Source organism: Rania fehmarnensis (assembly GCF_056494185.1).
This window is the reverse complement of the sequence record NZ_CM151398.1, coordinates 5,150,217-5,207,887: the sequence shown is the minus strand read 5'-3', so window position 1 is coordinate 5,207,887 and position 57,671 is coordinate 5,150,217. Positions and strand designations below refer to the sequence as shown.

Here is a 57,671-nt window from a genome sequence, read left to right as displayed (position 1 = left end):
CCATCTGGCCATCATGGATGGCTTTGAAACAACCGGCGGCTTGAAAGCTGATAAATCGCGACCATGTAGCCGGCGTTTGATTCCAGCCAGCTGCCGTCACGAATTCCATCGCACGCGGGATATCGGCGGTAGTCAGGTTAAGTAGTTGCAAGCGTAAATCTCAGAGCTTGATATGCCCAACGCGTGAATTAGCAGTAAGCCGTCTTGCGCTTCTTGCCAACTCGACCCGCTTGAATAACCTTGGTGATGTACTCAGGTGCATAAGGAACCTTGCAGCAATTATCGCCCAAGTCGATTTCGACTTTGCCAAGCTTGTCTCCAACGTCCATCGCAACATCGGTCAAGGCTTCGATATACGAGCCGACGCAAATCAAAAAATTGTTCATCGTGTAGGCGACACGTGCCGGCGCGTGCTTGATTGCTTTCGGGATGCCCTTGATCAACTTCTTGACCGCGGCGGTATCGATTTGGTCATTGGGTGTGACGCTAACGAATGAGCCGAGCGTAGCCCAGCCGGTGGCCACGATCTTGGGATCGCTTGATTGGATCCACTCGTTGCCCAATTCCCATCCGTGTGGCGATTCAGCGGCCGCCCACGCGACTGAGTACTCGCTGATCATATGCCAGTTGGCAGTCTCGGCCCAGCGTCGCAGATCGGCTGGCGTAAACTTGGCCGGCTCGCAAATGAAGCTGGCCAGATATTGGGCGTCGGCGTTACCGGTTTCGAACAGTTGCAAGGCCAGTTTGTGATCGTGTTTGATGCGTTTCTGAATCGTCTTTAAGTGGGCCACTTTCACACCAAAGAACGGCTCGACCGCTCCGTGGCGCTGATGGGTCTTGCGGGTCGATTCGTCACTGAGCTGCTTGAGCTCAGCCAAGATCTCGGTTTTGGTTGGCATAAGACTCTCCGACGGATCAATGGAAAGTGCGGAACAGCTAATGTATGATACTCGACAACTGACCGGGCCACGCAATGCCAGAACCGAACCTTCGAGGAAAGACCAGCTAGTATGAGTACGGCCGAAGAGAAGAAAACTAGTGGCGTAGTCCCCTACATCTCACCCAGCGACGAATCGGTGGCGGAATTCTCATGGAAGGCGATTATCCTCGGATCAATCTTTGGTGTGCTCTTTGGCGCGTCGACGGTTTACCTGGCCCTCAAGGCCGGCTTGACCGTATCGGCCTCGATTCCCATTGCGGTGTTGGCGATCTCGATTGGTAAACGATTCCTTAAGACGACGATTCTCGAAAACAACATCATTCAAACGTGCGGCTCCGCGGGCGAAAGCGTGGCGGCCGGCGTCGTGTTTACCTTGCCCGCGTTTATCTTCTTGAGCGATCCGGAGAGCACCAATTACTTTCAAGTCATGACGATCATGATGATTGCCACTTTTGGCGGTATCTTGGGCACGCTCATGATGATTCCCTTGCGTCGGCCGCTCATCGTCAACGAACACGACACGCTGCCGTATCCTGAAGGCACGGCGTGTGCGCAAGTTTTGATTGCTGGTGAAAAAGGTGGTTCCTTGGCCTCGACCGCCTTCTTCGGGCTAGGCTTCGCGGTTCTGTATGCAATTTTGCAGAAGGTCTTTCACGTCATCGCTGAAACACCGCGGTATGTGACTGCCCTGTCGAACAAGTACTTACCTGCTGCAGCTGTCGCAGGTGAAATAACGCCCGAGTACATGGGAGTCGGCTATATCATCGGTCCCAAGATCGCTGGCATTCTAGTAGCCGGTGGCGTGATTGCTTCGTTTGCTTTGACGCCGCTGCTGGCGACTTTGGTACCTCAAGAGACCATTGCGGCCCAGTGGGTCAAGCTGGGTTTCAAGCTGGATGAAAAGGTTTGGAACGCGGAAACCAAGCAGTTCCTCGATCCAGCCAACGCCATTTATCGAACTTACATTCGTCAGATCGGCGCCGGCGCCGTCGCGGCGGCGGGCTTCATTACGTTGCTGAAGACGATGCCCACCATTTTGGCCTCGTTCTTAGAAGCATTTCGTTCGCTGGGTCGGCGCAACGAAGGTGGTCGGGCTCGCACCGAACGCGATCTCTCGATCTTGGTCGTCGTGCTCGGCAGTTTGGGACTGGTAGGATTGATGGCGATCCTGCCTGGAATTCCCGGCGATACCGTAGCCAACAAACTAATGATTGGTGGACTGGTCATCGTATTCGGGTTCTTCTTCGTCACCGTCGCAAGTCGGATTGTGGGTATCATCGGTTCATCGAATAGCCCGATCTCCGGCATGACGATCGCCACGATCATGGGCACATCGCTGGTGTTCATCGGTGTGGGTTGGACCGGTACGTTTTACGAACCGATGGCATTGGTGGTGGGCAGCTTGGTTTGTATTGCGGCGGCCAATGCAGGCGCGACCAGCCAGGACTTGAAGACCGGCTATCTGGTTGGGGCAACGCCCATGTATCAGCAATTGGCTTTATTTATTGGCGTGATCGTTTCGTCTTTAGTTATCGGCTTCACCGTCAAATTCTTGGACACACCCACAACCGAGTTGATCGAACGCGGCGAAATGCACGCCATTGGATCGCTCTACAACGCGCCACAAGCAACCTTGATGGCTACTTTGATTAAAGGTTTGTTGTCGTTCAATCTGGACTGGCAGTTTGTGCTGGCTGGCTGTTTTATCTCGATCACCATGGAATTGTGTGGAGTGAAAGCTCTCTCGTTTGCCGTCGGACTTTACTTGCCGTTGGCAACAACTCTACCGATCTGGATTGGCGGCGTGATTCGCGGTATCGCTGATGCGTTCAAGAATCGTGGCAAGTCCGCAACTGCCGCGGCTGGTGCACATGATGACGAGTTGGGCAAAGGCAACCTGTTTGCCACCGGCCTGGTAGCCGGCGGTGCTCTTTCAGGTGTGATCGTCGCACTGCTTTCGGTCAGTGAAAACGTCGGCAAAGCGCTCAAGAACGTTAGCGCCGAAGGATCGCTAGAACACGCCATGGGGGGTGTCACTGGATACCACTTGCTGGGCGTCGCGTGCTTTGCGTTCATGGGCGCCGTACTATTCACTTTTGCTCGTAAGAAGTAGTCGCCCGGGTCAAGACCTGTTTGATTGCCACATCACTCGTTTAACCCGTAGCCGCAGGCGAGGCGAACCCTCGAACCCAAGCCTGCGTTTACCTGAGCATCTGCGTGCTCAATGAAGTATCTATCCAGTGCACGTGTACTCCTTCGTTTGCCTCGCCTTCGGCTACGGGTTAAACGATATACAGCTACGGGTTAAGCGATGGACCTACGACTAACGTAAAGTAATTAGTTGATGTATAAACTATTTACCTCGGAGCTTGCTCGAGGTCGATGGTGGCAAGAAGTGCATATTTCCCGCTCTCGGTGGCTGCGTCAAATGACGGTTTCTCGATGACGGTCAAGTCTGCAGTCAGAACTAACGTTTTGTGAAGCGGTTTGCCGGCCAGGGCTTCTTCGATTTCTTGCTTGGAAAGGCTGATAGTAGGTGTGGCCGCAAATCCAAGATCTTGCAAGGTTTCACTAACAGTCGCCGGAACGTCGATCTTTAGCCGTAGCTCTGCACCATCGTTACCGGGAATCTGGTTGAAGCGGAGCTGGGAGACATCGCCAGGCGTAGTTTGGACGATGACGCCGTTGGGAGTGGAGGTGATCGACCCGTCGCCGGCTAGCCACTCTCCGGCGCCGAGCTGCTCAGCTTCGATTTTAAAAGCGGTCATGTCCGGGTGGCCGGTGTCGTCCGGGAGTGTCATGCCATCGCCGGCGGCGCGGTACAGCCTGTGGAGGGACTCGACGCGTTGCAGTTCAACTCGCAGTTCCTCCGGACGAATCCTGGCTTGTTGAACTTCAGATGTGCTTGCGCTTCCTTTCTCAAACAGGAGCTTCTTTTGACTGAGTGTTTGGAGGGCCAGATCTAGTTGCGTCTTAACGCTTGAAGCTGCGTTTTCTAAATACTTGATGATCTCCTCTAGCTGCATATAGGCAAATTTGTAGTTCTGCTGCTGATCGGCCAACTCAGCTTCAAGGATTCGCGCATTCTGCAATGTTACGGCATTGGTACTCTTAAGCATACGAACAATCCGACCTTGTGTATTTCGAATCTCATCAATGCGCTGCCGCAATAGCTGGCGCATTTGTTCGGGAGTAGTTCTTAACAGTTCAGATTCAGTGGTCGAGAAAGTGGCTTGAGGCGTTAACGAGCCGACCTCGAACCGGCGGGCGTCCAAACTGGCCGGTTGACTGGGACTGGTGTTCTCAATTTGCGCAGGTGAAGCCGGTGGGACTGTCAAAGTTGGTGACTCTTGCTTCTTCCAATCCAGATTGGGATCGAGCAACTCGTCAACGCGACGCTGGACGATCTGCGCCTGCAAGCCAGCGCGGGTCGTGAGTGTTTGTTGGATCTTCTCCAAACGTTGGGCTTGATCGGCTATCTCCGCTTGTTGCAGTTGCTGTTGAGCTTGAAAGGCACGTTCTACTAAATCGCTTAACTTCTTCTTATCGATGTTGTTCTGCGGTGATCCATTAGCACGCAGTTCTGCGGCTAAAGCTTGACTCTGCCGCTCTAGCGATTGGAATTCAGTTCGCAGTTGTTCGATCGATTTCTGATTCGCAGGAGCCCAAAAAGATATTCGATCGTTTTGGCCCGAGGTCTGGACATTCCCGGCGCCTTTCGATAGTTCAGCGTCGCTGGACCTGCGCAGTTCCTCGAGTTCGCTAATCAAGGCCGCTATGATATCGAGGTCGCTGTCAGGCCCACGAACAATCAGGCTGTTCGACTTCGGTTCCGCTGTAACCACACACTTGCCGTCATACAGTTTCAGCAAGATCTCTTGGACGGTTATTGCGTCGACGTAGCGCAGGCTGAAGACCTTTAAGGTCTCGTCGGCAGCTGCGTTCTCTGCCGGAGTGGTTGCTGTCGGCGGTGACGCGACTTGCGCATGCACGCTGGAACCCATGATCCCCAGTACCAAACATGCGAGGCCGGCCAAAGACGCCGACGAAACATTGGACGGTCGTATCATATTATTTAACCTTTCGGACAACAAAGCTGTAACACTGATCATTCCGCGGAAGGCCACCATTGCTGGGCCTGCGACTCCAGCTTGGATATTTCGTCGCTGGAGGTTTCTAGTTTCCGCTGGCCCCATTCCCACTTAGTCGCTGCATTGGCAGACGGGGGAACAGGAGCTGGTTGATTTATGAACTGCCATAGCCATACGGAGACTGCGACCACGCTCAACCCGCAGATCATGGCACTAGCCCTGAGGAGCCACATTCGTAATGGCCGCGCGGAAGCTCCCGCTGATGGTTGGGCACAGTGGCGCAGTTCCTCTGGCAAGCTGACGATCGTAGGCTGTTGAACGTGCGCGAGGCATTGTTCCAACAGCCCACGTGCTTCTTCGGCAGTGCTCAACCGCTGCTGGGGTGACTTGGCATGCAACCTGGCAACCAGGTGCTGCAACCATTCGGGCACCTCGGGATTGACCTCGCGCATGGCTCGGGGCTGATGATCGCTAATGCGACGCAGCACTCCCAACGTGGTTTCAGCGCGAAACGGTGCCCGGCCAGTGCACATGGCATAGATGACGCTGCCCAGACTGAACAGATCGCTGCGCGCATCGATCGGTTCACCGCTAGCTTGTTCAGGCGACATGTACTGCGGTGTGCCTAAGTGGAAACCGGTATGAGTCAGACTGGCATCATCGCTGGCTCGAGCCAAACCGAAGTCGGTCAAGAGCGTGCGTTCCACACCCTGTTCCAGCAAGATGTTGGCGGGTTTGATATCGCGATGCACCAGGCCTTGCGCATGCGCGGCGGCTAAGCCCGCAGCCGTCTGCATAGCGATGCGCAAAATCTCCCGCAGCTCCAGAGGGCCCATGCGGTCAATGCGTTGTTGCAATGATTCACCGGCCACATATTGCATAACCAGAAACGGCGATAGCTCGTTGGATTCAACGTTGTAGATGGCCACGATATGTTCGTGAACCACCGCCGCTGCCGCGCGGGCTTCGCGAGCAAAACGTTGTCGCGCGGCTCCATTGCCCGCCAAATGCGGTGCGAGCACCTTAATGGCTACTGGGCGATTCAGTTCCGTATCAAACGCTTTGAAGACAATGCCCATGCCCCCTGAACCAATCAAGCGTTCAATTTCGTAGCGACCTAGTCGACCCAGCATCTCGGGATGCGAAGGTGGCTGCAAGAGTTGCCTGGCCATAGCCTCGGTCCAGTTGGTCACCGGGCTGGCCCGCTGCAGAAGCTGCCATGAACTATCGATGGTTGAAGCGAGTAGTCTATTATCGAATTCGTCTGGGGTCAGCGCACTGTGCGATTGACGCCACAGTTCTTCGGTAGCAGCTAGCTGCTCGAGTTGCTGGCGACAGGTAGGACATTGTTCGATATGCAGCAGCGCGAGCTGAAACTCATCGCTGGCCTCGTCGGCGTTGAGCAGCGAGTTTAATCGCTCTCGATCGCAATTTAATTGTTTGCCTTTCATTGCCCTACCTCATATTGGCGAACCAGTTCGCGCAAGCGGGCCATAACTCGGCTGCGCGCTACATAAATCTTGCTTGGGCTCAGGCTAAGCTCTTGGGCCACCTGGTCGATGGGCAGGCCATCGATATGAGTCAACCAAAACGCTTGCCAGGTAGACTCGGCTACGGTCTCGCGAACTTGCGCCGCGGCCCACTGAAAGACTTGACGTTGGTATTCAATTTCAAAGATCCCGCTACACTCTGAGTTGCCATCGGGCACAGCAGCTAATTGCTGAGCCGCCTCGTCGCCGCCCGTGCCCCAGCGCTGATGCACGCGACGGGTGAGCATATTGATCGCGGCATTCCGCGCGATCCGAAGGAGCCAAGTGCGGAAGCCGCCTCGATCTTCGCGGCCAAGCCACTTGGCGACCGACGAAGCAACCGAGGCCATCACCTCTTGAGTGAGATCCTCAGCATCGGCCTCTTGCAGCCCTTGTCTGAGAGCCGCTCGAAAGACCAGCGGTTGATAGATGGCCAGAAAATCATCCCAGGCCGCCACGTCACCTGCATCGGCTAGTCGTAAGATCAAACTTGCGCGGGTGTCGGTTGGTCCAGGGTTCACGATAACCTCGATAAACAGCGAGCAGTGTCACTGATTAGACACGCTCGCATCGAGGTTCTTGCGCGCTGGCGGAAAAAAAGTAGAGATCGAATGGTAGCGGAAGCCGTCAAGGCTTTCGTCGGCGCGAGGTTTTTCCCGCGTCGAATTACGAAATGCTTGACGCATTCCGCTACGTCGATTTACGAAATGCTTGACGCATTCCGCTACGGGTTGGGTTAATCCATGCCTTTAGCGGCCGAGATTAAGCGGATGAATTCCTTGTTGGAGGGGAATCGCGCGAGCTGTTTGGTCAGCTGCTCCATTGCTTCCACAGGATGCATGGTGTTCAGCGTGCGACGCAACATGGTAACGGCGTTGAGCGTCTCGGCATCGAGCAGCAATTCTTCGCGGCGGGTGCCGGATTGCGTGATGTCGATGGCGGGCCAGACGCGGCGGTCGGCCAGGCGGCGATCGAGAACCAGTTCCATGTTACCGGTGCCTTTGAACTCCTGGAAAATCAGGTCGTCCATGCGGCTGCCAGTATCGATCAAGGCGGTACCGACGATGGTCAGCGATCCACCTTCAGCAAAAGCGCGAGCCGATGCGAACAGCTTTTTGGGAATATCCATGGCCTTGATGTTGACACCACCGGTCATGGTTGGTCCGCTGTTGCCAACCCACTTATTAAAAGCACGAGCCAAACGCGTGATCGAGTCCATCAGCAAGAACACGTCTTTGCCGCTCTCGGCCAAACGTTTGCAACGATCGATCACCAGTTGGCTCAAGCGAACGTGCGAATCGACGTCCTGATCGAGGCTGCTGGCGATGACTTCGCCGTTGGTCACGTTGCGACGCATGTCGGTGACTTCTTCGGGTCGTTCGTCGATCAGCAACACGATCAGATGAACTTCGGGATGGTTCATCGCGATCCCTTTGCTGATGTGTTGCAGCATGATCGTCTTACCGCTGCGAGGCGGAGCGACAATCAGGGAGCGTTGGCCTTTGCCTAGCGGAGCCAAGAGGTCGATGATGCGGTTGGTCAGCGGTTGAGGACCAACTTCTAGATGCAACCACTGTTCCGGGTTGATGGGTGTCAAGCCATCGGTATCGAAGTTCTTGACGTTGATGTAATCATCGGGCAACATGCCGTCGACATCCAAGATCTCGCGGACGCGAGGACCTTGTTGACGTCGGGCTTGTTGCATCATGGCCTTGACCTTAACGCCTTGACGCAAGCCGAATTTTTCGATCATCGTGCCGGGCACGAAGGGATCGGTGCGTTCGCGAGAATAATTATTGGTGGCGCTCCGCAGGAAGCCGTAGCCGTTGGGATGCATTTCGAGAATCCCGATGAACTCTTCGAGTGGTATATCGGAGACTTCGCCGTTCTCACCTTCGAGAACTTCTGGACCTTCGCCATTGGGGCCAGCCGGAGCTGGGCCTTGTCCGTTGGGTCGGCGGCGACGGAATGGACGACGTGGACGACTAGCTCCACCTGATGCGTACGGTGCGGAGGACGAAGAAGTACGCGGTCGGAACCTCTTTTTCTTGGGCATAGAATGCTAATCCAGCTAAGGCCTTAGAGTACCACATGCGCAGTTGGTCAGCCTCCTGGCGACTGACGATCGAACCTGTGCAGTGAAGTGTGGCAAAGTTTTAGATGTCGATAGAGTGAAGAACTTCCGGACCCAGGAGATGGAAGCTCTCGGGAACGAACCGAAACAAATCTCTGAACCCTCTCAGGTTCAGCAACGATTGGTGCTTCGCGACTGGGACAGTTGGATGCACCAACTACCGAGACCAACGCGAAACGTGCAACATTTGAGCCGCCGGATTTACTCCGACCTTCAACGGCTCTTTGGGACCAAGACCACTGGTCTTGGAACAATCGAAGATTCTTCAGCACCGCAGCATGCATGCCTCGGGAAAACGCAACTCCCTGGGGCTTCACAAACAAAGTTGTGTGCAAACTCAAGCACAGCGCAACGTCCATCAAGATTCAACTTGAAATGGTCGCCGTCTGTGGCGGCAATGGTAACGCTCGAAGGGTGAAGCACTGAACAATCAGCGACCAACCTTCCTGTGTTGTCCGACCGTGACCGGAAAAGCTTGCAACTCTTGGGCAAGATAGCCGCTGGTTGCGGAGTGGGGTCTCTCCTACCACTCGCATAAGCATCCGTCAGTTGAACGCCGGGCAGAGGTCCTACTGAAGACTCCTGATGTTAGGATTTGGTGGAATAATAACCGCCAACCCTACGCTGTCAAGCTAAGTTTGCCGCTAGCTTTCGAATAATCCGAAAACTTCCACTATTTTCTCGACAAGTTTTCAAGAGCCGGTCCGATTGTGACGATCCTTCCAAGGATACCGTCAGATGGACGGCCAACCGACAACGGACCAGTATTTCACGGACGAATACCATGCTGCGAGCTCTCCTGACCCTGTCCTTGGGCATTGTGCTGACATGCCAGCCAGCCCAGGCTGAAGAGCTGATCAATTGGCACGACGATCTGGCGGCCGCTCGACAGATTTCCCAGCAATACAAAGTTCCCTTGCTGATCCATTTCTATGGCGATCAGTGTATGCCTTGCAAGACGCTCGAGCAGAACGTCTTCACGCGGGCCGAAGTGGCCAGCACGATGCAGCGCTACTTCGTTCCAGTTCGCATCAATGCCACTCGCGATCGCCGCACTGCCGCCGAATATGGCGTCCACAGCTGGCCTCAAGATGTCTTCGTTTCGCCTGATGGCAAGACGCTGATGCAGGGCGTCTGCAATCAGAATCCCGGCAATTACTTGCAGAATCTGCAGAACATCGCTTTGATGAATCGCGATCGCAACGCCATGTTGGCTGGCAATCAACCCAATCCTACCACCACGCCTTCTCCTTATGGCCGCACGGCGTCCAGCAGCTTGCAACAAGCCGCTCCGGGCCGCGACTCGGCGCCTTCGCCCTACAACAACGCTAGCTCCGGAGCTACGCCTTACGGCGCTCCTACGTCGCTGGCTTCAACACCGACCAGCGGCCCGGCACCTATGCCCAGCCCAACCTGGCAAGGACAGTCCGCTCACGGCCAGGCTCAAACCGGCCAGGTCGCGGCTGGTCCCATCCCCAATGCGACCGGCATGACTCTGCCTCCACCTCAATCAGCTACCGTCAACGAAAACAAGATGCCGAACGTTCCCAGTAACCAATACTGGCAAAGCGGCCCTGGCGCCTTCAGCACGGTTCAAGCCCAACAAGGCTCTTCGAGCAACCTGCCGCTGGCCCCTAGCTTGCCCCAACCCAATGTCGACGGACAGCAACCTGCCTTGGCCAATAACCCCAACGGTTATACCAACGGTCGTCAAGTCAACGGCCGCGACGCCATCGTCGCCAATCCACATTTCGCCAATCCTCAAAGCTCCACACCAGCGCCCGGCCCGGCTCTCGAGCAAACCGCACAGTCGAGTGCTCAACTGAACTCACCTCAGGTCGCCTTGCCACAAGCCGCCGCAGCACCAACCACCCCTACCCAGTGGGCACCCGCTGGTTCTGCTCCGCAGGCGAACGGTGCATTTCCTGGCATGCTTGTAAACAGCAGCCATTCGGTCGTACGCGGCGGTCAGCTTGACGCCGCCGCTAGCAACTTGCCCAGCGACCCACAATCGCTCAACTCGCAACCCGCTTCCTCCGGCACCGCTTCGGTTCCGGCTTTAAGCGGCTATTGCCCAGTGGCCCTGTGCAGCGAACCTTCCGAGTGGATCAAAGGCTCAGAAAAGTTTGCCATCCGCCATCGAGGACGTGTCTACTTCTTGAGTGACGAAGCTGCTGCCCAGAAGTTCTTGGCCTCGCCAGATAATTACACGCCCATACTATCCGGTCATGATCCGCTGGTTTATCTGAAAGAAGGTCGACTAGTCGAAGGCTCCATCTACGACGGCGTTCTGAAAGATCGTCAGTACCTGTTGCTGTTCACCAGTGACGCCAACAAGCAAGCTTTCTACGACAACTACGATCGCTACATCAGCGAACTGGAAGCTGTCGTTCGCCAACAAGTCAAACGCTAATAGCAAAGAAGTAGCGGAAGCCGTCAAGGCTTTCGAGTTGTGCGATACGAAATGCTTGACGCATTCCGCTACCAGAACTCTCGAAATGCTTGACGCATTCCGCTACTGGCGTGTTATTCTCGAAAGACGAATAGGCGACTGGCCCCGGCGATCAATAGTCCGTCTTGGAATAGCACCAGGTTACCGCCTTCGCTGCCGCGGGTGTCCAGCCGAATGCGCGAGCGAATGGCTGGAGTGATCGAGTTCTGGGCGGCGGATTGATCAGCATCGAACACGAATATTTCACTGGTCGTAGGCCAATAGACTTGATTGCCGGCCAAGGCACCGCGGCCGTAACCACGCGGGGCCGGGAGGGCGTTGGCCACTTCTCCCACGCTGCCCGCCGGAAACGCAGCTTGAACTTTGCCGCTACTGGTCGCAAGCCAGTAGAGGCGATCACCTGAAACGACCAGGCATTCTCCGGCGACCCCTAGCAATTGCGTAACGTCATCGACCTGTTCGTTGTCGGTCGACCACAACAGTTCGCCAGTGGTAATGTCGAGCGCAAAAATTTCGGGGCAGTCCTGCGGCGCGCAGATCAATTGCGTGCCTACGACCATACACGGCGTCAAATCGCGATAACGAAAGCGATCGGGTTTGGGGTACGCTTCATCCATCTGTGGCGTACTGCGTCGATAACGTGCGAGCCAAACAATTTGACCAGTAGCCTGATTGACGCAAGCGATAGTACCCAGGTTGGTATTGATAAACGCGCGACCACCCGCCACAGTGACCAGTTGGTGCGCCAGCAAACTGAATTGTTCACTACCACTGACCATACCTGAAGCCAAGGCAGGCGAACGCCACTGAACCTGGCCAGAGCGACTATCGATAGAGATCAGGCTACGTCGCAAATTAACGTTGTCGCGCGTGGCAACGCACACCAACACTTGATCACCCGAGACAAGGGGTGCTCCTTCGAACTCGCAGTTGGGGAATTCATCAGCGGGTAAGTGAATGGGAAATCCAGGTCGCATGCTCCCTTGTCGCTCCAGGTCGAGCGCGATCAGGTAACTCAACGATCGGGCTTCGTTGCTGGGTGCTTTTCCAAACCAGCCAGTTACTGGCGGTCCCATTCGCGCATACAGCGTGTTGCGATGGATCGTCAACGTACCACGCGGCGCGCCCATGAACGGGTAGCCAAACGGTAGATAACTCGCCGCCGTCAAGCCGCTATCGAACAGTGGCAAGGCGGGCTCAGTCTTAGGCCAACTCTTGCCATCGGCCAGGTCATAAGCCATGACTCGTGTCAGTTCGTTGACGTAGACTCGGCCTTCGTGAATGAGCGGATGGTAAGGCAAGAGGCTGAGCGCATTTTCGCCCACCGGTGGCTTACTGGCCGGATTGCGATCGGCGGCACCCGTCATGCGTTCCACTTGCCGCGTCCATTTGGGCCAACTGCCCGGATCGATCGCTGCCGTGTTTTGATTAGCATGGCCGCTGCGCAAAACATCGCCTGCAAAAGTGATGGAATTGATCGTCTGTTTGCCTTGATCACTTCGTCGCTGTCGGTGCACTTCTTTGACAGAAACCAGCGTTTCCTTCAGCTCGGTTTGCATGGCGGCCGGCAAACGCTGGCTCATTGCGCTGGCCCATTGCAGCGTATCGGTCACCTCTTGATCGGTGCTGTCGATGGCACTGATCGTCGCAGTTCGCTCCAGCAGTTCCTGACGTAATCGGTCGGAACTGCCATCGAGCGTAGCTGTGATGGCTTGCCAGCTGTGATCCAACAACTCTTGGATGTTGTTTCGCTTGTGCAAATGCCGCCAGACGCTTGGCCAAGGCAGACTAACCGACTGAATCGGTTCGTCGATGCGCTGTGCATGCCAGGCCATTTCAGGTACATCCAAAGTTTGCCTGGCAGCCGTTGTCCAGCCGCGATCCAGATACAGATCGCACAACATCAGTCGGGCCGGCACGCACGAGTCGGCCAACGGATAGCGATCGAGGATGCGCTCAATCTCGTGCGCGTTAATGCCTGCGGAGGTAAGCGCTCGCTGGGCCAGTTCGTTTTCGCTACCAAGCGCCTTCGCTAGCGCTGGTCCAGCTGCGCGAGACCACAAGTTCAAGCGTTCATGCGCCCAGCGCGTGATCGGTACGTGCTTTTGAATCGTCAACGTTGAGGCGCGGGCAACTGGCCCCAGTTCAATCAAACGCCCTTGAGAATTGTCGACCAAACGTCGCAGATTGGCCAGGGCTTCGGTAAATTGACTTGCGCTAGCCAGTTGGTCGATCTGCTCCATAAGCAAACGCTCTTGAGCCGTAGCGCCATGCGTGACGCTCGAGAGCGTTCGATCCTGCGCGGTCGCTACCGCGCACATTAGCAAGGAAATCAGTAGCCATGCGCATCCAGTCGGCTTCATGTCGTGCAATCCATCCCCTAAGCCGTAGGCGTTAGCCTCGGTTTCTTTGGAGTGCTGTGGCGCAGCCACAGCTTTGATGTAATAACCAATCGTTCAGGACAATGGCTGTGGCGGCTGCGGCGTTTAAGTAGGAACCGGGGCTAACGCCCTCGGTTTAGTTCAAATAACCGGGGCTAACGCCCTCGGCTTAGCTCAGGATACCATTGACAAGATTGCCGTGCACGTCGGTCAGACGATAATCGCGGCCTTGGACGCGGTAAGTCAGGCGTAGGTGATCCAAGCCCAGCAGATGCAAGATCGTGGCGTTGAGATCGTGAATGTGCACGGGATCGACGACGGCGTTAAAGCCGAGATCGTCAGTTGCCCCATGCACGTGGCCCGCTTTGATCCCGCCGCCAGCCATCCACAGGCTGAAGCTGCGATTGTGATGGTCGCGACCATCGTTACCGCCTTGGACCATCGGTGTGCGTCCAAATTCACCGCCCCATATGACCAGCGTTTCATTCAGCAGGCCGCGGGCTTTCAAGTCCTTCACCAGCGCTGCGCTGGCGCGATCGGTATCAGCTGCGTTAGCTTTGACACCGGCGGTTAAGTTACCGTGCTGATCCCACGCCTCATGAAACAGCTGTACAAAGCGCACGCCGCGTTCGATCAATCGCCGAGCCAACAAGCAGTTGCGAGCGAAACTCGATTCCTTCGGATCCTTGATGCCGTACATCTCCAGGATCGTCGATGGTTCGCTAGCCAGGTTCATCAGTTCCGGCGCGCTCATCTGCAAGCGATACGCCATTTCATAACTTTCAATCCGTGCAGATGTTTGCGGATCCTGGTTGGCTTTAAAGCTTAGTGAATTGAGTTGACTGAGCGCATCGAGCGAATCGCGTTGGGCTTGATTGTCGACACCCTTGGGGTTGGACAGGTACAGCATGGGATCACCCGCATTGCGGAACGGTATTCCGCCATAAACCGTTGGCAAGAACCCACAACCGTAGTTGCTGGCTCCACCGCTGGTGCCTTTGGCACTGGTCAGTACGACAAAGCCGGGCAGATCTTCGCTCTCGCTGCCCAGTCCAAATAACGTCCATGCTCCGATGCCCGGCCGACCGAATTGTTGCGAGCCGGTGTTCATCATGATCTGAGCAGGTGCGTGATTGACTGCATCGGTTTGCAGCGAGCGAATCAAACAGATCTCATCGGCAATGGAGCCAATGTGAGGCAGGACCTCGCTCATTTCCATGCCGCATTTGCCATACGGCTGAAATTTAAACTTCGGTCCCAACAGAGCAGAATTGGGTTTAATGAACGCAGCCCGATAGCCGGCCAGCAATTCCGCAGGCGGCAACTGGCCATCGCGTTTGGTTAACTCTGGTTTGTGATCGAACAGATCCAAGTGACTGGGCGCGCCAGCTTGAAACATGTAGATCACTTGCTTGGCTTTGGCTGGAAAGTGCGGCTGCTTGGGCGCCATCGGTCGAGTAGGCGCATCGGGCATCGACCATGCTTGCCGGGCCAACAGACTGGTGGCCGCCATAGCGCCCACGTTGAGGCCACAATCACGCAAGAAGTAGCGACGCTTGATGTCTTGAGGATGCATAATGTTTATTCTCTGATTGTTCGTACTGTGTGATTGTGAACTCATTAGTTCTTGGTAATGGTCTCATCCAGATTCAGCATCACGCGAGCCGTTAAGACCCACGCGGCTGCATCTTGCGGAGTCGTTCCCGCGGGCAACTCAGGCAGCTTGGCCGGGTCGCCCGTTACAATCTCGCGTGGATTCAACCAGCCTTCAGCCAGTCGTACGCGCTGTCGAGCGAGCAGTTTGTCTACTTCCGTGTGTTCTTCCGCAGTGGCTGGACGACCAGTACACAAGCGATAAACGTAGTCGGTCCGCTGTGCATCACTCTGACCGCCTTCGCGCAGCACGCGCAATCCCAACCCTTGAGCGCATTCAAAGAACAAGGTCTCATTCAATCCCGTTAGCGCCGCCAACGGTGTATTGGATCGAACGCGACGCGCGCACGAGAAGTCGCCGTTGGGAGCATCAAAGTTCGACATCACTGGATCGGGCATGGACCGCTTGCGGAAGCCATATAAGGTGCGTCGATAGCGTTCTGGTCCAGTAGCTGGCGTCCAGTAACTGGGATAAACATAGTTGTAATCCAGCACATTCTGTGGCACCGGAGGAATGACGCTTGGCCCGCCTAATTTATTGGTAAGCAATCCCGCAACGCTCATGGCCATATCGCGAACAACTTCCGCGTCCGCGCGAAAACGCGGCCCGCGGGCGAGGTAGCGATTGCGTGGATCTACCTCTTGCGCCTGCGGAGTTACGACGGAACTTTGCTGATACGTTTGGCTGTTCACGATCAGTTTGATCAACTGCTTGTGGCTCCAGCCTTTGTCCATAAAGTCAACCGCTAACCAATCCAGTAGCTCACGATGCTCTGGCGTAGGCGCGCGTGTGCCGATGTCCTCGACGGTTTCCACCAGGCCATCACCAAAGATCACTTGCCATACGCGGTTGACCGCCACGCGCGCCGCAAGTGGCGAGCGTCGATCGACTAACCACATCGCCAACCCCAATCGATTCTTGGGATAACTCTCATCCAACGGATGAAAACTAGACAGCACATGAGGCTGAACAACGTCCTGAGGCTGATCCCAATTACCGCGTTCTAGCATGTGTGTGGGCCGCGCCTCGCGCTCGGTGCGCTGAGCCAAATGCAGTACCGACGTATAGCCGCTTGGGATTTTGGCCCAAGTGGCCGCCAGCGCAGTGGCATGCTCTTTCAACTGTTCGCAGCTAGCGATCCAGGCTGAATACAGGCGACGCCCTGCAGCGGCATTGTTGCTATCAGCCAGGTCAGCATCCAATAACACGGGCGGTGCTTGTGGATCAGCGGCTTTCGTAAGACTGAAACGCACACAACCGGGCATGTTGCCCATGCGCATGACGACTTTCAGCTCCGTACCAGCCACCGCTTCCAGCGGCTTTTCAAACTTTACCACCGCCACGCTGCTAGTGTTGCGCAGTCCACCACCGCGATCGGCTTGCCACGACGTGTCATCGGTACCATCAATCAGAAATGCTACCGGGCCAGTTTTCTTCTTGCCGTCTTTATCAGCCTGTTCCGTTTCGGAGTAATCCGCTGTGGCTCCGACTAGTTTCTGCTTTTGCCAATCGGCCTGACCAGCGGCTTTGGTCAAGAACTCCAATTCTTGAATATTCCAGGTGCCGGTCTTGCTGCGGCCTGGACCACGAAAGGGCAAGTCGCCACTGGTCAAGAGTTCCAATCGCAAGCCCGTCACACCCTGCAGGTCTGCAGTGCCGATCATGTACACATCGGCGCTAGTATGACCCAACATCGATATGGCGTCATCGACGACATGCACTGGATGATTCAAACCGCTGATGCTGCCCATGTCGGCGAAATGGATCGCTTGCCAATCACCTTGTCGCTGCTGGATGTCTTGACGCCAGGTTGCATAGGCATCTGCGGGCATCTTGGCCTTGGCCTGTTCAATTTGGCGATCGATTTCGGCGTGAGCTTCATCGATCTGCTTCTGTTGATCGGCGTTATAGACCCACGACTGAGCTTCGTAGGTATTGTTCAGATAAGCGAACATACCGTAGTACTCAGTTTGCGTGATCGGATCAAACTTATGCGTATGACACTGCGCGCACTGGGTGGACAGTCCCATAATGCCTTTGCCAATGCAGTCCATGCGATCGAACAATTCCACCATGCGAAATTGTTCCGGTACAATCGCGCCTTCTTCGTTTAACATGCTGTTGCGCAAGAACCCGGTTGCGATCAGTTGCGACTGAGTTGCATCGGGTAAGAGGTCGCCCGCAATCTGTTCGATGATGAAGCGGTCATAGGGCATGTCTTTGTTGAAGGCATCCACCACCCAATCACGCCATATCCACTGATCGCGTTGCAGATCTTTTTCATAGCCATTGGTATCTGAATAGCGCGCAACATCGAGCCAATGCCGAGCCCACTTTTCGCCATAGCTTGGGCTATTGAGCAGCTTATCCACGGTGGCTGCATGGCCGATGCGCGAATACTCATCCAGCTCTTCCAAGGTTGGTGGCAAGCCGATCAAGTCCAGGTAGACTCGGCGACAGAGTACATGCGCAGGCGCAGCCGGCGCGGGTTCGAGGTTTAGCGGCTTGAGACCGTGTCTGACCCAAGCGTCGATCGGTTGATCGGTGCCGGCGTGGGGCAAAGGATGTTTCTGCGGCGCTTGGAAAGCCCAATGTTCTGAGTACTCGGCACCTTGGTCGATCCATTTGGCCAGCAGTTGCTTTTCCGTGTCCGTTAGTGGTTTGCCTTCCTTGGGGGGTGGCATGATTTGATCGGCATCGGAGGTCGTGACGCGGGCGATCAATAGACTCTCTTGTGACTTGCCGGGCAAAATGGCAACTCCCGAATCGCCACCTTTGAGGGCGGCAACTGCGTCATCAAGACGCAGACCACCCTGGCGGGTTTTGTCGTCGGTGCCATGGCAGTGCCAACACTTCTCAGCCAGGATCGGTTGGATATCACGCTGAAAGTCCAGGGACTGCGCGCTGACTCGGTGCCCAGAAAGAAGAAAGAGCCCAGTTACGATAGCTGTCAAACGGAGCTGGTTCACAATCATTTTTGCTCGCACACCATCGAGGAGTCGGAGGGAGTAAAGGCGGGACCTACATTATAGTCGCTTCGCCGTAGGAGTAGAGCAGCTGTCCCCAGCTGCTCAGCACCCTCTAACCAAATTCCCTACCAATGTAGAGCAGCTGTCCCCAGCTGCTCTGCACCTGGCAAGTCGCCCAGCTGTAACACTGTCGCTAGGTAGGAAGAGACTCTGGTTAGAGGGTTCCGAGCGGCTGGGGACAGCCGCTCTACGACTATCCCCCGAGACTTGTGTCCGTTGTTCTGAGCGGTGTTGGCTCAGCAGGAGCATTCGCCCTCCCGGGACCAGTGGTCGGTCGGGCAATGGGTTAGAGGGTTCCTTTTCTCCAAACGCGGAGACGCAGAGGATCGCAGAGAAGACCGATGGAAAGAGGTCTTGTCCTCCGCGTTTTCTCGGCGGACTCTGCGGTCTCTGCGTTTCAAAGATGTTTCCGCTGGTCGCTTAGTTCGGTGCCAATGGACCAGTGGTCGGTCGGGCAATGGGTTAGAGGGTTCTGAGCGGCTGGGGACAGCCGCTCTACTACTGGCCCGCAAAGTTTGCCGAGTTTAGCTGGGCGGAATAGCAGCATGGCGAGAAAGCACCAATCGTACGTGCTGGCATTTGGTACCCGGTGGGATTGTGCCGATAGGGATAAGGCGTGGCCTGGGCACGGTCCACGTTTTACGCTCAGGGGCATTTCGGGGGTTTTGGCATGCACGGCGAGAGAAGCTACCGCGGCTGGATGGTGACCTTTACGGTGGCTGGCATCGTAACCTACTTCGTCTTGGCAGTCGAAAAAGACTACCGTGACTCGACCAAGGCTACCAAGACCAGTAAGAACTCAACCGGGGCAATCGGTGGGATTTGGGTTGGCAACGATCCAACACTGGCACTGTTGCCTCAGAATAAACCGGCACCCATGGGACCAGCCGGTGCAGCGGATCAACGCACCAGTCATCTGGCCGATAACCAGACCGCCCTCATGCTCAGCGCACCACCAGAACCGGTGGCGTCAGTTGTCTTGCATGCGCCCACCGCGATTCCCGATATGGTCGCGTTGACGCTAACGGATGCAAAAGCCAATGACAAACTGATCAACGCCATGGATCGCGCGTTCGATGCACCGATTCGGGAAGTGTCTGTAGCCAAAGAAACGCTGGAACCGGTCGAGAGCACGATTGACTCAAGTCGCTTGGACACTTTGACTCCGACCAGTGTCGCGACCGGTATCATGGCTGAACCCACCACTCTGCTACGCGACCTGGCGAAACTGCGAACTGGTTCATCATCGATGCAGTCGATCGGCTATGTAACTGTCTCGCCCATGAAAGCTGTTCAGGAGTGGAGCCACGAAGTCGAATCTCGGGTGCGGCAGATCGTCTATACCGATGGCCTGCAACACACCGACACTCCCACTAACTTGGAAGCGTTGTTAACGCTAACCGCACAAGCTCACAGCATCGCTGGTCGCCTGGAAGGGCATGACCACGCAATTCAGCTGGGGCTGACTGCGTATGCAACTGAGCGCCGGGCGCGCATATGGCAAGCCATTTCCAACTGCTTACAGAGTGGCAACGTGCAATCGAGTGGCTATACTGTCGATCCGCAGGCACGCGAACAACTGCAACAGCTTGCCACGCAAATCAAAAACGACATCGAGACCCAGGCAGACGGCTCAGGTTGGGTTAAGTTTTTGCAGCTCAGCGAGATGATCCAGTGGTGCCAGAATCCCAGCGGCGATTGGCAGCAGGGAAATGAAATCGCCACAACCATCTTGACGAGGCTGAATTGGGAACGCTTAACCGCGGCCCAGCGCAAGTTCTTGGATGGCCCTGCTTTTGATCAACTCAGCAGCCAACTCTCACCATGGGCCACCCAACCTGTCGACTTCCGACAGTTGATGACCGACCTGGAACAATTGGAAGAAGATCCGATCAACCGTTGCCGAACATCGTTGGCACATACGGTTCAAACTTTGCGTGTCTCATCGCAACCCACCCAGCGGGCTTTGGCATCAGCCATCAACGATCACTATCGCAATGCCAATATCCGTTTGGCAGTGTCCAGCAAGTTACTACAGCGGATGATGCCCAGCGATACCTTCGAAGCTCGCCCTGTTCGCCAACGCATCTTAGGTGCCGATACCAGCGGCAATAGCCAGGTACGCACGAATCTGAAAGTACGTTTGATTCCCGATGTCAATGCGTGGCACATGGAACTAGGTGTTGAAGGCGATATGGAAAGCGATACGCGCAGCAGCAAAGGGCCCGCCGCTTTTTACCAAACTTCGGTGGCCAAGATTACTAGCGCCCGTACTCTGCGCATGGATCCGATGGGGATCAAAGTCTCTGCGGATCCGACCAATGTCGATACCCGTCAATATCTCAATAGTATGAGCACCGATCTGGACCGTTTACCGGTCGTGGGTGACTTTTTCCGCGCGATGGTTCGCGAACAGTTCGAACAACAACGCGGACTAGCCCAACGTATTACCCGACGCATCATCGCCGAAGAGACCGATCAGGAGCTGGACAAACAGCTGAAACAGAAACTCACCAACGCTGAATCCCAGTTGAAACATACTTTCATCGGGCCACTGGAACGACTTGGATTGAGCCCGATCGTCGTGGCCATGAACACTAGCGAAGATCGTTTGACGATTCGTTACCGCCTGGCCAGCGACGGCCAGATGGCTGCCCATACGGCTCGTCCTCGCGCTCCAGGCGACGCGCTGGTCAGCATGCAGATCCACCAGTCGGCCATCAACAACGCACTTACGCAACTGCACCTATCAGAAAAGACCTGGTCGCTGCCGGAGCTGTGTGACAAACTGGCCGAAGCCTTTGATCAATCGCCTTGGGAACTGCCCGAAGATGCACCACGCGACGTAACGGTGCGCTTTGCCCCGACACGACCTATCACCGTCGAACTCAAAGAGGGCAAACTGGAACTGACGCTGCGCATTGCGGAATTGAATCACCCCGAGCGTAACATGTCGTTCGATCGCTTCATTATTCGAGTAAGTTATGTGCCAGTGGCCGAAGGTATGAAAGCCTCCCTGGTACGTGACGGCGTGGTTAGCGTCGATGGTCCGCGCTTGAGCTTCTCGCAGAAGGTTCCGTTGCGTGGTATCTTTGGTACGGTGTTCGCGCCGCAATCGAATCTTAACTTGATTCACAGCCAATGGGTCAATGATCCTCGAGCTCAGGACCTGGCGGTATCGCAAGTGGAAGTTCGGGACGGATGGCTATCGGTTGCCGTTTCGCAGCAGCAATCGCCACACGCTGCCAAGACTGCTGCCGACGCGCAAGCCCTGGAAACTGCCAAGGCGCAAGAGGCATTGAATCGATAAGACTAAAAAAGTGATAACCACAAGATGACTCGATTGGAACTGCAGCAGCGTCACTTTCCCAATGGCATTCCCAAATTGTGGTGTCCGCCGCTGAGCTACTTCTGCGGCCCTCGAGTCTTCGACGCTGCACGTATCGAGCAACACTTGCAGCGTTTATCGCCACAGGTTGGCGGACTACTAGTCCCGGGTTCAACCGGCGAAGGTTGGGAGATGTCCGATGCCGACATCGACCAGCTCTTGAAGATCGTCTTGCCCATTGCCGCTGAACTGAAGCTGCATGTTTCGATTGGCGTACTTAAAACGACGACTCGCGATGTTTTAGCGGCCATCGAGAATTTGAGTGGACACTTACAACATTCTGCTTGCGTTGGCCTGACCGTGTGCGCTGCCAAGGGAGCTCAACTCTCTCAGAGCCAGTTAGCCGCTGGACTATCAGAGATCTTGTCATTAGGCCTGCCAACATCACTCTATCAGTTGCCTCAGGTGACTGAGAACGAGTTGCAGCCAGCAACGGTCCAACAACTGATCGCTGAGTTTGACAATATCATTCTGTTCAAAGACACCAGCGGCGAAGATCGCGTGGCCAGTTCAAGTATCCAGACTGATAGCGTATTCATGGTGCGCGGTGCCGAACGCGGCGGTTATGCAAATTGGCTGAAATCCAGCGGCGGAAACTACGACGGTTTCTTGCTGAGCACCGCCAACTGCTTTGCCGCAGAACTGGCTGCGATCGTCGCTGCGTGCGAGCGTGGCGACAGCGAGCGCGCTAACCAGCTCTCGAAAGATGTCGCCGCCATCGTTGGTACCGCCTTCGAACTAGCGGCCACTTTTCCAACCGGCAATCCGTTCACCAACGCCAATAAAGCCATCGATCATCTGAAAACCTATCGCGGTGAATATGATCAAGCTGAACCACCCCTGCTCTACAGCGGTGTGCGTCTGCCCCAAGAGTTGATGGCAAAACTCGCCTCGCAATTTCCAAGCTTGATCAAGTAGCCACCGTCGCCATACGGTGGACCGGGCTGGTTACAAAATCCATCGTGTGGCAGGGGTGACTGTCCGAGTTCCAATTTAGAAACGCAGAGACGCAGAGGATCGCAGAGAAGACCAAAATCGGATGATTCACTTGAACAGTCTTCTCTGCGGCCTCGGCGAACTCTGCGTTTTAAAACTGATTGCCAGGCATCCAAAGTCTGGCGACTTCGGCTACACCACAAAGCCAGCGCTGACATGTTGGTTCACGATCGCAAGTTCTCTGTCTCGTTAGTGAAATCGCTGGCGCTGTCTAATCAGGCGATAACTTCATGTACGACGCGACCATAAACATCGGTCAAGCGATAGTCGCGTCCACCGTGACGATAGGTCAAGCGTTCATGATCGAAACCCATCAGGTGCAGAACGGTGGCATGCAAGTCGTGTACATGCACTTTGTTCTCTAGTGCGCGGAAGCCGAAATTATCGGTGGCCCCGTACGTCATGCCACCGCGAACTCCACCTCCAGCCATCCACATGCAGAAGCCCCAGGGATTGTGATCGCGACCATCGGCATTTTCGGTCGTCGGTGTGCGTCCAAACTCACCACCCCAGACAACCAAGGTTTCTTCGAGCATGCCGCGGGCTTTCAGATCCGTTAGCAAAGCCCCGATCGGTTGGTCGATATCTCTACACAAATCGCGCGTAGCCGCAGTGTGATTGGAGTGCGTATCCCAGGGCTGGCCATTACCGTAGTAAACTTGAGTGAAACGCACGCCGCGCTCGGCCAGGCGTCGTGCCAACAAGCAGCCGTTGGCAAAGTCGCCTCTACCATACAGGTCGCGCGTCGTCTCCGATTCACGATGGATATCAAAAGCATCGGACGCTTCCAACTGCATGCGATACGCAATCTCCATCGAACGAATGCGAGCTTCTAAACTGGGATCGCCATGATGGCCAGCCAGGTGAGCCGCGTTCAGCTTGCGCAGCAACTCGAGTTGCCGCAGCTGGGCTTGGCTGCTGAGAGTCGCATTGTTCAAGAACGGGATCATCTGCTTGGGATCAAGCTTAGAGTGATTGATGTAGGTGCCTTGATGTTCGCCCGGCAAAAATCCGTTACTCCATAATTCGGAAAATCGCACGGGCCGACCTGGGCACAGCACCACAAACGATGGCAAGTTAGCGTTTTCGGTTCCCAGGCCATACGATAGCCAAGCGCCTAAAGTCGGCCGACTGGGCGTCAGAGCGCCGCTGGTCATCATGAACAAAGCCGGGCCATGATTGGGATTGTCGGTATACATCGAGCGCAGGACGCAAATGTCATCGATACACTTGGCCGTATGCGGCAACAGTTCGCTGACTTCTACACCACTCTGGCCATGTTTCGCAAACTTGAAGGGCACACTCATCAGCGAACCGGTGGGCCGTTCGGTGCGGAGGTCTGTGCCTGGTGGCTTCTGACCAGCAAAACGATTCAAGTCTGGCTTGGGATCAAACAGATCGCATTGGAAGGGACCGCCATTCATGAACAGAAAGATGACGCGCTTAGCTTTTGGCGCAAAATGCGGTTGATGCAGGTGCGAGATTGATCCGAGGCCTGGTAGGCTGGAGCCGTCAGCCGCGCGCAAAACTTCGGCCAATCCCAGCAATCCGAAGCCACCGCCGATCGATTGCAACAGCTGGCGTCGATTCACAGACTGAGTTGGTAGATTGATCTGGTTCATATGCATGATTGCTCAGTCAACAAAATAGAACTCATTGCTGGCCAATAAAGCTTGGGCGTATTCGTTCCAAGCCTCGGGCGGCTGACCTTGGACATAATCTACGCCAGCTTGCAATTCCACCGCGGTGGGCGCGCGACCGAATAGCCATCTATAAGCTAGCTCGATTTTTGCCAAGTCCTCCGCTGGTGCCTCACGCGACAGACGCGAAACCAGGGCCACGGCTTGTTGCTGCATGAAGGGACTGTTCAGCGTGTACAACTGTTGAAGAGGCGTTGTGGTAGGCGTGCGCTGGGGACTGTGAGTGAGCGGATCGGGAAAGTCATTCAAGCGCAGAACATCCGAGAGCTCGCGACGACGCACCAATCCATACAAGGTGCGTCGATTATGGTCCGCTTGACTCAGCTCTGTAGGCGGGCCGCCGATTTGCCAATCGATCGAGCCAGTGGCCGCCAGCATCGCATCACGCCATTGCTCGACATCCAAACGCTGCAGGGGAAAGCCGACATACCATTGCGCAGTGCCAGGATCCAGGCCGGCGCGTGTCGATCGACTTTGCTGCTGATAAGCAGCCGAAGAAATGATTTCACGATGGAGCCACTTGATCGACCAGCCGCTGGCAATAAACCGACGCGCCAGGTCATCGAGTAGTTCTGGGTGCGTGGGACGGTCTCCCTGCATTCCAAAATCGCTGGGTGTACTGACCAGTCCGATACCAAAGTGATGTTTCCATATGCGATTGACGAAGACGCGGGCGATCAGCGGTGATGATTGTTCGAACATTTGTTCAGCCAAATCCAAGCGCCCGCTGCCGCGCGCGAAGTTGCTCGGTGTTGTACTGCTGAGCACCGACACAAAACGTCGCGGCACGATGTCACCCGGCTTATTGGGATTGCCGCGAATTTCAACCGCGACGTCTTTGGGCTGGTTTTCAAAGACGATTCGACTGCCATGTGTCCCGACCGCTTCTTTAACTTCCAGCGTGGCATCGATGGCGCCTGGCGCTAGCGGCAAATCGAACCCCGGTAGCGCTCGCGCCTCGCTAATTTGCGAACTCAGCTTGTCTACTTGCGCCCGTTTATCAGATTGTGACTTGGTATGCGCGTCGAGCGTTTGCTTCTGCTGATCACTCAATTGAGCCTGAGCGCCACCGGATGCTGATTCGGCAGGTGGCGTTAGCTTGGCGATCTCTGCTTCGATCGTCTTGAGTTCCGTATCCAGCTTGTTCAATTCAGCTTGCCATTTCTCCACATCTTTCTTGGCCGCGTAGACCTGCAGTGAATCAACGCCGGTGGTCAAGGCGCGATCGGCCACGCGGGTACTGGCGAAGACACCAGCCAGCGCATAATAGTCTTGCACGGTGATCGGATCGAACTTGTGATCATGGCAACGAGCGCACGCCATGTTCAAGCCGAAGAACGTGCTCGAAAAGGTATGAATGCGTTCTTCGTATTCGTCGGAGACAATCATCTTGATGATCTCGACGGGCAGTTGTAGTTCTTTCCAATAACTGGGACTGAGTCCGATGTATCCCAAGGCCGCTACGTCGGCTGGCTCGGCATCACTCACCTGATCCGCCGCTAATTGCAAGCGCGTGAAGCGATCGAACGGCATATCATCGTTGTAGGCGCGCACGACCCAATCGCGATACAGGTACGAATTGCCTTGCGTTTCTGCCCACGACTCGGAGACATCGCAGTAACGCACCAACTCTAACCAGAATCGTCCCCAGCGCTCGCCGTAACGTGGCGAAGCCAACCAGCGATCGATCTGTTTGTCCAGCGCGTCGGGCGTCGGGTCAGCCAGATAGTCAGCAAGTTCAGCGGGCGTTGGAGCCAGACCGAGCAAATCAAACTTAATTCGTCGAAACAGTTTGTCAGGCTCTGCTGGCGCCAAAGGAGCCAGTTGACGTTCGCTCAAAGCTGCCTGCACATATGCATCGGTGCGCGTACGGCTCCACAGTGTCACGTCGATACCGGGTTCGGAGATGGTGAGGGGTTGAAATGCCCAGTGTTGGCGACCGGCCTCGATATCGATTACTCTCTTGGGCTTAACGCTTGAGTGTTCATCAGCCGATTCACTTGTCGGCATGGGCAATCCAAGTTGCACCCACCGCTCGAGTATCTCGATCTCCGTGGGCAACAATTTGCCGGTCGGTGGCATTTCGAAGCCAGCCTCGCTGTAACGCACTGCTCGAATCAGCAGGCTCTCGTCCAGCTGGCCAGCGATCGCCGCAGGTCCATTATCGCCTCCGTCAAATATTGCCTGACGACTATCCAACCGCAGGCCGCCATTGACCTTTTCGCTCTCAGCCGAATGACATTCAAAGCAGCGCGCGATCAGCAGGGGGCGAACCTTCTGTTCAAAGAACTCCTGCCCCTGTGTGTCCGGCTGTTGAGCCGTAGGCGACTGGGCATGGATGGGCACCGTCAGCGCACAGAGAGCCCAGCAGATGGTGGTGAGCAAAGTTTTCATAGGCGGGATAGTTAACCAGGTGAGGTGTGATGCCTCATTATTATACACGTTGAGAGGCAGTGATGCTCCGGGTGACTGTAGCCGAAGTCGCCAGACTTTGGACGCGTCACGGATCGACTTCCAATCTCTGGCGAGTCACCTCTCCAAGGCTTCGCCTTGGGGAGGTCGAATCGAGCCATAGCGAGATTCGGGAGGGGTCTGGGTGGCACTGGCTATGCGCAGCATTGCCAGTGCCACCCTAGGGCCTGAGGTAACTTGTTTCCGAAGTCGCCAGACTTTGGACGCGTCACCGATCGATTTCCAATCTCTGGCGAGATCGGCTACAGGGCTTCACCGGCCGAGGTGACGTGATTTTCTCTTCGAAACTTGTAACAGCCATTCAAGTTCGTGGCACTCCTACTTAGGTTTACTCCCCTCCCGTTCTGAAATCTCATCAGTTGGACTGAAATCTATGAGTGCTGCTAGCCAGCTTCGCTTGCGGCGTCGTGTGGGTTTGCGTCGACGTCGGCTGATCGTCGAGCTTCTTGAAAAGCGAATGCTCTTGGACGGCGATCCAATCAATGCGCCGCTAAGTGCTTCACAGCGCCAGGCACTGATCGCAGGTCTAGGCGACGTGGCTTCCTGGACTGCCGCCATGGCCGGTGAGCAGCAGTTGAATTTGCCGTTGGCGATCATAGGTCAATCGATCAACCAGGTTGCTAACCCAGAACAGATGCTCAGTGCGGGTGTCGTTTCGCGATTGAATTCTGGTTCTGCCGGTGCGACCAACACCAATCAATTTGTTGATGCCATTAAGAATCTGGGTGGCACTACCGGTGAGCTCACCATTGGCGTAGACGTAGGCAACGTCAAGGGCGGATTGGTCTCCAGCGCGACTCAGAACGAACTGCAGTTCACGGTAGCGCTCAACGTTACGCGTCAGGCACTGGTGAATACCGAAGTTGACTTGGGGCCGAGCGTCAGTGAACTGGGGTTGTCGCTCGACGCTCCTTTGGCTCTGCCGTTGACCAGCAGCCTGCAGTTTGCGTTGACATTCGGCTTAGACTTGACCGCCGGGCTTTCGAGTGATGAAGCCTTTTTCATTCGACCCTCGATACTGACGCTAGGTAGCTCGATCGATCTGAACAATATTGCAACTACGGCCCGCATTGGTCTGCTTGAGACGCAAATTCCAAGCGGCACTATCGATTTGGATGCGAGTGTCAACGTCAGCTTTACCAATCCCGACGCAGATGGGCTGGGGAACATCACGCTCTCGGAACTCAGCGGCAATGTCCCCGCGGTGGTGGCTTTCCAAACTCCGACTCAAGCCTCGCTGGTTGGCTCGCTGCAGTTCACTGCCCAACTCGGCAGTCAAACGCTGGACGCTTCCACCTTGGGGTCTTCACCTGTGTTGTCGCTGGCATCTGCCAATGTATTCGCTGGCGCTGCACTTATTGTCGGCGCAGGCAACGCCGGCTTTGTTGAACTTGATCAGTTCAAGGACTTGCCTGCCGGTGGACTACTGACTGCTATCGATCGCGCAGGCGGGGCTTTGCAGGAGTTATCACCGGCATTGGATATCAATGCTGGAAGCGGCGGTTTTGGTTACACCGCCTCCCAAGCCAGCCATGTGGTTGATCTGCGAAAAACCTTTGGCACCATCACACGTTCGCTCTTTGATCCGCTAGTAACTGCTGGCAATCCACTCGCGCTGGGCAATCCGCTGATGCTCAGCGGTGATGCCATCTTCACGGTCCGCATCAACGATACCGAACTGGTCAATGTGGTCGTGGTCAGCCAGAGCCAGGCGGTCAACGAACAGATTACGACTTTGGTTAATCGACATCTACCGTTATCCATCAAGCAGCGTATCACCAGCGTGATCGTCACCGATGAAAATAACAATTCATTCTTGGCCTTCAAAGCCCTTGATGCCAATATTAACAAGCTTGAAATTCTATTTGGCAACTTGGGCAACTCGATCCACACCAATCTGGGCTTTGATGCCGGTCAGCAAAGCTTGCCCAGTTACAAGTTCGACAGCCTGCAAGATTTCTTTGCCAAGCTCTCAACACAAACAGGCTTGGTGACGATCGATCCACATTATGATACGACCACCCATCGTTTGTCATTCCGCACGAAAGTAGCCGGCGCGGCGCAGAGTGCCAGTGTACCGTTGGATTTTACAGCCGGTCTTGGTCCGCTGACCTACTTGAATCCATCGCAAGCCAACTTCTCGGTCACGCCGAGCTTCGATGGTCGCCTGGGTGTGCAGTTGGATGGACTGCAAACGATTCTTACCGGCAGTGGTGATGCACCTGCTGATGGTGTGCTTTCAGCCAAAGCGACGTTCAAACTCGCGCTCGATGGCGCGAGTCCCGTTACAGTTACCGTCTTCCGGGACACCAGCAATACGTCGGTAAGTGATTTGGTCAGCGACCTGAATGCGGCTATTGCGTTAACGAATCTAAAGTACAAAGTCGTTGCTGGACAAAGCGGCAACAAATTGACGCTTACCTCTGCCACAGGTAGTGGTCTCGAGGTGACCGCAGTTGCCCTCGATCCAGCTACCACGGAACTGAAACTGCCGGGAGTTGGCAAAGTTGTGCAGTGGAGCAACAGTGTCTCGATTGCGACCGGCGCCGAACTACGATTGCAATCTCTGCTTTCAACGGGCAGTTTAACCGGCGCAGCCAGTTTGGGCATGTTACCTGTAACACTTGCCACTGGTTCAATGAGCATTGCGGCCGATGCTAAAGGGATCCTCAATCAAACGTTGCCATTAAGCGCTGTTGGTCACGCCAACAGTAGTGTGCTCACGCAGCCCGCGCCTATTACATCTCTGAGCGGCAATTTTACGACCAACGTGGCTTCGGGCCTCAGCGTGGCCAATGGCACGGCGGGGTTTACACTTGGCTTAAGCACGCCAGGTCAATGGAATACACGCCTGGTTGCCTTGGCCGATGCACCTACCAATGGACAGTTGACCAGCCCTGCTACGCTGGAGATATTCTGGGGTACCGGTTCACCGGTTCAGTTGGTCGTGCCGGTAGACAATACCAATCAGTCGATTGACGACTTGGTGGCCGACATCAACCAGGCCATCTCGGCCACGCGGCTGGTGGGCGACGTGGTGGCGATGCGTCAGAACAACAAGCTTGCATTGAGCTCGGTCGGCTTCTATGGGCTCAGCGTCAATTCTGCGATCGGCGATGCGGCCGATACACAGTTGCATTTGCGCGGCACGAGTGCAGCACCGGCAATTGGGGCCACGCTGAACAGCATCTTTCAACAGCGTTTGGCACCGATCGCGAACTTTCATCTGCAAGACTTTATCGACAGCATCGGCAACATTGTCGATCTATTCGAAGACGGCCAACTGTTGCATCTGACAACCGATCTACCACTGGTCAATCAGAGCCTGGATGACATTTTGGATATCAGCCAAAAACTGAAGAGCTCGATCGTGAACCTGGCAGACAAGGCGGGATTGTCATTGAAACTGGCGATGCAAGGTGTCGTCAACAATCTAAAGTCAGCCATCATCGCCTTGCCGGCTACGGTGACTAATGCGCAGCGAGCCAATTTGAACGCGATCTATGACGAGCTGCGAATTGCGGCGCAAAACGCGGAGCGCACCGATGTGGCGGCGCCCGTCGATTTAGCGAGTGTCGTTATCGCGGCCATTTCGCCACTGACGTCAGCCGTCAATCAGTTACCGGGCGGAGTGGATCCCACTGCCTTCAACCAGGTGTTAACGCAACTGAGCGGTGCCACGCCATCGCTGCTGCAGCTGGGTGACGCCTTCGCGGCGGCGTTAGGCGTGGGCTCGACGACCAGCACCTTCGCTAATGCTAACACTAACGGCTTTGAACAAGCGCTCAAGGTTCAAACGACCTGGTCAGGCCCCGTTTCGACTGCCTTGCCGTTAACATCGATCAAGATTCCAGGCAACTTTGGCCCACTCGGGTTCGCACCCGGTAGTACCGTAACGATCAATGCCAATCGCGACATCAAGTTCGACTTTGGCTTCAACTTCACTACTGATTCCGCCTTCTTGCTTGACTCCAGTCGCTTCAGTGCCACGGCTAGCTTGGTGCCCAGCGTTCCATCTTATGTTGGCAAGATTGGTGGGGTCGCAGTCAACCTGGGTACACCTGGAGACTCCGCCGCCATGACGCTGCGGACCAGCGGCAATGCCACGCCGGCGCAATTGAATGTTACGCTCAATCCCACCGCCAATCCCAATGACATTGGGAACATCCCGTTTGCTGATGTTGGCAACAGCCTGAACTACAGCGGTGTGAACGCCAAATTTCATGCGCAGTTACCAGTCTATGTCATTGGCAACGACAAAGGCGATGTGACTGTCGACTGGACCGTGCCTGGTGCAAGTCCGATAGCCGCGCCAGTGGTTACGCCTCCCAACGATCTTTCGATCACCCTGGAATCATCGCCGTATGACTTCTCGATTCTGACCGAAGGCATCGACTACTTCATCACGAACCTCAAGTCGCTAGTGCGCGATGAGATCATCGAGAAGTTTCCCTTGGTGGCTGACTCGCTGAACATCGATGTCGGCTTTATCAACGTTCTCGAGAATCAACTCGCAACGGCCGTGCAGTCGGCGATCATTGCCAACCAAGGCCTCGATTCGGCCACTCTGCGAACCTCGCTATTCAATAACATCGAGAGCCTGTTGAGCGCCTACCTGGTGACCGGCACTTTGGGCGTAACGGGCCAGGGCTCGCCTGAGATAACCTTTCGCATGCAAGGCACCGATACCTATCAAGGGGCACTCGATGCGGGCCTGCGCGGTATCAACTTTGAAATCGAGGGCGGTGGGCAAGTCGATATCAACTTCCAGTACGATCTGAAACTGGGATTTGGATTGAGTAAGACTGAAGGCTTCTACTTCATCATTCAACAGGACCCGGTCGTTCCGAACGATCCTCAGTTCAAATTCAATATTTCGACCGAACTGGATGAAGGGAGTGTGATGAGTGGCAAGCTGCTTAACATTCCGGTCATTGCCACGCCAGTCCTGGACGCCAACAACAATAGTCTTACCAAGACCCCGCTAACGCAAGTTGTCGCCACCTTGACCGATCCAGACAACCACCTGTCAATCGATCAAGTTGATTCCGCGCTCTTCCCCGACGAATTCGACATCGTGTTTGGCGCAGCTGGGACGACGGCGAATCTGAATCTGAAGTTGATCGCCGACGACGGTTCAGGTGACTCTGGTATGCCCGATTTTGCCACCGATCTCGTCATGGTCCATTCGTTCCCAGGTTTGGTGGCGCTGGATGATGCGGGCAGCATTCCGCAGGTCACCTTCAACGATATTGGGATCAGTCTGACCTCGACCTTGCAAAAGATCGTCAAACCCATCGTTGACAAAGTCAATGACTATCTGGCTCCGGTGCGACCCATCATCGAAACGTTGGACGAAGAAGTGCCCGTTGTTTCCGATCTCATGGATGGCGCAGGACGCGATCGAGTCACCTGGCTCGATGCGCTACGACTCTTTAGTGACGATCCAGACATCAATGATACGGTCGACACGATGAAGAAAGCAGTCGACCTCATCAAGAGTTTGTTTGAATTGAGCGATCAGATCGACGCCATGTCCTCTACGGCGCGCATCGTGTTTGGTGACTACCAGTTCTTGCCGACCATTGATTTGCGGAACGAGTATCCCAATGGACTTGATCCTTTCACGGTGGGTACCTTTACACCGACACCAGAGTTCACCTCGACCACCGACAGTACGATCTCGCCGGGAGTGCGCGATGCGGACCCAACAATTGGCAGCTTTCTGGGTGACGAACTGCGCGAAGACGGTTTTCGCTTTCCGATATTCGAAGACCCCAAGAATATTCTGTCACTTTTATTTGGCAAAGACATCACCTTTGTAACTTGGGATATTCCACAGTTCAAAGCGGATGCCCGGTCACCGGAACTGTATATCGGCACGATCCCGATAGGTCCCATCCCAGTCAATCTGAATATCGGCTTGTCCTTCGAGATCGAAGCCAACATCGGCATCGGCTTTGACTCACGCGGTTTGCGATCGGATCATCAATTCCTGGATGGATTCTTCTTCGTGGATCGCGGTCGCAATAGTCCCCCGGTTGTCTCGATTGGTGTAGGCGTGTTTGCCAACGCGACTGCTGGCGTGCCTCTAGTGGGTAATGCCGGTATCGAAGGGCAGTTGACTGCCAATTTGGATGCCTATTGGAACAACAACGACGGTGACGACAAATATCATCTGGATGAGCTGGTCGATAATTTCCTGGTGGGACCGCAATGCGTGTTTGATCTCGGAGGACGATTAACGGCCCAGCTGTTCTTCAAGTTGACCGCTTTCGGCTTGAGTTCGACAATTCCGATCACACCTGAAGTGACGCTGTTCGACTGGGATATCTTCTCATGCTCACCGTCAGGTCCGCCTGAGTTAGCGCATGTGGCTACTGCCGGCAATCCAGAATTCGACTACGAAGGTCAACTGATCGCAGCGGGAACATTGATCGTTCATACTGGTGCCTTTGCCCCGATGCGCGATCCCGGCAAGAGTCTCGATAACGACGAGCGGGTGATGGTTTCGCAAGTTGCTCCCGGCATCTTCACGGTGTCAGGCTTTGGGCAAACCAAGCAGTATGGTTCAGCGCTCGCACCTGTTACTGCTATCTACGTCGATGGAGGGCAGGGCAACAATTACATCGACATCGATACCAGCGTCACAGTACCGGCCGAGTTGATCGGGGGCGCGGGCGACGATTACATTCACGGTGGCAGCGGTCCCAATCTTATCGTAGGTCGTGGCGGCTTGGACATTCTGATCGGCGGCAAGCTGAACGATGTGATTGATTCAGGCTCGCTGACTGGACTCTCCGACGCCAAGGTCTATGGTGGTCCCGGCGATGATATTTTCTTGGCCATTGGCGGTATTAATTACATCGATGGCGAAGGAGGCAATGATACGTTGCAGGGTGGTCCCGGGGCCGACATGTTGTTTGGTGGTCGCGATGACGACACCATCTACGGTGGCGGCGGGGCCGATCAGATCTTTGGCGAAGATGGTAACGATACGATTATCGCCCAAGGTAACTCAGGAGTTTACATCGAAGGCGGCAAAGGCGACAACCTGATCACCGGCAGCGATGGCCCTGATCGCATCTATGCATCCAAGCCCAACGCGCTGCCTGGCATTTCGGGAATCAATATCGTTAAAGCCAAGGGTGGCAACGACATTGTCTTTGGAGCCGCCGACAACACGACTCAGATCGATGGCGATGCAGGTGATGACAAACTGTATGGGGGCTCGGCCCTCGATTTGATTCACGCCGGTAGCGGCACCGACCTCATCTACGCTTATGGCGGCGATGATGTCATCTTTGCCGACTCAGGCATTAACACAATTTATGCCGGCACCGGCGACGATCTGATTTACGGCAGCAGCGGCGCGGATGAGCGTCCCCACAATTGGCCCAGCCCCACACCGCCTGGTTTTCAAGCGACCTATGCGGGTTCAGGTACCGATTACATCTATGGCGAAGTCGGCAACGACACGATCTACGGCGGCGTGGCCGGTGGATTGATCGATGGCGGCGCGCATGCGGACTTCCTCTATGGTGGTACGGGTAGTCAATTGCTACACGGTGGCAATGGCGATGACGTCATTCGTACCGGCGATGGCGGTCAAGCTCACTTTGGCGACGCAGGTAATGATTTGCTGGAGCAGTTCGTCGGCGCTTCGCAGACCCTGACTGACTCGACCCTTACTGGTCGCGGCAATCAGGTGTTTGAGACCATCGAGCGCGTCACCTTAAAGGATACTTCGCTTGCGGGCGGTAACTACTTCGATGTCGGTGGCTACCGCGGAGCAGCCACGCTCATCGGTTCGATCTCTTTCACCGATTCAGTGCGTACCGTCATCGACGCAGACATTGTGCTGGCCAACGGCAATTTGACTACATCGCTGGGCGGCAGCTTCTTACTCGATAACATCTCGCACGCCGAACTTAGCGGCGTCAAGCTCGATAACAATTTCGATGTCTCGCTGTGGAGCGGCACTGCGTTACTGACAGGCGGTTTGGGTATCGATCGTGTGACCAGCGTCAATGACGCCAACTTTACCCTGACCGATACGCTGTTAACGCGTTCCAACGGCGGCAGTTTCACGCTCTCGGGCATCAAGGCCGCCACGCTCGGCGGCGGTCCCAGCAACAATACGTTTTTCGCCGCAGGTTTCTCAGGCAATGTATGGATCTACGGTGCAGCGGGCAACGACGATCTCACCGGGGGCAGTGGCGATGATTATCTCGATGGTGGCATCGGGAACAATACTTTGGCCGGTAACTCAGGCAATGATGTTTTAGTAGCGCTCACTGGCAGCTCCGCGACCATCTCTGGCGGTGCAGGCGATGACGTTATTTACGGCAGCGATTTCAGCGATTCGATCTTCGGAAACGCGGGTCATGATCGCATCTATGGTCGCGGCGGCGCAGATAACATCGTGGGCGGTGATGGCGATGATATCATCGACGCCGGCAGTGGCGATGATAGTGTCAGTGGCGATGCGGGTAGCGATGTAATCTTGGGGGCAGCCGGGAACGATATGCTGTATGCCTTCAATGCTGCAGGTCTTGGCGATGATGGAGTGGTCAACTATTTGTATGGCGACTTCGGTACCGCCGGTAATGAACCTGGATTAGGCGATGATATTCTGCACGCAGGTGTGGGTAGCGATATCAGTTTTGGTGAAGGCGGACTCAATACGTTCACAGGTGGTGGCACTGGCCGGATTCGTCGCGATGGTCCAGGCAGCGGACTACTGCCAACGGAGCCGCCAGCTGAACCCGTTGTGCCCGCACCTGCTAGTTGGCCGCCGACCGTGCCGGGCCAGGTTAGCACCTTGTCCAGCAGTGGCATTACTACCAATGGTCGTTGGACAGAACTGACCGGTTCAGCATCTGGTAGTGGTATCAGCCGTTCACCAGCCGCAGCCCACTCTCCGGCTGTGGCTGTTAGTCCAGCTGGACCATGGGTCGCATGGGTCGATCATCGCAACGGACTGTCACAAATCTATGTGGCTCTGAATACCATTGCTGGATGGCAAGAGTATGCAGGTAGTGCTCACGCTGGTGGTATCAGCCTACTACCCAGCCAACCGGGCACACGGGCCTTGGCACCCAGCATCACCCTTGATGCCGCAGGTCTGCCGATTGTCGCATGGACTGGGGCCAGTGGTGTCAATCACAATATATTCGTAGCCCGCTACGATGCGCTAGCCGACAATGGCAACGGCGCCTGGCTGCCGATGGGCAATTCGCTCGACCTGGGCGGTATTACCGCTAGTGGTCACGCCGAGGACGCATCGATTGTAATGACCAACGACGGGCCAGTCGTCGCCTGGTTGGAAAACGTCGGCGGCATCAAGAACATTTACGCCAAACGTTTCGAGAATGGTAACTGGGTTCCGCTAGGTTCGGGCGGCGCTAGTGGCAGTGGCATTTCCAATTCTAGCGCCTCGATTCAGGAGTTCGCCGTCGCGGCCGATGGTAACAACATCAGCATGGCCTGGACGCAGCCACTGGCAGGTCGTTCGCAAATTTATGCGCGAACTCTGACTGGCAACTCCTGGGTAGCATTAGGTGATTCGATTAGCGGTGATGGTCTGAGTGCTACGCCAGGTTCAGCAACGCAGCCTACGTTGGCGTACTTCGAAAACGGTCAACTGTTGGCAGCCTGGGGCGACGACTCGAGCAGTCACCATGAGATCTACGCAGCCAGGTTCGATGGATCGGGCTGGGTCGACGCCGGCATGGATTCTCGCAGCGGTGGTGGAGTCTCCAACACCCGCGGTGATGCCAACTTGCCGAAACTTGCAGCCCGCGACAATCAAGTCAGCCTGGTATGGCAAGATGATCGTCGAGCTGCCGGTAAAGGCAACTCGGTCGCGCTGTATACCAAGCGTTGGCTAGTCGATCAGTTTTCCGAGGAACTACCAGGTGATGCGCGCGATCGCGGTCTTAGTTCCTTGGTCGGACAACCCGGCACGCACTCCGTGGCGCTGGATGCCGCCGGTCATCCGTTTGTCACATGGAGCGATTCTATCAGCGGGCAGTCGCAGATTTACTTGCAGGTCAACAAGTTTGATCTGGCCACTGTCCACTATGTCAACGACCACGATCCAAACGATAACGCCGAGGCGGCAAATTCGTTTTCCAGTCTTCCAGGTGCCGATAGCAACAACGGTTTAACGCCGCTTACGCCTAAGCGAACGTTACAGAGCGTGTTAAATGATCCAGCCAATCCTATAAATCCAGGCGATGTCATTCTATTGGATGCAGGCGAATACGATGGCACTCAATTAATCGGCAATGCCAAAAGCGGAGTGCTGATCATCGGCGCGACGGCTGAACCAGCCACGATCACCTCGGCTCTGCAGCTGAGTGGTGTGAGCAATGTAACCATTCAAGGCTTGCGAACCACAGCTGGTATTCGCGTAAGCAGCTCCACCAACATAACCTTGCAGGGCAATGAACTGTTTGAGGCCGGCGTTGGCGTGGTAGCCGGTACCAACGTTCGCCTTTTAAACAACGAGTTTTTCGATGCCCAGATCGCGGTGCAGATCAGCGGCAATAGTCAGAATGCAATGGTCGTCAGCAATGTCATCCATGATGGCGACGTGGGGTTCTGGTTGACACGCGGTTCAACCGTCGGCGCCGCCAGCGGTTTGCTGATTCATGACAATCAAACTTGGGGCACCAATATCGGGCTGAAGCTGGATACGACCGCCAGCGGTCAAGTCTACGACAACTTGCTGGAGGACGCTCAGTATGCGTTGTGGTTGTCGGCAACGTTGGATGGCTCGATCTATCGTAACCAAATCAGCAACTCCATCACGGGCGTGCAGTACTCCGTCGCCAATCTGCTCAGCGACAATCACGTTCACAACAACTTCTTTGGGATCGTGACAAACGTGGCTTCGACCAGCAGTGGTCTGGGCTTTTATGGCTCGACGCTGCCCAATCGTATCACAGACAATATTGTCGGCGTGGTGCTGGAGAACGAAGCCGTTATGCAAGGCCAGCATGTGCTGGGTAACAATACTGGAGTCAGCGGCGCTGGTTGGCTGGTAGCCAACGATTTTCAGCATGCCAACTTGATCAGTCGCAATAGCGTAGGGATCGACATAAGTGGCACCGTTCAATTCAATCAGATCGAGAACAACCAGATCGCCATTTTGCCGCGTAGCGGACAATTGATCGCTCATAATGTACTGGTCGATAACGCAGTCGGGCTACAAGTGGTGAGCCAGAGTGATGTGCGTATCTTTGCCAATACATTCGTTTCTGCCAGCGGCACCAATATTAAACTCATCGGGGGCGCCAGCCAGGTAGAAGTTCGCAACAACATCTTGTGGTCCGATACCGGATATGGTCTGTATGTCGATGATGACAGCACGACTGGTTTCATAAGCGACTACAACACTTTTCATGCTGGCCCGGGCGGCAAGCTGATTCACTGGGCGAAAGACTTCTCGGATATTCTGGACTGGCAAGAAGATGTCCATCGCTACGATTTGAACTCGCAAGGCACGACGGTGTTGGATCCACGCGCTGGCAAACCGGCTTTTGTCAGTCGAGCTCTCGGTGACTTCCGCGTGTTCGATCAGTCGGCCCGCTTGCGTCGCACGAGTCCCACGGTCGACGCTGGTGACCTGCGTGCCGACCAGGCCCGCGATCCACAGTGGGTCAACCTGTTAACCAATGCGAGTTTTGAAAACGGCTTGACCGATTGGGTAGTGACTCCGAGCACCAGCAATCTGGGCAGTAGTGCGCCAGCGCCTTACGACGGCGCCAGTTATTTTCGAGCTGGCACCAGTGTTACGACCTCGCTGGAGCAAACCGTCGATTTGATCACTGCCGGATATGTGATCTCCGACATTGATGCACTCAAATATACCGCTTCCTATGGAGCTCGCGTGAGATCCGCGGCTGAAGCACCCTTGGACCAAGGAACGCTGACCGTTACGTACCTGGATTCCGCTGGAAGTGCGCTGGGCGTTCCGCAGGTCTTCGAAGCAACTGGTACGACCGATCGTTGGGAGTTGCTGGGGGGCAAATCTTACTTGCCTGCCCAGACGCGTAAGATACAGTTTCATTTTCAGGCGGTCCGCGCGTCGGGTGCCACCAACGATGTCTTTCTGGATAGCGCCTTTGTCAGCCTGCATCCTCGCACCTCGGGCGTCGATGCTGGTGCGCTCGGTAATACCGACGGTGACATTGACACAGCCGCGCATCTGCGTTTGATTTCACCTGATCTGTACAAGGACTGGGAGAAGGGCAAACCGATCGACATTCGCTGGGACTCGTATGGCAACGTGGTCGGTTCGCCAGTGGCGATCGAGCTGTGGCAAGATACGTTGGCCGGTCCGCAGTTGGTCACGCAAATTGCGACCAGCACGCCCGATGATGGTGCCTTTACGTGGATCGCCGCCAACAGTGGCATCGACTTTGGCACGTATGGCCTGCGCATCCAAGTCAGCCTGGCTGCCAACGAGACGGCCATCGATCGTAGCTCTGAGACCTTTACCGTTCCCGAAAACACGAATACTTACTACGTCAACGATCGTCAGGGTTCAGCCGATTTGGTAACGAGCGAGCTGAGCAATAATCGAGCCACCGGCAAACTAGCCAGCGCGCCCAAACCGTACCCCAATAATATCCTGCGCATCTATACGCTCGGTCCAGCCGATACGCTGACAATCGACACCGGCAACTATGCGCTGCTGAGTCCACTAGTAGTGTCCAACGTTTTGGGCGTGGGAGATGACGAAGGCTTTCTCCTGCAAGGGCCGCCGTCACGCGAAGCCACGCTGAGTCATGCCAATCCCTTTACGCTCGCCCCTGTGTTGGAACTTCTAGACGCAGATCAGATGACCATCAAAAACCTGCAACTGTTGGGCGGCACGATTGGTTTCTACGTTCACGGTGGCAGCACGGGACTCAATGTGGATGATCTGGCAACCAGCCAGGCATCGCAGCGCGGGATGTGGATCACCGACGGCTCCAGCGCGGTCGCGCTGAACAAGTTAACGGTCAATGGCAGCGCCGGACCTGGTTTCAGTATGACCGGTCCGCTCGGCTCGATCACAAACAGTGCGTTTATTCACAACGATGGAGTCGGCCTGGAGTTAATCGATACCGGACCAACCACCATTACCTCCAGTACGATATTCGATAACATCGGCACCAACGCTTACGGCGTGCGGATCGTTAACAACCTGGCCCAGCCAGTGGTGTTTGGCTCCGTGGACGTCACGCCCAACAGTGGCAACGTCGTTCACGACAATACCGGCGGCATCTATGCTCTCGGCGCGGTCATCATTGCGGGTAATACGGTTTACAACCACATTGGTCCGGGGGCCCGGGGTATCAACCTGGAAGGTCTAACGGCCCAGGCAATGCGCAATGTGATTCACCATAACTCGACTGGCATTTTCTCGGTGGGCGGATCGATCATCGAAAATCGCATTTACGCCAATCTCGGCGCCGGCATCGATGTCGATTTCAATCCGGTGATTGCGGGCAATGTGATTTACAGTAACCAAGTTGGTTTGCGCAGCGACTACTCGTTCGGTGGGCAGATCAAGAACAACATCATTTATGACCATGACGTAGCCGGTATCTGGCTCAGCCTGGCAGGTTATGGCGGTATTGCTCCGCAGCTGATCAATAACACGGTGTATCAAGAAGACAGCGACGCCATTCGCCTGGACACAACCACATCTGGGGCGACACTGCGCAATAACACGATCTGGACCGAGGGTGGCATTGGCATCAACGTAGCTGCCGACTCGCAAGCTGGTTTCGTCAGCGACTATAACAATCTGCTGGCCACGGGATTGGGGGCAGTCGCCCGCTGGCAGAACGTCAATCGTACGTCACTGTCGGCATGGCGGACGACGGCTTTCACCGATGCCAATAGTCTCAGTGTTAATCCAAACTTTGTGAATATGTTGGGTTCCGACGGAGTGCCGGGATACTCCACTCCTAACAACGATGGTCGCGATGATGATTTTCATCTGCAGAGCCAATTCGGCAGCTTTCATAGCGTGGCCTTGGCGCCAGTGGCCACCAGTGCCGGCAGTGGCGCCCCAATCATGCTCACGCCAGCAGGCAATCCGGTTGCCGATGCAGTTACTTCTCCACTCATCGATCGCGGTGCGGCTGGTGACAGCCTGGCCGGCGAGCCTGCGCCCAACGGTGGTTACATCAACATCGGCGCCTATGGCGGTACCAGCCAGGCGTCGCTCAGCCCTGCTGACTATATGAAAGTCCTCAGCCCTAATGGCGGCGAAGTCTGGCCGCAAACGCAGACCTTTTCCATCGGCTGGCGTACGCAGGTTAGTGGTGGCGGAAGCGCGACCATGACAATTGACTTGCTGAGCGGCAATACGCCAGTCCTGCAAATTGCCAATAACGCTGCCGATACTGGCCAGTACTCGTGGACCGTGCCAGCCAACTTGCCCGCCGGTGACAACTATCGCATTCGCATTACCCGCAACGACGTGAATTCGATCCTCGACAGCAGCGACTCCGCGTTTTCGATTCCGTTGCCCATTAGCGTCTATTATGTCAACGATAACACGGTGGAAGCGGGAGATATAACTAGCGCCGTGGGCAACAACGCTAACACCGGGCTAAGTCCCGCGGATCCGAAGGCATCGATCAGCGCGGTATTGGCTGCGTTTGCAATGAAGCCGGGTGATAAGATTCTCGTCGACGCGGGCACTTATACGCTCTCGACCGCGCTCGTGCTGGACGCTGCAGCCAGTGGCATCACCATCGAAGGCTATCACGATGCCAACTTCCCATCGCGAGCCACCATCATTGATCGAGCTGCTCCCAGCTTCAACGCGATCGAATTGGTGAACGCCGATAACATCACGCTCGACCATTTAACGATTCGCAACGCCAACAATGGCATCATCGCCAATAGCTCGTCTGATAGCGATCATGTCACTATTAGCCACAGCACCTTCGAATTGAATACTGCCAATCACCTGTTCTTCGATGCGAGTAACGATTTTCTGACTCTGCACGCCAACACGTTCAAGCTGGGCGCGACTTCTTTCGCGGCCCAAATTAGTGGTGCCGACGCGACCATTAGCAGTAATAACTTCAATAGTGCCAACAGCAATGGAACCCTGGGGACCCTTACTGTACGAGGTCCGCGCAGCCAGGTCGTAGGCAACTCATTTGACACGTTGCGCAGTGGTGTGAGAGCCGACAATTTATCGTCGCAACTAGCGGATCGCATCGAAGTCAAGCAGAACAGTTTCAACGCGATGCGCGAGTTTGCGATCTTGGGTTTGAGCAACTCGCAGATTACGGAGAACTTGATCAACAACGCTGAACTGGCGATGCAGGTCTATACCGAAGCTAGTAACAATACGATTCGCAACGGCAACCATGGCATTCAAGCCTTCAATTCCGCCGAGATCCGCGGCAATCGCATCTATCACAATCGCGGCATCGGTTTGTCGCTATTTGCCACGACCAGCACCCGAGACAATCATATCTACGCCAACAACATTGGCATTCAAACCGATCTGTCCTTTGGCGGCTGGGTTGAGAATAACTTCCTGGTCAGCAATGTCGTGGCGGGCATTCAGGTTAACGGTTCTGGGTATAACGGCGAGTCGCCAGTAATCTCAGCCAACACCATCATCCAGCCGATCGGCGATGGAGTCCGTTTGATCGATTCTCGCACTCAGAATGTCTCGGTGCGCAACAACATCATACGAGTCGAATCTGGATATGCCATCAATGTAGATCCGGCAGCAGGCAATAACTTCAGCAGCGACTACAACATTATTGACGTCCAAGGCAGTGGCAAGATCGGTCGCTGGGAGGCAACCGACTTCGTCACGCAGGCAGATTGGTTCTATGAAGTCGGAATGGACCAACACAGCACCTTTGGCGATCCGCAGTTCGTCGATCTGGATGGCCCGGACGATGTTTTGGCATTCAGTCGTGGTATCGGACTCACCACTTCTTATTATGGTAACCCTACACTGGCGGGCGCACCGCTGCTGACCCGCACTGAAACCACAATCGGTTTTAATCTCGGTGGCGGTTCTCCGGTTGTCGGAGTGGTGCCCGTCGATAACTTTAGCGTACGTTACACCGGCTACATCTTTGTGCCTGAAGCTGGTAGCTATACGTTTTATGAAACCGCTGACGATGGCATGCGGCTGTATCTCGACAATTCGCCTACACCGGTCATCGACCAGTGGAATTTCGCCAACAACGCTGAACAGATTTTCAGCACGAGTTTCGCGGCCCCAGGGTGGATACCGATCAAGGTCGAATATCGCGATACGACCGGCGCAGCCAATTTGAATTTCAGTTGGTCGGGGCCTGGTTTTGCCAAACAAGCCATCTACTCCGAGTATCTGAATCCAACGTTGATTCCGAACTTCGGTGACTATGGATTGGACGACAACTTCGCGGTGGCGACAACGTCAGCGGCGATCGATGGTGGTCATCCCAACGATGTCTTTGTGGGTGAGCCGATGCCCAATGGTGGCCGCATCAATATTGGTGCTGGCGGTAACTCCGCGCAAGCGGAGACCAGCCCGTTGCAAGATGTCCAGGTCTTGTCGCCCAATGGCTTGGAGAAGTTTGAGCAAGGTCAGGACGTCACGCTGAGCGTTCGCACCCATGGCTTGCTCCCACAGCAGCCGACCCTCCTGATCAATGCCGGCTCAACAGCCGTGGGTGCATGGACGGCGGGCAACCTATTGATGACCACGGGCACAGTTAGCTTTAGCAACAACGAGCTGGCTAGCGCTGCCATCGATCGAAGCGGTGTGGTGGATCCAATTCCTGAACAGCTCTATCGCAGTTACTTGGGTAGCGGGAACAACATGGGTACCACAGTGCGTTTGGAGTTGCCAGTGGCTGACGGCAACTACTCGATGCGCTTGCATTTCATCGAAGGCTTTTCAAGCACCATCGGCCAGCGACGATTTGATGTCAAGTTGAATGGAGCCGCGGTGCTGGCCAACTACGATATCTTGGCCGCAGCCGGTGGCGTGAAGTTTAAAGCCGTCGCGGAAACCATCAACAACGTCAGTGCCAGCGGCGGAACTGGGATTACGCTTGAGTTGTTGAACGTTTCGGGTAGTCTGCAAGCCCAGATCGCGGCCATCGAGATCTTTACTGCTACACCATTGGGCATAGCTGCGCCGACGATCGCGCTCGACTACAGCAGCACCGGTGGCTTCGTGTGGTTTCCAATTGCAGGTGCAGCCAATGTGCCCGTAGATCGCTGGGGTAACGCAGTCTTCAATTGGTCGATACCCAGCAATCTGCCTGAAGGGCAGAGTTACCGAATTCGTGCCCGCACGACGGCCGCTACCGGCCAGCTCAGCGACGTCTCCGATAGCAATTTTATCGTCGCCAATAGTGGTCACCACTATTATGTCAACGACAACTCGCTGCTAGGAAATGTATTCACCACAGCGCCCGGGAACAACTCGGCCAGTGGCAAGTCGCCGAGTGCACCGCTGGCATCGCTGGCTGCCCTGCTGTCGGCTTACACCTTCGAGGCTGGCGATGTGATTCATGTCGACACCGGCCACTATCAACTGGTGCGCACACTGGTACTGACCAGTCAGCATTCAGGCGTGACCATCGAAGGACCGGCGGGAGCCACAGCTACGCTCGATCGCGACAACGGCGACTTCAATCTGGTCGAACTCCAAAACGCTGACAACATCACTTTCGATCGTCTGAAGTTCCAAGGAGCCAAAGATGTTTTCGCGGCGGGATCTGGTTCCGATAGCGATCATTTAACAGTGCAGAACAGCCTCTTTACCGGTCTTGAAAACTCAGCAGCCAATATTTCTCCAAGCAATGACTATTTTGCGTTTCTGAACAACACGCTGGTAATGGGCTCTCAGAATTACGGAGTCATCGTGCAAGGTGCCGACGCGCTCATTGACGGCAATAGTTTTTCTCTAGGGGGGCTGCTGGGCACGCTGGATGTGCGCGGGGCGCGATCGATAGTAAGCGACAATACCTTTACAGGAGTTCGCAATGGGGTCCTTGTCCAGCCCAACTTTGCCAATGCGGCTGACGGCATCCATGTGGTTGGTAACCAGTTTCAAACGCTTCAGGAATGGGCCGTAAACTCCAACAGTGGCTCCACCCTGATCGAAGACAATACCATCGTGGGCGCGTCGCTGGGGCTGTTAGGTGCCGGCACCTTCCGTCACAACATTGTTCGTGATGGCATCCATGGCATGCAGACCTCTGGCACGGCGCTGGTCGAAGCCAATCGTATCTTCAACAACAGCGGCACAGGCCTGCTGATGGGCAGCACGACAACCACGCTGCACAATCGCATCTACAACAACAATGTGGGTATCCATCTGGACCTGGCGTTCGCGGGCGTTGCCAGTCACAACTATTTGGTAAACAACTCGACGACAGCATTCAAGGTCACCGGCGCGGGCTACAACGGTGGCACGCCGACGATCAGCAATAACACGATTATTCAGCATGTGGGCGACGCCTATCGCGTGTCCGACAATCGTACTCAGAACCTGCTGATTCAGAATAACCTGGTGCAGTTGAGCGGCGGTTATGTCTACAACTTGGATGCAGATGCGGCGCGCGGTTTTGTGTCCGATTACAACTTGATCGATCTACGCGGTGCTGGTCAGATCGCGCTGTGGGAAGGCCAGGCGTTTAGCGATCGATCGGACTGGTACTACGAAGTTGGCATCGACCAGAACTCGCTCTTTGCCGATCCGCAGTTTGTCGACCTGGTTGGCGCGGACGGAAAGCTGGGTTTCAGCTTGGGCGCGGATTATGGAGCCGATGATAATTTTGTAGTGGCCTCGAGTTCGCCGGCTATCGACAACGGGCATCCTCAGTCTGCCTATTATTTGGAGCCCATGCCAAACGGGGCTCGCGTCAACATCGGTGGCTCGGGAAATAGCCCAGCCGCGGAACTGAGCAACCCGTCTAGCGTACAAGTGATCTATCCCAATGGACTGGAGAAGTTCGAACAAGGGCAAGCGGTCGCAATCAGCGTCAACACAGCCGGGCTGGCCGTGTTGCAGCCACAATTGTTAATTAATGCGGGTCCTGTTGCAGAGGGCCGCTGGGAAGCCAGCCCCAGATATTTGAGCGCTGGTTCCACAAGTTCGATTAACAACGAATTCACTTCCGCCACGATCGATCGCTCGGCAATGACCGATACGATTAACGAACTGTTTTATCGCAGCTACAACAGTGCCATTAGTGGCGTTGGCAATAAGCTGCAACTGGATTTGCCTGTGTCCGCAGGCACCTACTCGGTGCGTTTGCATTTCATCGAAGGCATTTTCAGCGCAGCCAACTCGCGAAGATTTGATGTCAAGCTGAACGGGGCCACTGTGCTGGCCAACTACGATATCTATGCCGCTGCGGGTGCCAAATTCAAAGCAGTTGCCGAAACCATCGGCAATGTAGTGGCCACTGGCGACACTGGCATCACATTGGAACTGATCAATTTAACCAGTTCCCCCGCCCAGATTGCAGCGATCGAGATCTTCGAAGTCACCCCGCAAGGCAGCTCTACACCAAACATGGCTCTGCAGGTATCCAGCAATGGCGGTGCGACCTGGCAGCCCATGGCCGGCGCAGATGCTGTGCCTGTCGATCGTTGGGGTTTGGCCAATTTCCAATGGCAAGTGCCCGCCGATGCAATGCTCGGGGCTCAATACCAAGTGCGGGCCGTGGCGCAAACATCCGCGGGACTCGTTCAGGATGCATCGAACGCCAACTTCCTGATTGCCAACAGCGGGACCAACTACTTTGTCAGTCCCAGCGGCAACAATCTAAACAGTGGCAAGTCGCTGGCTGATCCCGTGCGATCGCTCAGCGGCCTATTGGATGCATACGACCTGGATGCTGGGGATGTGGTCACGGTATTGGGTGGCAACTATCGCACATGGCGTAACATAAGCGTCGGGTCGAATGATTCGGGTGTTACGATCCAAGCGGCTTTAGATAGCCCCGCGGTCATAACACGCGGCAATACTAGTGGCGGCACCAGCGTCTTTCACTTCAAGGGCGGCGATGATGTTACGCTTTTTGGCCTGCACCTAACCGGTGCCGAAAATGGCTTGCGGGCCGAAGACAATAGCGCTTCATTTGGTAACCAGGTTATTCAGAGCCAACTCTTCGCCAACGCCAATGCCGGCGCATTCTTAGGCTCTGGCAGCGATAACTGGCAGTTTATCGAAAACCAGTTGTTCGGTATCCCTGGCGGCCCGGCGGCCGATGACCAGAGCTACGGCATCTTCTTCAACTTCAATACGCTTAGCTCAGGCGTGCAAATTGTCGGTAACGAGATCTACGATCATTTCAATACAGGCATCTTCGGGCCGAGCGTTCATACGCTGATCGATGGCAACGATATTCACGGGAACAAAATTGGAATCGCGGCTGCCTTCACGGTCGCGGGTAATCCACTTCCGTTGGTGATCGAGGACAACGAGGTACACGACAATCGTGATCAAGGACTAGTGATCAATTCCAATGCAGCCCTGGTTACGGGCAATCGAATTTTTGGTCACAGTGGAATAGGTGACACGGGTTTGATCGCACAAGGTGGAGCTCAAGTCGCGCAGAATTCGATCTTCGAAAACTATAACGGGGTCAGCATCCATTCGACGTCTGGGGCGGCTACGACAACGCTGACCGATAATCGCATCTACGGCAATAGCGCGGTCGGGGTGATTGCCGATGGTGTGGCCATGGTGGATGGCAATTACATCTACTCCAATTCGATTGGCGTGCAAGGCATCACCAATTTCGCGGGCCAAATTTCCAGCAATGTCATTTATGCCAACTCCAATCGTGGCGTCTCGCTGCAGAATTTCAATATTACCGGCCAGGCGCAAATCATCAACAACACGGTTTATCAACCGGTCGGCGATGCCATGCGCTTGGATAGTTCAGCCCGCAACAATTTGGTACTGAACAATATTATCTGGGTGCAGTCCGGAGTGGGCTTGTATGTCGCGGACAACAGTCAAGTTGGTTTCCAGAGCGATTACAACTTGTTCCAAGTAGGGCCGGGTGTCAATGCGCACACGGGCTTTTGGGCTGGCGCCAATCGCCAGACGTTAGCCAATTGGCAAACTGCGTCAGCTCGCGACCTGAACAGCCTGGCGGGTGATCCGGGGCTGGTCGACATCAACGGGGCCGACAACATACTTGGGTATGTGGTCACGCCCTCGGGTGCAGTCAACGGCGGCGTCGATGATAACTTCTATCGTATGCGCAATTCGCCAGCTATCGATCGTGGTAGTTCGTGGTTGGGCACTCTGGAAGACATCGAAGGCTTTGCGCGAGTGGATGATCCAGGCACAATCGATCAAGGAGGACCGCGATATGTTCAAGCTTCGCAAGCACCCACTCTGTTTGGTCCGGCAGCGTTAGGTGTCGCGCAGAACTGGCATGGCGGCGATGAAGCCTGGTCCTTGGCTTTGCCGTTCAACTTCGACTTCTTCGGTGCTACTTACAACTCCGTATGGGTTTCGTCGAATGGCTTGCTGCAGTTCGGAAGTAATTTGGATGCGGCCATTGCCAGTAACAGCGACTTCGGGCTGCTGGCTCAGCCACGCATCGCTGGCCTGTGGGACGATTTGTCGACGCTAGGGGCAGGTGATGATATCTTCGTCGACGCCTCGATTGCCAATCAGCTTACGATTCGCTGGAACGCCACCCATCAAGTGACGTTGGGTGACGTACAGTTTGCGGTGACACTTTTGGCAGACGGTAGTTTCCGCTTCCATTATGGCAGCGGCAATGCAGGGCTGACTCCAACGGTGGGTGCAGGTGCTCCGGCAGCGACCACGCCGCGTTTGTCGATGTATAACGGTCTGGCCAACCTGGATAGTGTGAGCACGGTCACAATGGCACCGCTGGCCGATCCAGGACCGCAGTGGGCATCCTCGGTTGTCGCCTTCAGTTCGCAGCGCTCCACGACCAATTGGTCAGCCGCTCAGGCCTTAGGCGTACCGAACACCAATTCGTATGGCGATCTCACAACCGCCTGGTCACCACTATCGCAGAATGGCACCAGCGAATTCATCACTGTAGCCTATGCTACACCTGTGTTGGCCAATGGCGTGACGATCCGCGAAACATTTGGCAACGGTTTCGTCACACAGATTGAACTGCTGGATGTCGACGGTCAGTACCACACGATATGGACTGGTGTAGATTCCAGCTCCGTTGGTACTCCGGTCAATTTTTCAGTCGACTTTGAACAGACTACCTACCTGGTTCAAGGTGTTCGCGTCAGCGTCAATACCGATGCCACTGCCGTGCGCGAGCAGATCGATGCAATTCAACTGCGTGGTGTGGTGGGCTTGCAATACAGCGAAGTCAGCGGGGCATCCAGTGGCTTCTACGCCTACCAGACTCAGGGCACCGCGACCAATTGGCGGGCCGACGATAGTTTCTGGCAGCTGAATTTGCCGTTCAGCTTCCCGTACTACGGCATCAACTATTCGAGTGTCTGGGTATCTTCCAACGGACTATTGCAGCTTGGTAGTACGACCGCTTTGCAAGATAGCAGTAACACCCCGGCCGAGCTCCAGCAGCTGGTACGCATCGCACCGCTGTGGGATGACCTGACCACCGGTGGCACTGCGGATAACATCTTTACCGACAACAGTGTGGTCGGGCAAACCACGATTCGCTGGAATGCCACCAATAAGGCTGACAGCAGTGACGTGAATTTTGCAGTGACTTTGGGTATCGATGGCCAGATTTGGTTCCAATACGGACCGGGCAACAAGAACCTGACGCCGACGGTTGGCATCTCTCGCGGTAACAATCGCGATGTACATCTGGTTTCTGGGTACGATGCTGTAAACAATATCCCCGGAACACAGACCATAACCTTCCCGCTTGTACCGGGAATCACCGATATCGGTGCGTATGAGTTTCGCGGAAATAGTTTGGATGTAACGCCGCCGATTGTCGTTGGCACGTCACCCACGATCATCCAGATCGGTGGCGTGGTCAGTCAGTCGCTCAGCAGTTTTGCGCTGCAATTCAGCGAAGAGATCAATCCGATTGACGCTCGTTCGCCAGCGGCTTATCAACTGCGGTATGCTGGAGCTGACGACATCTTTGACAATGCAGACGATCTGATTTACCCGCTGCGTCCTCAATATGCTGCGGGTCAGAACACTGTCCAGTTGGAAATCGGCAGTTTGGATGGAGGCAGTGGAATAGCCACGTTGCCTGTCGGACAGTTTCGATTGACCGTCTTAGGAAGTACCGATACGTCAATTTACGATTTGGCGGGCAATCGCTTCGATGGCAACACAGACTTGGTGGCTGGCGGCAACTATGTGCGGACATTCAAGGTTATCGACAATGTCGCGCCGCAATTGCTTGGCTCCAATCCGCTACCGAGTATCGCGTCCAACATTAGTGATGGGTTGAACACGGGCATCAAGGTCGCTGATCTGATTCTCAATCAAGTGCTGGACGTAGATGGCCCGGGTGCCGGCATTGCGATCGTGAGCGTGGGGAGCGCCGCAGGTGCCTGGCAATACGCGTTGGATGGAAGCAACTTCTTGCCGGTCAGTACAGCGTTGAGCGACGGTCATCGACTCTTGTTAGCGGCTGATGCTGATACGCGACTAAGATTTGTGCCGTTGCCTGGTACGAGCGGGTTAGTAAACGATTTGGTGTACCATGCATGGGATGCGGCGGACGAGTTGGCTGAAGGCACCGTGGTCTCGTCACTGAATCTATTGGCTAACTCGCTGAGCGCGACGACAACTCAAGCGTCCATTCAGGTCACGGCACCTGCTTTGCCGAGCCTAAGTGTAGCTGCCAGCGCAGTAACAGGAGATGTACTGGCGCAGATCGGCAACACGGGTGGCTGGACAAGCACGGATCCCGACTCGCTGGTACTGTCAGCTTCGGTTGGAACCATTACCAAGCAGTCTGGTGGTACATGGAGTTGGAGTTACACGCCATCGGCTGCAAGTGCCGACTTGGTGGTGACGGTTACGGCGCAAGACAGTGTGGGTCAATCGACGGTTTCATTTGCGCTAACGGCCTTGGTCAATGTGAGTGGACGTTTCGTTTACTACAAGGGCTCTAGTTTTGCTCAGGGTGGTGCCAATGTCGCGGCGGCATTGGATACTTCGAAGATTCTGGCTCGTTCTGGTCCGACACCTCTGACGCTAGGTTACGCGAACCTGGTCAATACAACGCGAGGTATTAATGGTATCGTCTTGGATGTGGCTGGCCTGAGTAGCAGTTCGCTATCAAGTGACGACTTTATCTTTCGGATGAGCCCGACCGGCACGTTCAACTCGGCCGCAAATCCGCCGTCGAGTTGGGAGAATGCTCCCTGGCCCACTGTGGTGCATGTGACTACTGGCAGCCAAGTCACGGCTGCTCGTGTGCGTCTGGAGTGGCCTGATAATGCAATTGCCAATCGGTGGTTGCAGATAGCTGTCAGAGCCAACTCGAATACTGGTCTGGCCTCTCCGGCAGTGTTTTATTTGGGACACTTGCAAGGAGAAATCAATGGTCAGATCGTGGGAGGTTCTTACGTGGTCAGCAATGCCGACCTGGCGCAGCTGCCGCCCATTGGCGGAGGCCAGGTAGCGGTAACCAGTCCGCGCGACATCGACAAAAATGGCTTTGTGCTCAACTCCGACGGTGTGGCAGTCAAGCAGTCGATTAATTTGCTCAGGGCTTTACGGAACATAACCATTCCGGCAGCCGGCAGCGCAGCGGAAGGTGCAACCGAAGCCGGCGGCGGCGGGGCTGCGACAAGGCTGAGACAAAATGCATCGCCAATTTTTGCTGGAGGCGCTACCTCTGTACACTTGACCACACAGCCCGATTCAAGCATGCTGCTGGCTGTGCCCAAAGGTGACCTGTCAGATACCGAACCAGGACACACGCTGCTCCCAGCCTCGGCTGGCCAGTTATCGATGGCTGATTCATTCAACAAGCCGGAAGGCGAGGGAAGTGGATTAGTCTCGGACGAGTTTGAGCGGATTGATCAGTACTTTGCCAACTATGAACCACTGCGTGATTTGAAATGAAAACGATGTTACGAAAACTGCTTGCGGTTCTGACTGTTAGCATGTTGAGCATGGGCCTAAGCTCGCTAGCCCGGGCTGAGTTTGTGATCTTTACGCTCGAGCAAGTGGGTGGAGAAATCTCGATTCCCCTGGGATCGACTGCTCAATTTCGAGTCTTGATACGTTCCGAGACGGCTCCACTGACGAATTTGGATGGCGTCGACTTCAACGTGGGCGCTGACGACGATGGGGTGGTATTCGATTCGGGTATGCGTACCGCAGGTGGCCAATTTACGGCGGCCGGCACCTTGGGCTTTGGTGGCTTTTCAATCGCGCCAACCTCCTCGTATTTAGCGTTTAGTGGTACCAACTATCCTGTGACGTTACCTACGACTGATGTCGAGATCGCCAACTTCGTGCTCGATACCACCGGTGGAACAGCTGGCACTTACAATATGACGCTCACCAATGCCTTTGCTATTGATGCGGACTTCCAAGCAGTTGGTATCAAATATTGGAATAACACTGGGATCTTGCCGTATACGATTACGCCAGTGCCCGAGCCGAGCCTGCTGGCCCTGGCGGCCTTAGGACTGGTTGGCCTCAAACTGCGCCGAAGAAAGCCTTTGGAGTGCGGTGCCGTCGGCACCGCTTTGATGTAAGCGAAGTCTCCAGTCGCAGCCTGAGTTTCTCTGAAAACCTTCCTACACCACCTTCCTCCACCACCTTCCCCGGGACCTGTGTCCGTTCTTCATAACGGTGTTTGGCTCAGCAGGAGCATTCGCCCTCCCCGCGCTGCGCAACGCCTGCATCACTGATGTGAGCGTAGTCTCATGCCGCAGCCAGAGTTTCTCTGAAATCCTTCCTCCACCACCTTCCCCGGGACCTATGTCCGTTCTTCATAACGGTGTTTGGCTCAGCAGGAGCATTCGCCCTCCCCGCGCTGATCTGCTTGTTTGGCACCACCGGCCGAGATATAAAGCTTTGCTGCGCGTTCCCGCACTTACTCTGCAAAGGTATACACCGTGGTCCGTCAATTCCTGGTTCTCATGATGTGCCTGGCAGTCGTAGAGACTCTGACGGCGCAGGAGATTGCTTACTTTCGTCATGATCATGGTGTGGTCGGTGACGATCAGCGGTTACCGGATGATTTGTCCAAAGCCAAATTGTTGTGGCGAACGGAATTGCCTCCCGGTCATTCGACACCTTGCGTGTGTGGTCCATTGGCCATCGTCACCACGTGGCAAGCGGAAGAGAAGCAGTTGGAGACGGTGGCGGTGGATCGAGCCACCGGGGCGATTCGCTGGCGACAGCCTGTACCGACCGAGTCGATCGAAGCGGTGCATCAAAGCGGCAGTCCCGCGACTTCTTCGCCGGCTTGCAATGGCCAGCAGGTCTTCTCATTCTTCGGTAGTTATGGATTGTTATGTTACGACATGGAAGGCAAACTGCTGTGGGATAAGAAGCTCGGTCCTTTCCAAGATGAATTTGGCGCGGCCAGTTCGCCGGTGCTGGTCGATAACCTGGTAATCCTCAACGAAGATCACGATATCGACAGTTTCATTATTGCGATCGACCAGTCGACCGGTGAAACCAAGTGGCGCACAGCTCGTGAAGAATCGACTCGCAGCTACTCGACGCCAATTATCTTGCAGCGTGATGGCCGCAAAGAGATCTTGGTGGCTGGTTCGCTGCAGCTGACTGCGTACGATGTGGCAACTGGTGAAAAGGTATGGTGGTTCAATGGACTGTCGCGCATCGTGGATTCAACTCCGGTTATTCGCGATGGCCTGATCTATTTGGCCACTTGGACACCCGGCGGTGATAAGGGGGAACGCATTGCCATGGAACCTTTCGCCGAGGCGCTCAAGAACTATGACAAGAACTCTGACGGCGCCATAACGCAGGACGAATTGCCTGCCGGCGGTCCAGTTCTAGATCGCTTCTTTCGCATCGATCTCAATCAGAATCAGAAACTCGAACAAGATGAATGGCAGCGGCAAGCCAGTGTCTTTGAACGAGCTCAGAATATCGCCGTGGCGTTGGAACCCGGCACCAGCGGATCACTGGCACCTCAATATGTGCGCTGGAGTTATGATCGAGCCTTGCCCATCGTGCCCAGTTCGGTTGTGTACGCTGGCACCATGACCATGGTCAAAGATTCCGGAATCATCACCATCCTGGACAGTTCCAGCGGCAAGCCGCTACAACAACTACGAGCAGAAGGACGCGGCAACTATTTCGCTTCGTTGCTAGCGGGTGACCATAAAGTTTTTATGCTTAGCGAAAGCGGAGTATTGACTGTACTGAAAGCCGGTGCGTCTGGCGAGATCTTGTCCTCGCATGATTTCAAAGAGCGAGTTATGGCATCGCCAGTCGCTAAAGCGGGTGTGCTTTACATTCGCACCGATGCCGCCCTCTATGCGTATGGTTTATAAACCAAGCCAACGGCGTTAGCCGCGGTTTTCCACCGCTTGCTTGCAAGGTGACGTAGGGCGGATTCAGCTTGGCATGTTGGAATTGCCGCACACAGGCTGGAAGCCTATGCCACACATTCCGCTACTGCGTTTTAGAATTCGGCGGAACCTGGGGTTCGGGGGAAGGGAATGCAGTCGCGGATGTTGGTCATGCCGGTGACCCACTGGACGACGCGCTCCAGTCCCAATCCGAAACCACTGTGAGGCACGGTGCCGAAACGCCGCAGGTCGATGTACCACCAATAATCTTGCTCGTGCAAATCCATCTCTTTCATGCGAGCCAGCAGCACATCGAGTCGCTCTTCGCGTTGGCTGCCGCCGATGATTTCGCCTACGCCGGGAACCAGCACATCCATCGCCGCGACGGTTCGTCCGTCATCATTGCAACGCATGTAGAAGGGCTTGATCGAGCGTGGATAGTTGTACAGGATCAGCGGACCTTTAATGTGTTGCTCGGTCAAGTAACGTTCATGTTCGGCCTGCAGATCGCAACCCCAAGTGCACGGATATTCAAACGTTTGACCCGACTTGGCCAAGATGTCGACAGCTTCGGTATACGTCAAATGTTCAAACGGTTTATTCAGCACTGCCGAAAGGGACGCAGTTAGGCCAGGCTGGATACGTTCGTCGAAGAACGCCATATCTTCCGAGCACTTGCTGAGAATGTCGCTCAACAGTCGCTGAATAAAGCGTTCGGCCAGGCCCATGTTGTCGGAAAGTTCGAAAAACGCAGCTTCAGGTTCGATCATCCAGAACTCTGCCAGGTGTCGACTGGTGTTACTGTTTTCAGCGCGGAAGGTCGGACCGAAGGTGTAAACCTTTCCCAGTGCCGTAGCGTAGATCTCGCCTTCAAGCTGTCCAGAGACTGTCAAGTAAGCCGACTTGCCGAAGAAATCTTGTTCGAAGTCGATCTTGCCATCTTTCAGCGGGAGCTTGTCGAGCGGCAAGGTGGTAACGCGGAACATTTGTCCAGCACCTTCGCAATCGCTGGCGGTGATGATCGGCGTGTTGAGATAGAAAAAGCCTTCGTCTTGAAAAAACTGATGCGTGCTCATACTGAGTTGATTGCGCACGCGGGCCAGGGCACCAAAGGAATTGGTACGCGGGCGCAGGTGAGCCCACTCGCGAAGTTTTTCGAAGGTGTGCCGTTTCTTTTGAAGCGGATACTCTTGCGGGTCCGCTATGCCGATCACACGCACGGAACTGGCCGCCAACTCCGTGGCCTGCCCGGCCCCTTGGCTCGGTTTCAGTTGGCCACTGCATACGATCGACGAACCAACCGACAAGTTGGCAATGTCGGTGGCGTAGTTGGGCAGAGCAGCTTCGGCGATCACTTGCAAGTTGGCAAGCGAACTACCATCGTTGACTTCGATGAAGCTGAATCCGCCTTTGCTGTCGCGGCGCGTACGCACCCAACCACGAACTTCGATCTCCTGGCCAATGTGTTGCGGATCGCGGGCCGCCAGCACGCTAATCCATTTCGCTTGGCTCGTTCCAGTGCTCTCAGCTTGGCTCATCAATGTCCCTTTTCTACCAAGTATCGTTCTGCGTCCAGCGCAGCCATACATCCGGTGCCAGCCGAGGTGATGGCTTGCCGATAGTAATCATCGGCCACGTCGCCAGCCGCGTAAACGCCTTCGACGCTGGTGACGGTGCGGAATGGTTGAGCCCACTGAATATATCCGTTGGGCTTCATGGCTACCTGGCCTTTGAGGAAATCGGTGTTGGGCGTATGACCGATGGCCACAAACATGCCACCCACTTGCAGCTGGCTGACCGTTTTATCGACGGTGTTGCGCAGTTTGAGGCCGGTAACTTGCTTGCCGTCGCCCAGCACTTCTTCGACCTGGCTGTTCCAGACCATTTTAATCTTGGGATGGTTCAACGCGCGTTCTTGCATGATTTGCGATGCGCGCAATTCGTGTCGGCGGTGAATTAAGTAGATGGTGTCGGCATTTTTTAGGTTCGCCAAATAGGTGGCTTCTTCGACCGCCGAGTCTCCACCACCGATCACAGCCAGCGGTTTAGAGCGGTAAATGGGCAAGGCACCATCGCATACTGCGCACGCGCTGACGCCTTTGTTCTTGTACGTGTTTTCGGATTCCAAGCCCAGATAGTTGGCTCGTGCGCCCGTGGCGATGATGACTGTGTGCGATTTTACCGCATCGCCATTGGCGGGTTTAATCGTGAAAGGACGCGAGGAAAAGTCCACTTCGACCACATCGTCACTGATCACGCGGGTACCGAAGTTCAGCGCCTGCTGCTTCATCAGTTCCATCAATTCGACGCCCTGCACTGCATAGTGGGGCTGACCGTCGCGAACGTGACCAGCCGGCGCCGGTGGCAGATTCCAATGCCGATCTTTGTCGACCGCGCTTTCGACAAACGCGCGGATGTTGCCGGCCGGAAAGCCTGCGTAGTTCTCGACTTCGGTCGTAAATGCCAATTGGCCCAGCGGAATCATCTCAGGCTTGACCGTTCCCTCAAAGAGCATCGGATGCAGGCTGGCGCGCGCCGCATAGATGGCTGCCGACCAACCAGCCGGACCGCTACCAATGATCACCGTCCGTTCAACTTCACTCATCACCCACCAACTTCCTTACTCAAACGCTGGCACACGAAAACTAACTGCCGAATTATAGGAGCGGAGGCAAGAGCCCGGTAGTCCGGCTAAGCGGTAGGCGTTAGTCTCCTTGGAGTGCGGTGCCATTTGGCACCGCTTTGATGTCAGCGAAGTCTCCAGCCGCAGCCGGAGTCACCCTGGACGTCCGCATCACCTAGTTCGTGCTGGCTGCGGTACAGTTTGGTTATTACCTCAAAGCTACGGCTACGCCGCAGCACTCCAAGGAGTGCGGTGCCTGAGGCACCGCTTTGATGTAAGTAAAGTCTACGCTGCAGCCTGAGGTCCGCATCACCTAGTCCGTACAGGCCGCGGTACAGATTGGTTATTACATCAAAGCTACGGCTGCGCCCCAGCACTCCAAAAACCGGGGCTACTAACGCCCTCGGCTTAGTGTCCACCGTCTGGCGACGGTGGCTACTTATGAGTAGCCCACGGGCAGGTCGATGCCTTCTTGCTCGAGGCATTCGGCGCCGAGCCAATCTTCTTGAAGGCCGAGCCAAACGAGCAGGCCTTTTTGAGCGTGCATGCGATTGCCAGCCTGTATGACGATCGCGCTTTGCTGGCTGTCAATCACTTCGTCGGTGATTTCTTCGCCGCGGCGCGCGGGCAAGCAATGCAGGATGCGAGCTTTGTTGGGCGCATGACGCATCAGAGTCGCGTTGAGTTGAAACGGCGCAAAGATCGACTTGCGTTTGGCAGCCTCTTGCTCTTGACCCATACTGGTCCAGACATCGGTGTATACGAAATCAGC

Annotated in this window: 21 protein-coding genes (2 of these 21 cut by a window edge); 7 read left to right on the top strand and 14 right to left on the bottom strand. The window is 55.3% G+C overall.

What is annotated here, in order from left to right; genetic code table 11:
* Window positions 1-151: the 5' portion of a GNAT family N-acetyltransferase gene (locus SH573x_RS17470; protein WP_479348943.1), read on the bottom strand. Its footprint begins 668 nt before the window's first position; 151 of the gene's 819 nt are visible here — the first part of the coding sequence; it begins with the start codon at window positions 149-151; the stop codon falls past the left edge of the window.
* Window positions 152-188: 37 nt separating this feature from the next.
* Complete coding sequence (locus tag SH573x_RS17465; protein ID WP_479348942.1) at window positions 189-899, bottom strand: DNA alkylation repair protein; 711 nt, start codon at window positions 897-899, stop codon at window positions 189-191.
* A 111-nt stretch (window positions 900-1,010) separates the two neighbouring features.
* Here SH573x_RS17465 and SH573x_RS17460 point away from each other — a divergent pair, with 111 nt between their 5' ends.
* A complete protein-coding gene (locus tag SH573x_RS17460) occupies window positions 1,011-3,053 on the top strand; it encodes an OPT family oligopeptide transporter (RefSeq protein WP_479348941.1) in 2,043 nt (680 codons plus the stop codon).
* Between the two features lie 244 nt (window positions 3,054-3,297).
* Here the strand turns inward: SH573x_RS17460 and SH573x_RS17455 are convergent, their stop codons facing one another.
* From SH573x_RS17455 to rho, 4 genes are all read right to left on the bottom strand, one after another.
* Window positions 3,298-5,010 carry a secretin N-terminal domain-containing protein gene (locus tag SH573x_RS17455; RefSeq protein ID WP_479348940.1) on the bottom strand — a complete coding sequence of 571 codons (1,713 nt, stop codon included), beginning with the start codon at window positions 5,008-5,010 and terminating at the stop codon, window positions 3,298-3,300.
* Between the two features lie 38 nt (window positions 5,011-5,048).
* Window positions 5,049-6,482 (bottom strand): serine/threonine-protein kinase, encoded by a 1,434-nt coding sequence (locus SH573x_RS17450; RefSeq protein WP_479348939.1) that lies wholly within the window; start codon window positions 6,480-6,482, stop codon window positions 5,049-5,051.
* Window positions 6,479-7,081, bottom strand: a complete 603-nt coding sequence (locus SH573x_RS17445) for an RNA polymerase sigma factor (RefSeq protein ID WP_479348938.1) — start codon at window positions 7,079-7,081, stop codon at window positions 6,479-6,481. The genes SH573x_RS17450 and SH573x_RS17445 overlap by 4 nt, the downstream gene beginning before the upstream one ends.
* A gap of 215 nt (window positions 7,082-7,296) precedes the next feature.
* Window positions 7,297-8,616 (bottom strand): transcription termination factor Rho, encoded by a 1,320-nt coding sequence (rho, locus tag SH573x_RS17440; protein WP_479348936.1) that lies wholly within the window; start codon window positions 8,614-8,616, stop codon window positions 7,297-7,299.
* 862 nt (window positions 8,617-9,478) lie between these two features.
* Here rho and SH573x_RS17435 point away from each other — a divergent pair.
* Window positions 9,479-11,107, top strand: a complete 1,629-nt coding sequence (locus tag SH573x_RS17435; RefSeq protein WP_479348935.1) for a thioredoxin fold domain-containing protein — start codon at window positions 9,479-9,481, stop codon at window positions 11,105-11,107.
* A gap of 113 nt (window positions 11,108-11,220) precedes the next feature.
* Here the strand turns inward: SH573x_RS17435 and SH573x_RS17430 are convergent, their stop codons facing one another.
* The 3 genes from SH573x_RS17430 to SH573x_RS17420 all read right to left on the bottom strand — a co-directional run bounded on the left by SH573x_RS17430 (window position 11,221) and on the right by SH573x_RS17420 (window position 18,156).
* Window positions 11,221-13,509 carry an outer membrane protein assembly factor BamB family protein gene (locus SH573x_RS17430; protein ID WP_479348934.1) on the bottom strand — a complete coding sequence of 763 codons (2,289 nt, stop codon included), beginning with the start codon at window positions 13,507-13,509 and terminating at the stop codon, window positions 11,221-11,223.
* 187 nt (window positions 13,510-13,696) lie between these two features.
* Entirely contained in the window at window positions 13,697-15,103 is a 1,407-nt protein-coding gene (locus SH573x_RS17425) for a DUF1501 domain-containing protein (protein WP_479348933.1), read from the bottom strand.
* A gap of 44 nt (window positions 15,104-15,147) precedes the next feature.
* On the bottom strand, window positions 15,148-18,156 hold the full coding sequence (locus SH573x_RS17420; protein WP_479348931.1) for a PSD1 and planctomycete cytochrome C domain-containing protein: 3,009 nt from the start codon (window positions 18,154-18,156) through the stop codon (window positions 15,148-15,150).
* A 724-nt stretch (window positions 18,157-18,880) separates the two neighbouring features.
* Between SH573x_RS17420 and SH573x_RS17415 the strand changes: the two genes are divergently transcribed.
* Window positions 18,881-21,520 carry a hypothetical protein gene (locus SH573x_RS17415; protein WP_479348929.1) on the top strand — a complete coding sequence of 880 codons (2,640 nt, stop codon included), beginning with the start codon at window positions 18,881-18,883 and terminating at the stop codon, window positions 21,518-21,520.
* A 24-nt stretch (window positions 21,521-21,544) separates the two neighbouring features.
* The gene (locus SH573x_RS17410) at window positions 21,545-22,516 is read left to right on the top strand and encodes a dihydrodipicolinate synthase family protein (protein WP_479348928.1); all 972 of its coding nucleotides are present in this window, start codon (window positions 21,545-21,547) and stop codon (window positions 22,514-22,516) included.
* A 293-nt stretch (window positions 22,517-22,809) separates the two neighbouring features.
* Here SH573x_RS17410 and SH573x_RS17405 read toward each other — a convergent pair whose 3' ends face one another.
* Window positions 22,810-24,222: a DUF1501 domain-containing protein gene (locus SH573x_RS17405; protein ID WP_479348926.1), complete on the bottom strand. Its 1,413-nt coding sequence runs from the start codon at window positions 24,220-24,222 to the stop codon at window positions 22,810-22,812.
* Window positions 24,223-24,228: 6 nt separating this feature from the next.
* A complete protein-coding gene (locus tag SH573x_RS17400; RefSeq protein WP_479348925.1) occupies window positions 24,229-26,688 on the bottom strand; it encodes a PSD1 and planctomycete cytochrome C domain-containing protein in 2,460 nt (819 codons plus the stop codon).
* 451 nt (window positions 26,689-27,139) lie between these two features.
* Here SH573x_RS17400 and SH573x_RS17395 point away from each other — a divergent pair, with 451 nt between their 5' ends.
* The 3 genes from SH573x_RS17395 to SH573x_RS17385 all read left to right on the top strand — a co-directional run bounded on the left by SH573x_RS17395 (window position 27,140) and on the right by SH573x_RS17385 (window position 54,258).
* The gene (locus SH573x_RS17395) at window positions 27,140-51,841 is read left to right on the top strand and encodes a right-handed parallel beta-helix repeat-containing protein (RefSeq protein WP_479348923.1); all 24,702 of its coding nucleotides are present in this window, start codon (window positions 27,140-27,142) and stop codon (window positions 51,839-51,841) included.
* A gap of 5 nt (window positions 51,842-51,846) precedes the next feature.
* Window positions 51,847-52,482, top strand: coding sequence for a PEP-CTERM sorting domain-containing protein (locus tag SH573x_RS17390; protein WP_479348922.1), 636 nt, complete (start codon window positions 51,847-51,849; stop codon window positions 52,480-52,482).
* Between the two features lie 363 nt (window positions 52,483-52,845).
* The gene (locus SH573x_RS17385) at window positions 52,846-54,258 is read left to right on the top strand and encodes an outer membrane protein assembly factor BamB family protein (protein WP_479348920.1); all 1,413 of its coding nucleotides are present in this window, start codon (window positions 52,846-52,848) and stop codon (window positions 54,256-54,258) included.
* A 131-nt stretch (window positions 54,259-54,389) separates the two neighbouring features.
* Here SH573x_RS17385 and asnS read toward each other — a convergent pair whose 3' ends face one another.
* The 3 genes from asnS to argF form a co-directional block, all read right to left on the bottom strand.
* Entirely contained in the window at window positions 54,390-55,814 is a 1,425-nt protein-coding gene (asnS, locus tag SH573x_RS17380) for an asparagine--tRNA ligase (RefSeq protein WP_479348919.1), read from the bottom strand.
* Complete coding sequence (locus tag SH573x_RS17375) at window positions 55,814-56,881, bottom strand: thioredoxin-disulfide reductase (RefSeq protein ID WP_479348917.1); 1,068 nt, start codon at window positions 56,879-56,881, stop codon at window positions 55,814-55,816. Before SH573x_RS17375 ends, asnS begins: the two co-directional genes overlap by 1 nt.
* Window positions 56,882-57,338: 457 nt before the next feature.
* A protein-coding gene (gene argF, locus SH573x_RS17370) for an ornithine carbamoyltransferase (protein ID WP_479348916.1) crosses the window boundary here: on the bottom strand, window positions 57,339-57,671 show its 3' portion. 642 nt of this gene lie beyond the right edge of the window; only the last 333 of its 975 coding nucleotides appear in the window; its start codon lies off the right edge, out of view; it ends in the stop codon at window positions 57,339-57,341.

Bases quoted from the DNA above. Each gene is read 5' to 3' on its own strand.
- SH573x_RS17465 (WP_479348942.1), bottom strand. From the start codon at position 899: ATGCCAACCAAAACCGAGATCTTGGCTGAGCTCAAGCAGCTCAGTGAC.
- SH573x_RS17460 (WP_479348941.1), top strand. From the start codon at position 1,011: ATGAGTACGGCCGAAGAGAAGAAAACTAGTGGCGTAGTCCCCTACATC.
- SH573x_RS17455 (WP_479348940.1), bottom strand. From the start codon at position 5,010: ATGATACGACCGTCCAATGTTTCGTCGGCGTCTTTGGCCGGCCTCGCA.
- SH573x_RS17450 (WP_479348939.1), bottom strand. From the start codon at position 6,482: ATGAAAGGCAAACAATTAAATTGCGATCGAGAGCGATTAAACTCGCTG.
- rho (WP_479348936.1), bottom strand. From the start codon at position 8,616: ATGCCCAAGAAAAAGAGGTTCCGACCGCGTACTTCTTCGTCCTCCGCA.
- SH573x_RS17435 (WP_479348935.1), top strand. From the start codon at position 9,479: ATGCTGCGAGCTCTCCTGACCCTGTCCTTGGGCATTGTGCTGACATGC.
- SH573x_RS17430 (WP_479348934.1), bottom strand. From the start codon at position 13,509: ATGAAGCCGACTGGATGCGCATGGCTACTGATTTCCTTGCTAATGTGC.
- SH573x_RS17425 (WP_479348933.1), bottom strand. From the start codon at position 15,103: ATGCATCCTCAAGACATCAAGCGTCGCTACTTCTTGCGTGATTGTGGC.
- SH573x_RS17420 (WP_479348931.1), bottom strand. From the start codon at position 18,156: ATGATTGTGAACCAGCTCCGTTTGACAGCTATCGTAACTGGGCTCTTT.
- SH573x_RS17415 (WP_479348929.1), top strand. From the start codon at position 18,881: ATGCACGGCGAGAGAAGCTACCGCGGCTGGATGGTGACCTTTACGGTG.
- SH573x_RS17410 (WP_479348928.1), top strand. From the start codon at position 21,545: ATGACTCGATTGGAACTGCAGCAGCGTCACTTTCCCAATGGCATTCCC.
- SH573x_RS17405 (WP_479348926.1), bottom strand. From the start codon at position 24,222: ATGCATATGAACCAGATCAATCTACCAACTCAGTCTGTGAATCGACGC.
- SH573x_RS17400 (WP_479348925.1), bottom strand. From the start codon at position 26,688: ATGAAAACTTTGCTCACCACCATCTGCTGGGCTCTCTGTGCGCTGACG.
- SH573x_RS17395 (WP_479348923.1), top strand. From the start codon at position 27,140: ATGAGTGCTGCTAGCCAGCTTCGCTTGCGGCGTCGTGTGGGTTTGCGT.
- SH573x_RS17390 (WP_479348922.1), top strand. From the start codon at position 51,847: ATGTTACGAAAACTGCTTGCGGTTCTGACTGTTAGCATGTTGAGCATG.
- asnS (WP_479348919.1), bottom strand. From the start codon at position 55,814: ATGAGCCAAGCTGAGAGCACTGGAACGAGCCAAGCGAAATGGATTAGC.
- SH573x_RS17375 (WP_479348917.1), bottom strand. From the start codon at position 56,881: ATGAGTGAAGTTGAACGGACGGTGATCATTGGTAGCGGTCCGGCTGGT.